Genomic DNA, 57,671 nt, shown 5'->3' with positions numbered 1-57,671 from the left:
CGTTTAGCTTTTCAGGTTTAGTGGTGGCGTCTATGCTGTATTCTTTACCTTTCGTCGTACAGCCTCTGCAAAATGCCTTTATTGCTATCGGCGAAAGACCGTTAGAAGCCGCCGCAACGCTACGCTCCTCTCCCTGGAATCGATTTATTTACGTGGTACTGCCGTTAGCTAAAACAGGCTATATCAGCGCAGCGGTATTAGGGTTCGCCCATACCGTCGGCGAATTTGGCGTGGTTCTCATGATAGGCGGTAACATTCCTAAAGAGACCAAAGTCATCTCTGTGCAAATATACGATCATGTAGAGGCACTGGAATACGGTCAAGCCCACACATTGTCTTTATTAATGGTCATCTTTTCGTTTGTTGTGCTGGCTTTTTTGTACAGTATTCAAAGACGACAAAAACGCCAAGCCTCAGCAGGAGGGTTACTGTGACCGTCAAACAACCAGCTAAAGGCTTAAATATTCGAGTTTTTCAGCAACATACGGGGCAATCTAACTTTTCTCTGGACCTTGATTTGCAACTGCCTAATACGGGCGTTACGGCTTTATTTGGCCCGTCGGGTTCGGGGAAAACCACCTTATTAAGATGCATCGCCGGCCTCGAAAAAAGCGTCAAAGGCTCAACAAACCACATCAGTCTAAACGGCGAACTCTGGCAGAGCCATGATTTCTGGCTAGCATCTCACAAGCGTCCTGTAGGGTATGTATTCCAAGACGCGAACTTATTCCCCCATCTAACAGCGCAAGATAACTTACGTTTCTCGATTCAGCGCGCCGACAAAACCCAACCAGCTATTCACTACGATGACGTCGTCGAGTTGTTGAATATTGCCTCTATTTTAACCCAGTATCCGGGACAACTTTCAGGAGGCGAACGCCAACGGGTTGCCATGGCACGAGCACTCTTAATTCAACCAAAAATATTATTGATGGACGAACCCTTAGCCGCGTTAGATGATGCCTTAAAGCAAGATATCTTGCCCTATCTAGAACGGCTGTGTCATCGCGCTAAGATTCCGATACTTTATGTCAGCCATTCGTTAGATGAAGTGATTCGGTTAGCTGACTACATGGTGGTACTGGAAAAAGGCCGAGTTCTAGAAGAAGGCAACACACAACGCTTAATTAGCACACTGGGTACGTCTTTTGCTCGCTACCAAGACGCCAGCATGGTCGTATCTGGTACAGTCGTAGAGCAAAACACTGAATGGGGCTTGTCATGGCTAGGTTTTGAGAACCAGACCATCGCATTTAAACAAGGTAAGGAAGCCATTGGGGACTCGGTGCGTCTCAGGATCCAATCTAGAGATATCAGCGTGTCGCTCAGCAAACACGAGGATTCCAGTATTCTCAATCGTCTTACCGTTGTAATCGACGACATGGAAAAAGACAACAAAGACCCCAGCATGGTGATGGTTCGCTTGTTAGCGGGTAATACGCCGCTGCTAGCAAAAATAACCGCTTTATCGGCCCACAGTTTGAAGCTCGAAAAGGGGCAAACCTTAGTGGCGCAAATTAAATCCGTCGCGGTTTTATCGTAAACGGCTCGATGTCTACCGATCCAACGGCTAATGCCTGTTTTACCCATCATACGAGCGCACTTTTTCTCTTCTTGCCAAAAAAGGTCTTGCTGACTTACCATTAGTAAACCTTTAGAATAAACAAAGTTTACTAATAACCAATGTCAACGTACCTAACATTAGCCATGTCGGTACCTGTTTAAAACCTCCTATCGAGACACACTATTATGCCGATACTGCTCGCCGTCACCCTACTTTGGGCCTTCTCTTTTAGTCTGATTGGCGTCTATCTTGCTGGTCAAGTCGATGCTTGGTTTTCCGTATTAATGCGCGTAGCGCTGGCCACTATGGTGTTTTTACCCTTTCTAAAGTTGCGCCAAATTGAAGCGAATATCGCGTTTAAATTAATGATCTGCGGTGCGCTGCAACTGGGCATCATGTATGGGTTTTATTATCAGTCATTTTTGTATCTTTCTGTCCCTGAAGTCTTGCTGTTTACCGTCATGACCCCCCTCTATGTCACACTGATCAACGACATGCTGGATAAACGCCTAAACGTGGGCTTTGCCATTAGTGCTTTATTGGCGATTCTAGGGGCCGTTGCGATTCGCTATCAAGGTATCGATGAAGGCTTCATTAAAGGCTTACTCATAGTGCAGTGTGCCAACGTGTGTTTCGCTGCGGGCCAAGTGGGTTACAAACGCGTCATCGCCAAAGAACGTCCAGATTTACCACAGCGTACCGTATTTGGCTGGTTCTTCATCGGTGCGTTGGCCGTTGTTGTGCCTTGCTATATTCTCATGGGCGATACGAGCAAGCTTCCAACCACGAATTTACAGTGGGGAATTTTAGTGTATCTAGGCATTGTCGCCTCTGGTTTGGGCTACTTTGCCTGGAACAAGGGGGCTACTATGGTCAATATTGGCACCTTGGCTGTGGCGAACAACCTTTTGATTCCTGCGGGCATAGTAGTCAACGTGATTTTCTGGAACCGTGACGCGGACATTGTCCGCCTCGCCATTGGTGGTGGGATTATTTTGCTGGCTCTGTGGGTGAACGACAAGTTTAACCAAAGACACCTTAGACTCACCACGCCATCATCTAACGACACACCTTCAGCGAAAACCCAGTAGTAAATAGAATGAGGTAAGGCTGCACCCAAAGACTAAAAATTGACGTAGGACATTTTTTAGTCAAATAGCAATATACATTCGCTTTATTGCCCGTATTATTTGCTTGCGACACAGTAGTAAATTGATCTAACACAATTTTTTGGCTAGTGCAGCGTACCGCTTGGTAGAAATAACGCTGCGCTAAGCCTTTCAGCAGGAAGCTCTCATCGTCTATGCCAAATCGTGATCAAATTACATTACACCATACTCTTACACTGCGTATCGTGGAATTAACCATCGTCATTCTGGCCTTTGCTGTTGCATTGCGGCCGCTGTTTACAAACCTTCCCAATGTTTTTATCTGGGTGGCAGTAGGCAATTTGATCCTGCTAATGCTGGTTTACTCGGTCATTCGCCGACGACTGTTCCCACAATGGGAGTTTTGCCTCTGCTTGGTGACCGCCGTGGCGATTATGTTGCCGACACTGGCGATATCGGGCGGTGTAAATAGCCAGTTAGCGTTTTTTCTACCCTTATCTCCTCTCTTAGCTGCATTAATTGGTGGCCGTCGGGAATCTATTGTCGTCGCTGCTAGCTTGATCCCAGCAATTGTCTTAGCAACTGTCTTTAGTGAACATGTGATCGACCTAACTGGCGAACTCTATTCGCAAGAAAAAACCATTGATCGCGGCTTTTGGCTAGTAGCCGCGACCATTTTTAGCACTGTTTTCGCTTGGTTTTTCTTACAGCGCTACGACGCTCTCACCAGCAAACTGAAAGAAGAAAACATCAAAGATCCTTTGACCAATCTTTATAATCGTCGTGGGCTCAACATTTACTTTAAAAAAGCCTTGGACAACGCGATCTGTTCCGCGTCACCAATCAGTCTAATACTTATCGACATTGATAATTTCAAAACCATTAATGACCAATATGGTCATGATGTGGGGGATATTTGCCTTGTGGAGGTGGCAAATCTGCTCAGTGCGAATGTACGTAGAACGGATATTATCGCTCGATTTGGCGGTGAAGAATTTATCATTATTTTGCCCTACACCAACCAAGAAGCAGCGGCCTTAATCGCCGACAAATTAAGACAACTGGTGTCAAAAAACACTTTTAGTCCATTTGCTTTTCCTTTGACAATTACGCTGGGAATCACTGAACATCTCCAACACAACGACAATGCCCTCAAAATGATAAAACGCGCAGACAAAGCCTTGTATAAGGGAAAAGATCGAGGCAGAAATCGCGTGGAACCGGCCGAGTGAAAAATAAAAAGCAAAAAAGACCAACAGGGGGAAAGCTGTTGGTCTTTGCGATCAATTTTCAAGATCTAATCATCACGAAGGATGCATTACACCGCGAATTGATTCATAGTGTTATCTTTACCAGATGCTTTTAGTGCATGAGCGCCAGAGAAGTACTCTTTGTGATCATCGCCCACGTTCGAACCCGACATATCTTGGTGTTTCACACACGCCAAGCCCTGACGAATTTCCTTACGCTGTACTTCTTTTACGTAGCCCAACATACCTTGCTCACCAAAGTAGTCTTTTGCTAAGTTGTCTGTAGACAAGGCGGCCGTATGGTACGTCGGCAAAGTAATCAAATGGTGGAAAATACCCGCTTGTGCTGCCGCATCTTTTTGGAAGCAACGAATACGTTCATCGGCTTCTGCTGACAATGGTGTATTGTCGTAGTCTTGAGACATTAACTTTTCACGCTGGTAAGCAGTAACGTCTTTACCTTCAGCCTGCCATGCATCAAATACTTGCTGGCGGAAGTTCAGCGTCCAGTTGAACGATGGGCTGTTGTTGTACACTAACTTAGCATTCGGTACGACGTCACGAATACGGTTTACAATAGCCGCGATCTGACCGATATGGGGCTTCTCTGTTTCAATCCACAATAAATCCGCGCCATTTTGCAAAGACGTAATACAATCCAAAACCACACGGTCCTCACCGGTATCAGGTTTAAAGCGGACCAAACCATTGGCTAAGCGTGTTGGTTTAATCAAGCGATCTCCCAATTTAACCGCCATGTCACCAGATTTCATTTGATCCAACGACGTCACTTCTTCCCCATCTATAAAGGCATTGTATTGTTCAGCCAAATCGCCAGGTGTTTGCGACACTGGGATCTTTTGCGTTAAGCCCGCCCCTAGTGAATCTGTCCGTGCCACAATAACGCCTTCTTCTACGCCCAGCTCTAGAAAAGCGTAACGCACCGCGTTAATTTTCGCGAGGAAGTCTTCATGAGGCACGGTTACCTTGCCATCTTGGTGACCACATTGCTTAGCATCAGACACCTGATTCTCGATCTGGATGCAACACGCCCCTGCTTCAATCATCTTTTTCGCCAACAAGTAGGTGGCTTCTTCGTTACCAAAACCCGCATCAATATCCGCAATAATAGGGACAACATGCGTTTCAAAGTTATCCACTTTTTGCTGTGCGGCTTGTTCGCGAACTTGATCTCCGGCAGCGCGTGCGTCGTCTATTTCTTTGAACAAATGCTGCAATTCACGGGCATCGGCTTGCTTCAAGAAGGTGTAAAGCTCTTCGATCAGCGCTGGGACTGAGGTTTTCTCATGCATAGACTGATCTGGCAAAGGACCAAACTCAGAACGCATCGCGGCCACCATCCAACCGGACAAGTACAAGTAACGGCTACGCGTAGTACCAAAATGTTTCTTAATAGAAATCATCTTTTGTTGGCCGATAAATCCATGCCAGCAGCCCAACGATTGTGTGTAATTCGCAGCATCTTGGTCATAACTTGCCATGTCCTCACGCATAATCTTGGCGGTGTACTTAGCAATATCCAGCCCCGTATTGAAACGGTTTTGCAATTGCATACGAGTCACGTACTCAGGATTCATCGCAGCCCAACCTGAGCCTTGTTGTTCGATCATTTGAGCGGCTTGTTGCATTTTATTTTTATACGTTTGCATGGTATTTTCCTCTTCAAACAGGATTGTCATAGGGTATTAATGGGTTTCTTTTACTTGCATGCGGTAAGCATGCAACAGAGGTTCTGTATAGCCATTCGGCTGAATCACCCCTTTAAAAATCAGATCTTGGGCCGCCTTAAAAGCAAGACTGGCGCCTATGTTGTCCGTCATTGGGCGGTACCCTTCTGTGCGACTGTTTTGCTCGTCCACTACCTTCGCCATGCGCAACATCACTTCTTCTATTTGCGCCTTGCTGCACAGACCGTGGAGCAACCAGTTCGCCAAATGTTGGCTGGATATACGCAGCGTTGCTCGGTCTTCCATCAAGCCCACATTATTAATGTCAGGCACTTTCGAACACCCCACACCCGCTTCAACCCAGCGAACAACATAACCCAGCAACCCTTGCACGTTGTTTTCAATTTCTCGTTCGATTACCTGGTCCGATAACGTCAAGTTGCTTGGAATGGTTGCGATCGTCAGCAAATCGGTCAGACCCGCCTGAGGACGATGTTTAATGCGTGCCTGCATTTCAAACACATCCACTTGGTGATAGTGCAACGCATGTAAGGTGGCTGCTGTTGGTGATGGTACCCAAGCGGTATTTGCGCCCGCTTTTGGGTGTGCGATCTTCGCCGTCATCATGGCGGCCATCTCGTCTGGCATGGCCCACATGCCCTTACCAATCTGCGCCTTGCCTGGCAAACCACATTGCAAACCTATGTCGACGTTGCGATTTTCGTAGGCCTGAATCCAAGGCTGTTGTTTGATTTGATCTTTGGGCAAAAACGGCCCTGCTTGCATACTGGTATGAATCTCGTCACCCGTGCGATCTAAAAAGCCAGTATTGATGAAAAACACCCGAGATTTCGCCTGACGAATACACTCTTTCAGATTCAAAGTCGTGCGTCGCTCTTCATCCATAATGCCAATCTTGATGGTATTCTCTGGCAATCCCAACATCTGTTCGACACGAGTAAACAGCTGACAGGAAAACGCTACCTCATCTGGCCCGTGCATTTTTGGCTTCACAATATAGATGCTGCCTGTACGACTATTGCGAATGCGACTGCGTGTCATGCCCTCTTCGCCTTGCAAATCAAGCGTAGCAATTAAGGTGGTTACTACCGCATCCATGATACCTTCAGGCACAAAGTTACCTAGGGCATCCTGCATTAAGTCGCATTCCATCAAATGACCAACGTTGCGAACCAGTAACAAAGAACGACCGTGTAGACGATATTCTTGGTTATCTAAATCGGTAAAAATACGATCAGGGTTCATTCGACGCGTCTGCGTTTGTCCGTCTTTTTCGAAACTAGCCTGCAAGGTGCCTTGCATCAAACCTAACCAGTTGCGGTAAATTTCAATCTTGTCTTCGGCATCAACAGCCGCTACTGAGTCTTCGCAATCCATAATGGTGCTCAGAGCCGACTCAATAAGAATGTCGTTAATGTTGGCCTTGTCTTTGGCGCCATTTTTACCATTACGATCAAACTGAATTTCTACATGCAATCCATTGTTTTTCAACAAGATGGCTTCCGGATCACTACGCTGTCCGTTTACCGCCACCAGTTGAGATGGCTGTTTCAAGCCACTTTGATGGGCGTCATCAAAGAAAGCCAATAAATGGTGGTAGTAAACTACATAGCTGGTCACATCTTTGTGTGAGCCAGTTTCTAACGGAAATACTTCGTCTAAAAAATCTTTAGCCTTTGCGATGACTTGCTCGCCCCGTTCGGGGTTGTAGCCTTTGTGAGTTTCAAGGCCGGCGGTTTTGGCAATCACATCGGTGCCGTAAAAAGCGTCGTACAGGCTACCCCAGCGAGCATTGGCTGCGTTCAATGCAAAACGCGCATTTTTCACTGGAACCACCAATTGCGGACCCGCCAATGTGGCAATTTCTGCGTCCACATTGTCTGTGGTCACGGTGAAATCGTCGCCCTCTTCCACCAAGTAACCAATGTTTCGCAAGAAGGCTTCGTAAGCAGCGATATCCATAGCTTGCCCTTTACGAGCAAGGTGCCATTGGTCAATTTGCTGTTGCATTTCATCCCGCGTCGCCAATAGCTGACGGTTTATCGGCGCAAGATCCGCAATCAACTGATCAAGGTCACGCCAAAACTTAGCGGCATCGATAGCGTGAAGTGGTAGCACTTCTTCATTAATGAAGTGACTAAACCCTGGGTGAATTACGCTGTTATTTTTAAGTTGGGGGATGGTCATTTCACTTTCCTTCTGTTCGTCTATCAAACTGTTCATCTTTTAAGAAGTTTTGCAATCTGGGTAATCTCACTCTCGATTGCTTGATTTACAGTCTACGCCCAACTAACATAGAATTTCACAATAAGAATTACACAGTGTAAATTTTACAAAAATGAAAAATAAAAATAGCCTCAATCGCAAAGCCCATTTTTTGGGTACTAAGATACGCAATCTGCGTAAACGCAACCGTTTGACGATGGAAGACCTATCAGCAAGGTGCATAAAAATCGACGCAGAATCCGCACCATCGGTGTCATATTTGTCGATGATTGAACGGGGTAAACGCATCCCCAGTGAGGAAGTATTGGAAGTCATTGCCAGTGTTTTTCAAAAAAACGTCAGCTGGTTTTTGGATGATATTCCAGAAGAGGAGGCTATTACCCCCTCAAAGGGATCGGGTGGTGGCATCAGTGGTATGGCATTGGAACCGAATTTCTTATTTTCTAAAGAAATTTTACAAATTGCCATTCCCGAAATGTTGTCACAAACAGGCACCAGTGGTCGGCAATTTGCGCATCTTTTAATCCGCGCCCATCAGGAACACCACCAAAATCATTTTCCAGATTTAGAGCGCGCCGCTGAAGATGTGGGACTCAAACGCCTACCATTAAGTCTTGATGAGATTATTGCGATTACCAAACAAATGGGACTGCAAATTAAGTGGTTTCGTAAAACGCCTTTGTCTGTTTTAGAAAATATGGGCATAGATGCCAGTCATGTGGTCACTTCATTCTTTGATCCACCGAGTACCATTTACATTAACCAAATCATGAAAACACAGCCGCAGCGTCTAAAATACAACCTTGCGGTTCACATAGGTCATACGGTTTTACATGATAAAGATGGTATGAAAAACGTGCTGGTCACAGGACGTAACGAAATATCCCCACTACAAGCCCAAAATGCAAAAATACAGTCCTCAGGCATGGACGCTCAAGACATATTGTCTGCATGGCGAGATTTCGAATGCAGCTTTTTTGCCGGCGCCTTGCTGTGCCCTAAAGTACCTTTTCGGCATCTGCTCGATCGCAATGGCTATGAAATCAGCTCATCTAAACTGGCCGATGTTTCTGAATCCGTCACCATGCGTCGCATGACAGCGGTATCGCCTTATCCTCATTGGCATTACTTCGATGCTTACGCACCGGGCAAGCTCAAAGCGGTCTACCGAGGCAATGGTATCCCGTTACCTTGGGGTAACATGAGTACAGTAGAAGATCCTTGCCAACACTGGTCTGTGTTCCGCAAAATCAGTGAACCCAGTACGGGAACCTCTGCACAAATATCCATTTTGAATCTAGGCAATGAGCCGCGTATTTACGCTTGTGAATCGATTAAGGTGCAGGATTTAGCCGGCAATAATCATGTTCTATGCTCTGGTATTGACCTTAATCCAGCCATCGACGCCCAGGGTAAAGATGCTCTTGCCATCGCTCACGAGTTAAAACACGCCTGCGTCACCAAAGGGGGCTCTTCGCAGATCCCTAAGAGCATTAAAAAAGACCTCATGAGTGTGGCAAAAATTCTTAATATTAACTGGGTAGAACGGGGCATAGAAAACGAAGCTCGACTGATTTGCTCGCGTGGCGCAGTATGCCCAAGACAACCCAGCTGTTATCACCCATGTGGACAGGACTAATTTTGCAGTGGGATAGTACCGAGTGAAAGTCATTCAGCAGACTCGGTCTATTTTAGGATAAGCCTAAGACAAAAATACGAATAAGAATCAGTATGAATTTTCATTGACATAAATATGCCACTTATCATCAATACGTACTATCACAACACGCTGACAAGTATTAAAATTGTCTTAAATTCCCTATCCCCTCGTTAAGGATCTTTCATGACTTTGTCGACCGGCTCGCCAACTAACGTTGTCGTTGTTAGTAACTCTTCTGATAATCCATTTGCCATTGATGTTGCTTATGCAATGGGCCAACATGAAGACATCGCTGATATCATTAGCATGAAGCACTTCATGAACTCAGAATTCTGTCCTCGTTTCATTTCTGACGAAGCAGACTTTGACAATATTGGTCGCAAACTTAATGGTAAGTCTGTGGTTATTGTCAGTACAGGTAGCCATGTTAAAACTCGCCAAGAATTGGCCATGTCAAATCTAATCATTGCTCGTGCCGCCAAAGAAAATGGCGCTGAACGCGTTATCTTGGTTGAGCCAGATTTATTTTACAGCGCACAGGACCGTGGGCCCCATCAGGGATTGGGTGAAACCAACTTTGAACGTGACATTCGTGATGTAAAAAAATTCGATGGCCAGCCTTTTACAGCCAAGTTATACGCTCAGTTGCTTAAGTTATCGGGTGTCGACACGGTCATGACCATTCACAACCATTCAGATTCTGTACAGAAAATGTTTTGTGATGTGTTTGGTGGCGATTTTCATAACTTGATTCCTTACGAGATCTACGCTCATTATCTGTTAAATTCGAATATCTTGAATTACGGCGAAGACGGCGAAGGCCTGGTACTTTGTGCACCGGACAAAGGTGCCCGTGATTTTGTTAAAGAAATGTACAAAACATTAGGTCTAAGCAAAGCCAAATTCATTATGCTTGATAAAGACCGAACGGCTGAACGCAAAGTGGAAATCACGCTACACAAAGAAAGTGAGCACACTTTTGATGGCCTAGATGGTGCGAGCATTGTGTTGTTTGACGACATGGTTCGCACTGGCTCAACTGTGGTTAAGTCATGCCAGTTCTTGCAGCAAATTAATCCTCAGCGCATGGTGTTTGCCGTGTCACATTTTTACGCCAGTGATGAAGGTCGTGAACGTATGGCACACCCTGCCATAGGTGAGATTTTGACATTGAACACACTACCCACCATATTGAATCGCGACGAACAAGGTCGTTTACGCAAAAAAATGGTCGTCTTGAAAGTCGAAAAATGGCTAGCACAAGAGCTGTGTAATATTTTAGGGCTGCCTCAAACTCAAGAAGCCAACCCATACAAAATAGATATGTCTTCTAAGAACCCTCGCTTCAAACGCAAAATCTGGTTTAGCGAAGAACTGTCCGAACTAAGACTGGGCGATTAAGCGTCCTGTTTAACAGGACCTTGGTGACTGTTTCCCAATAAAAATGCCGCATTCGATGCGGCATTTTTATTGGAGCTAAACTGTTTTTCGCTAAGCACGAAAATTCAACAGCAAAATATCTTTAATCTTTCGGTCTATTTCCACACCGGCTTCATCAAAGTTTTTTCTCTCTACCTTGTATAAAAGTGGCTGAATTTGACGAAGTTTCTTTATCGCTTGTGGATCTTCCGCTAACAGCACAGAGGTGTAAGAAAAAGCGTCATAATAAGCGAATGCTTGCTCACGCAAACCATTTAGATAGGAGTCTACCGCCTCTTCGCCAAACACTTGTTTAATGGCTGTCACAGAACCAAACACAGCAACACCTTCACATAACGCATTGCTCTTAGCATTATCATAACCCACTGGATACAGCCCCTTAGTCATTTCTTGAATCACGTCGGCCAATAACATGACATCATTTGAAAAGCTGCGTAGCGGGATATGAATGTGGTAATGATAAGGCGCTTCAGCTTGCTGAAACACAGCAACCGGCTTAGCAATATCATCACGAACAACAAAGCCATTGAACGTTGCACCAGTAGCGGGCTCTCCAAAAAGAAACGCCACAGCGGGCAGCCAAGCTGTGCGCAATTTTTCTAATTTTTGTACTTCTGTTGAGTAAGTGTCTGACACAAGCTCATCCTTATTCAATGTAAAAAAACGCCCATGAGTTACGTTGCTCTAGGCCACTACAATAAACAAAACTTTACCACAATCACCTATACGACGACACAAACCCTATACGATCACATTAATGTATTTATTCATTGACCGTAAACAACACTCAATTTACCTATGTTGTGTGTATGTTAGAATCCACGACAAAAAGAGCAACAAAAGCCACAATTTGACGTTTTTTGGCTTTCATTTATTGCAAGGAAACAATACCTTAGTTGACGTAAAAACGTCTTCGTAGCATAAATACGTTCAGGGCTCAGTAGTGTCTCATAAGACCGTTGATGCAGAATAAACTAACGCCTTCCTCTGCGGCTGTATGCTAATTGTACATGACTAACACGGGGGGCTTTTTGTCCCACTTATGTGATATCTTATATTCGTTAATATTACCGAAAAGGGATAATCGATTGAATAAAACAGTGTTAAAACAACCTATTGCTCTTTTTATAGCACTGTTTTCTTTTTTTATAGCAGGACTGTTCGGTGCCTATTGGACTCAGTCAAATACCCAGTCTCTTATTGATAATCAGCAATCAATATTAAGTGATTTATCTCGCACTCAAGCGTCCGAATTAGAAAGGCGCTTATCCACGGCTTTTACCTCTGCACAAATTTTAGCGTACGAAGTTGAGTTCAATGATGGCACAACCGAGTGGTTTGATGACTTCGCAGACAAACTGATTCAGTCTATTGGTGGCATTGAAAACTTACAGCTTGCTCCTGAAGGCATCATCAGCCAAATTTATCCCCTAGAAGGTAACGAGGCTGCCATCGGTCTTGATGTTGTTTCTACACCAAGGTTCGCGACAGAAGCAATGGCTGCCATTAAAAGTCGCTCTATGTTTATGATAGGTCCTGTTCCTCTTGTTCAAGGGGGAGTAGCTGTGATTAGCCGCTCTCCGGTTTTCCTTAATCGTGGCACACAACGCGAACTATTTTGGGGATTGACTTCTGCGGTGGTCTTCCTTGATGACTTACTTAAAACCACCCAACTGATCGAATTAGAAAAGCAAGGTTATCAATATCAGTTAACCCGCATGAAAGCTGGCAGCAATTTACCTATCGAGCTCTTCGCTTCAGAGGCGCCACTAACAGAAATTAAAGCCTCTACCGATCTTGTACTACCTGTAGGAAATTGGACTTTGAGCATAAGTCTTAATTTGACCGAGCAACTTGAAGATCGCACTTATTCTGGCTATGTACTCACTTTAATTGTGGCTTCGCTTTTATCATCAGCGTTGTACTTTTTATTAATGCAACCGATCAAATTAGCGGCTTTGGTAAAAGAGAAAACCAAGGAACTGCAAAAAATGGCCTATAACGACCCTTTGACCGGCTTAGCCAATCGTCGTTTTCTACAAGACAATCTGCCCGCTATTTTAATTGAGAATAAAGACCAACAGCGCCTTTCTGCTTTCATCTATTTTGATCTAGATAACTTCAAACGCATCAACGATACCATTGGTCATGATGTAGGCGATCAGATATTGACCATAGTAGCAGACAGGCTGAATAAATTAAGAGGGCCTTCCGATTTGGTGATGCGGTTAGGCGGTGACGAATTTGGTATTTTTCTCAACCATGTTAGAGACAAGGCCCAAGTGTGCGAACAAGCTTCGGCTATTTTGAGCAGTATTCGTCACCCTGTGAAAATTGAATCGTGGGAATACAGCCTCAGCACCTCATTAGGTATCGCTATGATTCCTGAAAATGGCTTTGATCTTGTCACTGTCATGCAAAATGCAGACATGGCGCTTTATCAAGCTAAGTCACAAGGGAAAAACCAATACGCTTTTTACACCGAGTTTATGAAAACTCACAACGATAACTTAATCAAAGCCGAGGAAGAACTCTCTAAAGCCCTAGAAAATGGGGAGTTTGAAGTCTACTTTCAACCACAGTTTGACCTTAGCAGCAATCAAGTATTTGGAGCGGAAGCGCTGGTACGTTGGAATCACCCCGAAAGAGGTTTAGTTTTCCCCAATGACTTTATTCCATTGGCCGAAAATACAGGAAAAATTGTCGACCTAGGTTATTGGGTTTTAGAAAATAGCATCGCTTACCTTGCTCAACGCAAAAGAGAGAACCGCCCTGCAATCCAGCTGCACATTAACCTAGCTTCGGAACAGCTGTCTGACCCACACTTTGTCACACTCGTACAAGCACTTCTTGAACAATACCAGGTACCGGCTTATCAACTGGGATTTGAGGTAACAGAAACTTCGATATTGAAAGACATCAATCTTGCAAGAGGGCTGCTGCAAGCGTTTAAAGATATGGGTATCTGTATCGCGATTGATGATTTTGGAACAGGGTATTCCTCTCTTGCTCAGCTGAAAAATTTGCCCGTGAGTCTACTGAAAATCGACCGCAGTTTTATTATGGATTTAGAGCATGATCAAGATGATCGAAAGATCGTTGAAGCCATTATTGCCATGGCTCATAAGCTAAATATTCAAGTATTAGCGGAAGGGATTGAAACAAGGGAGCAATGGAAAATGCTGCAAGCGTTTCAATGCGATTCTGGTCAAGGCTATTATGTCAGCAAAGCAATAACCGCCGAAGAGTTCAATCAAGGAAAACCGATAGTCCATCTTAGCTAAGCAATTCATCTTAGCTAAGTCATCCATAACAAAAATAAAAAACCAAGCCCTGAAGCTTGGTTTTTTTTGAAAATGAATTGCTTACAGGTTAGCGAAGCAAATAGAGAGTAATCGCATCAAGACGCTAAGCAAATCGCACGGCCATGATTATGAACTTCGACCAATTCTTTGTGCAGACTGCGAATGGCTTTCTCATAATCTTCCTCGTCGATTACAAACTGCATATCAACTTGGCGCATAGATTGGTGCATAGCCAAAACGTTAACATCTTGCTCGGCGATGGCTTTTACCGCTTTTGCAAGCATACCTGTCGTTTTCATGTCGCTACCAATAGCGGAGACTATCGCCACTTTACGCTGAGTAATCTCGGCATCCACAAAACGCTCGTGTAAGACTCGCATAACGCGCTTCAACGTTTTTAGGTTAATAGCAAGGTAATGTGTAATCGTGTTAGCGTTAATGTCTTTCGCAATAATGTGCGCATGAAACTGATTCAATACTTTTAAGATAGCCACATCAAACTTGTCGATGTCCCCTGCCATATCCTGATCAAACAATTCCACTGCAAAGACGCCTCGACATCCTGCAATGATCTCAACACAAGGTGCATCACTGACGTAATCCCCAGTAATCAAGGTCCCTGTGTGCTCAGGCTCAAAGGTGTTTTTCACACGCAAAGAAATGTTGCTCTGACGCAAGCCTTTTGCCGCTTTAGGATGAATGGCCTCCATTCCTAGATTGGCCAATTGATCTGCCACATCATAGTTGGTTCGGCCAATCGGAACGGCATTATTTTCACCGACCAAACGAGGGTCAGCGCTGCTCAAATGAAACTCTTTATGAATAACCGCTTCGCGTGCTTGAGTCAGTACCGCTATGCGGCTAAAAGTCATTTCACTGTAACCACGATCAAACGTCGACATCAAACCAGTTTCACTGTGCGCATACCCCGTGGCAATAGGCAGCTCTTTGCTCAAATCAATGTCTTTGAAAGCGTCAAGTATGCGCTCATCAAGCGACATATGACTTGGACTGTTCCATCCCGTTAAGTCAACAAACACCGCATTGACACCATCTCTTTGCAACAAGTGCGCAGTATTCCAAGCACTGTGCGCTTCGCCTAAGCTGGCCAACATCTCACGAACCGTGGCCAAATGTTCACTGATAGAAAAGTGGCCATGCTGGCAAAGACGATGTAAATCTTCCAGACACTCTTGCGCTTCTCGCAAACGACTGTTTAAAAAAGCATCCGCTTTTTCACGCAGCTCACCTGGTTCAAATAAGGCATGGTTAATGTCAAGCATGGCACTGCGAACGTCTTGTAACGCGGGGAACCAATTATTTTGCTGACGTTCTTGTGCAAATAACGCAAAGACACCCGCATCGCCGGTTTTTTTGTGTTCCAGAAGCTTGTCTGTCATACCAGCGTAAGCGGATACAACAAAAATACGCTGATATATGTTATTCACTTGAGTCGGTTTAAAAATAATATTATCTCGAACCGAACGGTAGTCACTCATGGAAGTGCCACCAATTTTTTCTACTGTATGTTGTCCCATAATAAACCCGATATTTTAAGGGCCGATCTGGCATCGGCCGAAGTCTAAAACTGTCGCTAATAGTGTCATAAGGCAGCCACAAATTTAAGCATTAATCCTTTTATTTAAGCGCACAAAAAGACATTTTTAACGCAATTAGAGACGTGGTGATGAAAACCGGCAGGGATAGTAGACGCGGGGGGTAGAAAAACGGTGTTTAACCTTCCCCCGCGAATGGAAAACCAAAATCGATTATTTGATCACAGGCTTTCGCTTAATTGCGTATTTCAAGCCAAAACAGCTATGTGAAATGACATGATCGCGCCTCTTTTTATAGTGTATGTGCGTATTAAAATGACGGTATCACTCGTCCAAAAGCTCGTAAGCGCCCTCAGAATTATGCACTTCTTTTCCCGTAATTGGCGGGTTAAAGACACAGGCTAACTTCAACTCTTTAAAAGCCCTTAATGTATGCGCATCGTGTTTATCTAACACATAGACAACGCCAGGTTTGATATGATGCTTTTGACCTGTTTCACGGCTCTCTACTTCACCCTCACCAGAGATGCAGTAAACTGACTCTAGGTGATTTTGATAGTGCATATCAAAATCTTTGCCTTCGTAAATAGTGGTGATATGGAAAGAAAAGCCCATGTTATCTTCCTTAAGAAGAAGGCGAGTGCTTTCCCAGTTTCCGTCTGGGGATACCACTCTACGGTCTGTCTTTTCACATTCAGCTAAATCACGTGCAAACATTACTTACTCCTTTTGATCATTTAATCTCATTCAGTCGGCGTTTTACCGAAATAAACTCAAGGTTTCTAATCAACTATTTACATCACTTGAGCGTTATCATGAGACGACTTTCCACCGAAAGCCGTCTCTAAGGCAATCAGACTAGACAGCAATGTCATAATTTTCGTCAAAATAGCTTTTCGCCTCTGGCATGTCGTCTTCTTTTGCGCAAACGTCACGAATCGCTTTTTCTAGGATATCGACACCTTCTTTTAAATCTTCGTCGCTAATAATAAGAGGACAAAGGAATTTCACCACTTGATCATCCGCACCGGAAGTTTCAATCATCAAACCGTGTTGGAAACACTTCTTCGTGATTTTACTGGCCAGTTCACCACTTACACAGTTAATACCGCGCATCATGCCACGACCTTGCAACGTAAAGTTGCCTTCACCAAACTCATTCACAATGGCTTGAGTGCGCTGATGAATGTATTCGCCTTTACGTTTAATTTCTTTTTCAAAAGCATCGTCTTTCCAGAAAGTCTCAATCGCTGCTTTCGCAGTGACAAATGCCAAATTATTACCTCGGAATGTTCCGTTATGTTCACCAGGCTTCCACTCATCCAACTCAGGACGCATCAATACCACAGCGAAAGGCAAACCATAACCGCTCAGCGATTTGGACATGGTGACGATATCAGGCTTGATACCTGCATCTTCGAAACTAAAGAAGGTACCAGTACGACCACACCCAGCCTGAATGTCATCGACAATGAGTAAAACACCATGTTTTTTACAAACGGCTTCTAGATTTTGCAACCAACCAAAGCTCGCCGCATTAATACCACCCTCACCCTGTACTGTTTCCACAATAACGGCCGCTGGAATATCAACACCGCTACTTGAATCAGACAATACCTTGTCAAGGTATTCAGTGGTTTCAATCCCTTCACCAAGATAACCATCAAAAGGCACAGTAGACACACCAGCACCTAAATTGACACCCGCCGCGCCACGATGGTGTGAATTACCTGTGACAGATAAGGCGCCTAAACTACAACCATGAAATCCGTTGGTGAAGCTCACAATATTTTCACGTCCAGTTACATTACGAGCCAGTTTCAGCGCAGCTTCGACCGCGTTAGTGCCTGTAGGACCGGTGAATTGCACCATGTATTCAAGGCCACGTGGCTCTAATATATATTCTTTAAAGACCTCTAGGAATTCACCTTTCGCCTTTGTATGCATGTCTAAACCGTGAGTAATACCATCGGCTAAAATATATTCAACCAACTTTTCTTTAAGGATAGGATTGTTGTGACCATAGTTCAGCGTACCTGCACCAGCCAGAAAATCTAAGTACCTATTGCCTTCTTCATCATACAAATGAGCACCCAGCGCACGGTTAAAGACACGTGGAAAAGAGCGAGCATAAGATTGTACTTCTGATTCAATTTCGTCAAAAATTTTCATATTGTTATCATCCTTTAATGTTAAAACGGTTGTTTAATAGGTAAAACGATAATCGGAGAGCGAAAGCGATACTTCCAAGCTCATCTTTTCTCGACCTACTGTTTTCTCTCTACCTAAGATTTTGCAACCTTCTGTGAAATGGGTCCGATACGCACCAAGTGCTCGGTATCATGCTGACCACTAAAATGAGTCTGTTTATCAAACATGATGGATTCTTCAAGGGACGCGCCAAGCTCTTTAGCGAGGCGTCTAAATAAAGCCCAAGACCCCTGATTAGAGGCTGTAATACTGGTTTCTATGTAACGCACATCCGTACAGATAGGTCGTTCAAGCAGTGATGAAACCATTTTTTTTGCAAGTCCCTGACCACGAGCACTATCACTCACTGCCACTTGCCACACAAATAATGTATTTGTTGCGTTTGGCTGAATGTAACCAGACACAAACCCAACGAATTCGCCACTATCCGTTCGAGCCGCCACTGATGTTTCATTGAAGTGACTGGCTTGCAACAAATTGCAATACACTGAATTAGTGTCTAGAGGCGGGCAAGAAGCGATCAACTGGTTAACAGCCATCCCATCGGTAGCACTAGGCTTGGTCAGTGATATTTTTTGTGCAGTCATAACCTTGTCCGTGTTGAGTGTGTATTTAAGTCATATTTTTTCTTCAATCAGCATGGTCTGATTCATTTCTTCATTGACGTTAAACCCTGCTTTTCAAGAAAAAATACTTTGATGTCTAATTATTATACATGAAACCAATACCCAGTCCAGACTTATTTAGAGAACTAAACATTAGAGAGATAACCTTAATCGGATCTCCTATAAAAATACACCTCCCGGAAATACAACCTGATTTCTCAATAAAATGTATTTACAACAAGGCAATAAACATAAAAAAGTGTATTTCTTGTTGCATGTATTAAGCGAAATTCGGAAAATCGCCCCCCAATTCAGAGTTTTGCTTACCAGCACTCATTCGTGCCGGCGAAGTGGGAAACGCAAGCATGAATATCAGGAAACTCTGAACGCTGTATGTACACGAAATTTAAAGAAATACTTTTAACTAAATGCTTTTAACCAATTAGAGATAACTATGAGAAATAAAACCTCTATCCAAGGCTCGTGGGCGAGTCGCTGGATTTTCATACTAGCAGCAACGGGTTCTGCGGTTGGCTTAGGAAATATTTGGAAGTTCCCTTACATTACTGGTGAAAACGGTGGTGGTGCATTTGTCCTAGTCTATCTAGCCTGTATTTTGCTCGTTGGTATTCCGATTATGATGGCCGAAGTGTTTATTGGTCGTCGTGCTCGTAAAAACCCTATCAACGCATTAAGTGATGTGGCGGAAGAATCGGGTGGCTCCCGCAAATGGGGTTTAATCGGGGTAATGGGTATGCTGTCAGGCGTACTGATTTTCTCCTTCTACTCTGTTGTAGGTGGCTGGGTACTACACTACATAAAAGCCATGTTGATGGGTGATTTGGCTGGCACTACCTCTGATCAAGCAGGCGCTGCATTCGGTGCTCTTCTTGGAGATCCTGCCACCCTGCTTATATGGCATACTATCTTCAGCATTATGACGATTGCCGTTGTTGCAGCAGGTATTAATAAAGGAATCGAGACAGCAACGCGCATCATGATGCCGATTTTGTTTGTACTCCTCATTATTTTACTTGGCTACGCTATGAGCACAGGTGGCTTTGCCGAAGGTTGGAACTTTATGTTCCAATTTGATTTCAGCAAACTAACATGGAATGCCGCGCTAATCGCGCTGGGTCACTCTTTCTTCACCTTATCCCTTGGTATGGGAACTATAATGGCCTACGGCTCTTATATGACCAAATCCGCTTCCATTGGTAAAACCGTATTAACCATAGGCGCTTTAGACACTCTAGTTGCTCTGGTCGCTGGTTTGGCTATTTTCCCGATCATTTTCTCAAATGGTATGGACCCTGCAGCCGGTCCTGGGCTCATGTTTATTTCCTTGCCTGTGGCATTTGGACAAATGCCTTTTGGACAATTATTCGGCACCATGTTCTTTGTACTAATTGGCGTCGCGGCTTGGACTTCAGCGATCTCTTTGCTGGAACCAACTGTTGCCTTTTTAGTAGAGCGCTTCAGAATGAAACGTATTTCGGCTTCTATCGCCTTAGGCGTTGTTGTTTGGGGACTAGGGATCGCTTGCCTAGGATCCTTTAACTTCATGTCAGACTTTACTTTATTTGGCAAAAATACCTTTGACTTTCTGGACTACATTACAGCAAACATCATGTTGCCACTTGGCGGTATCTTGATTGCTCTTTTTGCCGGTTGGGTGGTAAAAGATAAATTTGCTCAGGATGAGCTAAAACTGCCTGAAGGCATTTACAAGCTTTGGAATATTTCGATGAAGTTTACCGCGCCAATCGCTGTGGCTGTCGTACTCTATTTCCTTATCAATCCAATGCAGTAATACTCTGGACTGAATGGCTAAACACACTAAAACCCCATCCATGCTCAGCATGGATGGGGTTTTCTTTTTACATTGAACGTAAAGCGTAACTCTCTCCCGCAGACTGAAGTACCCGACTTAACTCTGTTTCAGAGCGGTTAGACTTTACGGCAGAGCGATTTAATTTGAATTTATTCCACCATAATTCATGAAAATAAAACGCCACTGTATTGATAGCAGGTTCTACAATCGCGACCGCACCACCCACAAACACACTGCCTGTAATTAAGTAAGCAACACTAAAAGCAATAACAAAATGCATTACCGCAAAGGTAAAAGTTTTGGTTTTCATAATCCGTCTCCCCATATCTAGGGAGTCAGAATAGACCGAACCTATCGATCAATATAATTAATTAACATTATAATGCTGATACCTTAAAGCTTTCGGAAATAGCCTTTATCACTGTCTTTCGTGTTTACAAACGATTGACCACGCATACAATACGTTTGTTAGTTCGAACTGAAGTAACAACATGGTTGCTTTTCATATCTGGCTTTCTATATTGTACGCAGTGAATTTTACGCAATGAGTTATTTAATCAGGACATTAAGCAATGAGTGTACTACCAGCAAAGCAAAACAATACACCCACCTTTGACATCGCTATTATAGGGGCTGGGCTGTCCGGCAGTTTGTGTGCACATTTATTGTCTAAATCAGGTAAAAGCGTTTGTGTTATAGATAAAAGTCGGGGTAGCGGTGGTCGTGCTGGAAGTAAAAGACTCGATGACGACACAAGCTGCGATCTAGGGGCGCCTTTTATTTGTGTAAAAGACGAAAAAACAAAAGCACTCTTCAAAACACTGACTGAAAACCAAGTTGCAGCCGTTTGGAAACAATTTAGTACATCAGAACAACAGGCTTATGTAGGCATACCAAAGATGAGCGCCATTACTCGACATTGGCTTGGCGATACTCACTTTATTACCAACACCCGCATTCATCACATAGAAGAAGCCGACAACACTCCTTCGCACTGGTTATTACGCGATGATCAATATCAACCCGTGGTTGTAGCAAAACAGATTATTATTGCGATTCCGGCACCTCAAGCCGCTGCTATTTTATCCTGCAACCCTAAGTTAGCCGTCCTTCTGCTTCGCGCGAATCAAGCCTGTGCAAGCGCTCAACCTCAATGGTCAATGTGGTTAGAAACGGCGCATTGTGATCTTAATGCGCTTGTCGAGCCACAAAATTCCGCTATCCAACGCATGATCAAAGACAACTACAAACCAATGCGCAACAGCGATAAGGTTGACCGCTGGGTCATTCATACTACACCTGAATGGACCAACCAACATTTAGACGTCGATAAGTCTTGGGTTTCCCATACATTACTTCAAGCCTTTTCTGAGGAAACAGAATTAAGAGTCCTCAAACATGGTGTTCCCCACCGTTGGTTACTCAGCCGCTTCGCTGAAAACGTCGACAACAAAAACTTTTACTGGCTGCCTGATCAAAATGTCGGTGCAGTGGGAGATTGGCTGTGCCAAGGTGACGCTGAAGGTGCAATTCTGAGTGCCATCGCCCTGACCGAGCAGCTACAAACCTCAGCTTAAACACTCACATTCTGTTTAATAAGGTATCCAATGAAAATCGAAGATATTGTTTGGCTTAGGAATGACCTCAGATGGTCAGATAACCCAGCACTGCACTTTGCTTCTTTAGAAGCCCATAGTAAAAGCACTGGTATTGCTGTTCTAGTGACACCAACCCCAGTTCAATGGCAGGAACATAATGAATCCGATGCCAAAATGGGCTTACGTGCTGGACTCATCAAACAGCTGGCCAAACAGCTAGGCGAATTGGGCATTCCTTTACATATTGTAGAAACAGAAAGATTTCAAGGTTTGCCTGACGCTATCACTCAATTCTGTTTGCAGCATGACATAAAACATGTCTGGTTTAACAACGACTTACCCGTCCATGAGAAACAGCGCGATCAAGCCGTTACAGAGCACCTGGATCGCCAAGGTATCGCCACCCATCGCTACGACGCTGATCTCATCGTTGCAAAGCCAGTATTCAGCCAACAGGGTACGCCCTTTAAAGTATTCACGCCTTTTTTTAAACGCTGGGCTTCTATCCTTGCAGAGCAAGACGCCACCCCTTTGTCTGCGCCTGAAAAACAAGCCGCACCTCTTTCCAATACACTCGCTGATTTTGATTGGGAAAAGCCCTTTAGAGAAGATCTCTGGCCAGCAGACCAAGACATAGCCAAACAGCGTCTATGGCAGTTTTGTCATCACAAAGAAGGCCACTATCAGGAAGACAGAGATTACCCGATTAAACCCGCCACCAGCACATTATCACCCTATCTTGCCCTTGGCGCGTTAGGACCTAGGCAGTGCCTTGAAGCGATTTATTACACCTGTCATGAAAACGCCAGACGATGGCAAGACAGCATTTGGCTCAAAGAATTGGCATGGCGGGATTTTTATCGACAGCTCATGACCCACTTTCCCACTGTCAGCATGAATCGTCCATTTAAAGCCGAAACAGACGCACTTATATGGCGAGACAATGAGCGTGAATTTATCGCATGGTGCGAAGGCAAGACAGGTTTTCCTATTGTCGACGCCGCTATGCGTCAACTTAACCAAACAGGTTGGATGCACAACCGACTGCGCATGATCACAGCAAGCTTTTTTACCAAGCTTTTATTTGCTGATTGGCGAAGGGGTGAAGCCTACTTTATGAATAAACTGATCGACGGTGAGTTTGCTGCTAATAACGGTGGCTGGCAATGGAGCGCATCAACAGGTTGTGACGCAGCCCCATATTTCCGCGTTTTTAATCCCACGAGACAATCTGAGACCTATGATAAAAATGGCGATTTCATTCGCCGATTTGTACCTGAATTAGCGAAATTAGATGCTAAATCGATTCACGATCCCACTCCTGAACAGCGCAAACGCTGTGCTTATCCTGCTCCGATCGTTGATTACAAACCGGCAAGGTTAGCCGCTATTGCCGCCTTTGATGATTTAAAGAAAACCTAAATCAGCGACACCTCCTCGCCTTATGATTTTAGAAAGCATTGCAAGCCCAAGCAGAAAGACCTGAGGTCCTCCGAAACAGGTCTTTCTCGCAAGGAGCAAAGTCTATATAATTTGAGCTGTAAGCTAACGCTAAACTCCCTTTACAGTAGGTTTACTTGTAATTGGTTTAGTTACTGTTACCCACCTGTTGATAATTTTTTAGGTCACTTATGCCAAGCCCACAACATTTACACGATGTTCTTGTTCACTTACGACGCATCATTCGAGCCACAGACTTACAATCGAAACGTGTTGTAAAAGCATGCGGCTTGACGATTCCTCAAATCATGGTCCTTCGCTCCATCGAAGCATTAGGTGATGTCACAGTACGCCGTATTTCAGGTAACGTATCACTAAGTCAAGCAACAGTGACAACCATACTAAATCGTTTAGAAGACCGTAAACTGGTTGAACGCATCCGAGCACAAAAAGACAAACGCATCGTCAATGCCCGATTAACAGAACACGGTAGAGCGGTCTTAGCGACAGCCCCTCCGCTTTTGCATGAAAAATTCATTACGGAATTTGAAGCCTTAGAAGGATGGGAGCAAACGCAAACACTCGCGTCATTACAACGCATTGCTGTCATGATGGATGCAGAGCACATAGACGCAGCGCCTATGTTGGACATCAATCCCCCTAATTTGTAACCAAACCGCTTCAGAAACACAAAGCCGACGATCCTGTAGAATCATCGGCTTTAACATGGTCAAATCGTGCTGATTTTAGATAAAGTCGTATTTACTTTAGATCCAGAACGTCCTGCATATCATACATACCGGCACTTTTACCTTCCAACCAACGAGCTGCACGCACGGCACCTTTTGCAAAAGTCATACGACTGCTGGCTTTATGAACGATCTCAATACGCTCCCCTTCTGTCGCGAACCACACACTGTGTTCTCCAACCACATCACCCGCACGTATGGTTTCAAAACCTATCTCTTTTTGTGTTCGCGCCCCTGTAAGACCTTCTCGGCCATAAACCGCACAGTCTTTTAAATTTCTACCGAGTGCTTCAGCTACTACTTCCCCCATGCGAAGTGCGGTGCCAGAAGGTGAATCAACTTTATGACGATGATGCGCTTCAACAATCTCAACGTCATAATCATCGCCTAAAATCTGTGCTGCTGTAGCCAAAAGTTTGAGTGTTAAATTCACACCCACACTCATATTAGGAGCGAATACGACAGCCGATTGCAATGCCGCTTCATTTAGAGCGGCTTTTTCACTTTCATTTAAGCCTGTCGTACCTACGACAATGGCTTTAAAGTGCTTTGCACAAAAAGCGGCATTTTCTAGCGTTAAACTGGGTGACGTAAAATCAATCAGTACATCAAAATCATCAACACAATCCGCCAAGGCCGCAACCGCCGCAACACCGATTTTTCCAACACCGGCAATTTCACCTGCATCGGCTCCAACTAAGCTACTGCCTGGCTTTAGCACCGCCGCTCCTAAAGAAACCCCTTGGGCCTCATGAATGGCGGTAATTAAATTTTTCCCCATGCGCCCCGACGCACCAATAACTGCTACTCGCATTTCTTTAATTCCTCTGTTTTATCTGGGCAAACCATAACAAAATTCACTGTCAATCTCAGCATTAATAATAAGCATGGTGCTGTTTTATTGGATTTAATCGCTTCATCAAGACATACGTTAAAAAAACGCCTGTTAAAAGGCTTACGGAATAGAGGCAATATCCTTACAATGTTTATCACTTTGTTTTTAAAAATTAATTAAAGGAATACATTTATGAAAAAGGAACTCAAAACGGCCGCTCTGGCAACCCTCATGGCTTTGACGCTATTTGGTTGCGCTTCTAATCCTGATTCTGCATCCAACTTAGCTGCAGATGCCAAACAATCAGAAAACATCATCAAAATTAACGATCTTAAACAAGCAATTGATGCCGCCGACAAGCAAGTAACCCAAAGCATAAAAGAGGAGTTGCACTGGTTTGCTACAAAAGACATAGAAGAAGCCAATAAAGCTCTGGTAGAAGCCAAAGAATATTATGCAGAATTTGAATTTGATCCGTCTAAAGCAAACAGTAGCTCTGGTTTTTTTAGTTCTATAAACAACATTGATGCCGCAAACGAAAGCATCAACACATTCAATGAATACATGACCAAAGCAACCACTCTAAAATCTTCTGTACTTTCCGCTTTATCAGAGACATTTGATTACCGCACTCAGCTTAACTATATAGACGCTCAGCAGTATTTTCCAAGCACAGTACAAGAACTGGAAAGCGACCTTAAAAAACTCGTTGATCAAGTCGCTAATGACAAAACGGCAGCCGCTATTGCAGCTCAACCCAGTCTTGTCGCTAAGCAACGAGCACTTGAGATCAAAACGGTCACTGCAATTTATCTTTCCGATGCCAAAAGCGCTTTAGATAAACTCATCAAAGCTGACACAGCAAAAGATGCTCCAAAATCGATTTCTCATGCCTCTGCCTCATTAACCGCTGCCACAGCCTTTATTGCTGCAGACCCAAGAGCCATTGATGAAATTCAAAACAAGGCCAAAGAGGTTATATTCTCTATCAACAGGGCAGAACAAATAGCACTTGCAGTCAAAAAGCTGAAAGCAATTCAACCAGCAGACTATGAAGATCATCTTATTAGCTATGAGAAAATTTTATTGTCTATAAGCAATACCCTAGGAGCTGAAGATCGCCGTGATCTTGCATTTGACGAGCAAGGCAAAGCGCTTGTGACTTTCATTGAAGAGAGTTTAAAAGATCTAGAAGTCTCCATTCAAACACAGCAACAGCTTCGCAAAGAACTAAAGGATCAAAAATCTTATGTGGCACTTTTAGAAGAAAAAATTAGCACCCTGAACGCCAATTTAGCCGATGTAAAACAATCGCTAGCGGACTCTTTAGCAGAAAAAGTGGCAAAAACAAAACAAGCCGCAGCTGAGCAAGGTAATAAAACAGCTGATGTAGAAACAAAAAGCTCTGCACTGAAAGAAACAGCGGACACCGCAGCGGCAGAATAAACAACACCAGAATAAATCAAACCAGAGCACATACTCTGGTTTGATTCTTTGATCATCGTTTACCATTGTCTGAAAAATCTTCTGTGTCGAATACCTTCCCGACCAATATCAAACTGCTACGAGTGAATACTCTCTCTCGTTTTGGCGACAATGTCTATTAAGGTTCCAACTACATAATCTTGATCTGATCGGCAGGACAGTCTTCACCCTAGTGAGGAATCCGCTTCTCAACAATTTTATTGATATGCGTAATACCAAGATAAAAAGACCTGAAAATCGTAACGTTTTAGTTCAAGACAGACCTAAAATAACCATTTTTATCTACTTCTTTCTTTGACAGCCCACTAATAAAACGAGTATATTGCGCTGGTCGGGTAACACCGACTTCGTTCTCGGGGCGGGGTGAAATTCCCCACCGGCGGTAAAGAATCTATTTCTAAGCCCGCGAGCGCCTTTAAAAATTCATTTTTAAAGGGTCAGCAGATCTGGTGAGACTCCAGAGCCGACGGTTACAGTCCGGATGATAGAGAGCGCGTCAGACAAAACCAATTGGAGGCCATTCTGTGGTGTCCTGTTGTTACATATCTTGTAAAGCCAGACCGCTGGTTATGCAATTGTTCCAACAAATGGTATGCCAATTAAAATGGCGTATTTGCCTGCCCGTTCGCCCTGATTCACCTTATTTTTATAGGATAAAACCATGAATCAGAGCTCAACGAAAAACATCGACTTTACACCTGCAAGTCACCGCATCGCTATTTTACATGCTGCTTGGCATGAAGATATCGTGATGAATTGCGTCAACGCATTTAAAAGTGAGCTAGTAGTACGCGGCTATGATGCGTCTAAGATCGACCTTATTGCCGTACCTGGCGCTTACGAAATTCCATTACAAGCGAAACTTCTCGCCAAAAGCGGTCATTACTCTGCGATTGCAGGGACAGCATTAGTTGTAGATGGTGGTATTTATCGCCATGATTTCGTAGCACAAGCCGTTTGTGATGCGATTATGCAAGTTCAATTGGAAACCGAAGTCCCTGTTTTAACAGCGGTACTTACACCACACAACTTCCACGAACATGATGAGCACAAGACGTACTTCAGTCGCCACTTTGTTAAGAAGGGCACTGAACTTGCCAACGCTTGTGACCAAGCCATTCGCTTAACTGAACACGCTAAAAGTCTATGATAATTTGTCACCTTTAAAACGGTGATGAACACGAAATGCCCTGTTTTTTTATAGTAAATCACAGGGCTTTTTTTATACCTCTTTTGACAGTCTAAAGTTAACGTTTATACTGAAACAAAAGCGTGTGAAGAAAGCACCTCAAAAAGCTTACTATTTCGTTCTTCTTCAGCACATAACCCTAGTATATCATCAATAAAAAAGCCCAAAGCGCGGCGCTCAATTTGCTCAATCCCTCGCTGTTGCTGCGCTGTTAAATTTGCGTATTTAGAGGCAGCACCAAAATCCCCAAACAAAACATGCCCCTGATCGTCGATTAAAGTGTTGTGAGCATATAAGTCACCATGACTGACTTTTTTTGCGCAAAAATACGTCACTAACTGTTCGACTTGCTCGATGATATACGCAATCTTTTCAATGGAAAACGACAGATGCGAAGGGAAGGTATCTCGTGTACAAGACGCTAAACTTGGTGGTAAGCCAAGATTGGTATAGTGATTCGGTATTAGCTCCATGACCAATGCTGAGCAATCCTGTTCTGTCACTTTCGCCAGCGGTTTAACAAGATTGGGGTGATTTCCCACCGCGAGGCAAGCATCTAACTCATCTTCGGGATAGCCATCACTAGTGACCTCACCCTTGAATACTTTTACTGCCACAGTGTCCGCAAAATTAAAGACATTTTGTCGCCATGTTGCCAGTGAAATCACGCCTGAAGCACCTTGACCTAGCACCTGATGCAGAGCCAAATCCTTAAAGGCTACTGTATTAAATTCATTATGGGGATCACGATCTGCGCAAAAAGGGTTACCAGAAAATGCCAACCACGCCAAACGAGGCAAGGTTAATAACACATCAGGAAACGCGGCTAAACGATTCGCAGACAAGCGAATCAGTTCCAATTTCTGACAATCTTTGATGGTGTCAGGAAGGGACGTTAAACGATTCCCTGCTAATGCGAGTTTTTGCAAACGCACTAACCTTCCTAGATCCTCCGGCAGTTGTGTTATTTGATTATCAGTGAGAATCAACCATCGGGTCTTTGTCGGTAAGGACGCAGATGACACCTCGTTAATCTGGTTGCTTTTGAAGCCAATCATTTCCAAGTGTGGACACTGCCCCAATACATCTGGCAGTTTAGTAAAGCGATTATTGGAACAAAACAGAATACGCAGCTTTTTTAGACGCGGTAATTCCGCGGGCAATTCACTTAAATCGTTATTGGACAAATCTAGGATTTCTAAACTGTCAGCAAGATCAAAAATAGCGTTAGGAAAAGTGGTCAAATTTTCAGACAGTTGTAGACGTTCTACGCCTTTTAATAACCCTTGGTTAAGTTGCTCAAGTGTGTGCAAAATATCGGTCTCTTACAGTATGTTGGTTTATTTGTTTGGCGGTAAATTGGCTTTTTCAAGGCGGCTACTCTCTTGCTTACGCTCAAAATCGTGCAGCACTAAGGTAAGCGCATCCACAGCGACATCAACTTCCACATGATTACTTTCCAGTAACTCGATCAAATCAACCGCCAATTTAACGTGGTCCGGGGCAAAATCTAAAGACGACATAGTCACTTCCTATTACTTATGGCCTATTTAACGAAGAAGCCATTTCAATGAATGAAACGTATAAACAGAAAAACAAGCGGTAGAAGACAAAGTAAGAATAGATTTAGTCGCTTATTTATACTGGCTACCATGATAAAAAAACAGCCATAATACAGGCAAACCAATAACAAACCCAATTTGCTGAGGTGACCGTGATTACGAACGAATTCTGGTTAGAAAGATGGCGATCGAACGGCATTGACTTTCACATGGAAGGGGTCAACCCAAAGTTAGTAAACTATTGGCCATCCCTACCCAAAGGCAGTCGTGTTCTTGTGCCACTGTGTGGCAAATCCAATGATTTGATTTGGCTCGCAGAACAAGGCTATGAGGTCACTGGCGTTGAATTGTCTTCTTTGGCCGTCATCCAGTTTTTGGGCGACAACGATTTCACATTTGAAACCCATCAAGAAGGCGATTTAAAAGTACACAAGGTGCATGATTTACCACTGCGCGTGGTTGAGGGAGACTATTTTCAGTTTACCGAATCTGGGTTTGACGCTTGTTACGACCGAGCAGCCATGGTGGCCATGCCCGCCTCGCGCCGCAAAGAATACGTCACTCATACGCTGGGCTTATTATCTTCCTCGGCGTCGATTTTGTTAATCTCGCTACGCTATGACGGCGACAAACAAGGCCCTCCTTTTTCGGTTGATGAAACGGAACTGAGTGACTTGTGGGGCCCGGGCATGCAAAAAATCGCGGTTGAAAACCTTGTGCAAACAACAGAAGAATACAAAGCGCTGGGGCACCACCTCTTCGAAGAAAGTGTGTGGCGCTTACAACACTAGTTTATCCTAGTAAGTTAGCGGTCTATGGGCTATTTACATTCCCCTTTTTCTGGGATAATGCACAACCATTTTTCCTGATAAAGCGCGTATCCTAGTAATCGCCATCAAGCAAAATCCGCCGTTACACTGATACCAAGAGTAGACCATGACCAAACGACATAAAACCGCCAAGCAACTCTTTTCTTACCCATTGTATTGGGCCGAGTGTTATGGTGTTTCCCCTTTTCTTCCTACCACCAGAGAGGAAATGGATGCCCTTGGTTGGGACAGCTGTGATGTGATCATTGTCTCCGGTGATGCTTATGTGGATCACCCAAGTTTTGGCATGGCCGTATTAGGTCGCTTATTAGAAGCGCAAGGCTACCGGGTGGGCATTATCGATCAGCCCGATTGGCGCAACACAGACGATTTTATGCGCCTTGGTCGCCCTAATCTGTATTTTGGCGTTACCGCTGGCAACATGGACTCCTTGATAAACCGCTATACCGCCGATTTAAAAGTACGTAATGACGATGCCTATACGCCCTATGGCGTTGGCGGAAAACGCCCTGACCGGGCGGTTATTGTGTACTCTCAGCGCTGTAAAGAAGCCTTTCATGATGTTCCTGTGATGATTGGTGGCATTGAGGCCAGCCTGCGACGCATTGCTCAATACGACTACTGGAGCGATGAAGTGCGCCGCTCAGTATTAATCGACTCTACTGCGGATATTTTGCTGTACGGCAACGCGGAACGCGCCATGATTGAAGTCACCCATCAAATGGCAATGGGGAAGACGCTTGACGAACTCACAGACATTCGCGGCACTACCATTGTTCGTAATGCACCGCCTGGTGGCTACACTGAAATTGACTCAACACGTGTTGATTGGCCAGGCAAAGTCGATCAGATCTACAGCCCTTACGAATACATTCCAGAAGGAAAATGTCAGACTAAGGATGAAGACGAGTCCGATGTCATGCCAATCCGTGTGATTCCTGCACCGCTGCGTCGCGGTGAAAAGCTCGATCCTGAAAAAACGTATATTCGTTTACCGTCTTTTGAAAAAGTATCCAAAGATCCCGTTTTGTACGCGCACACCTCTCGTATCTTGCATCTTGAATCAAACCCACATAATGCCCGGGCCTTGATTCAAAAACATGGCAAGAAAGAAATTTGGGTTAATCCACCACCGATTCCATTAGAAACACCTGAAATGGACGGCGTGTTTGATTTGCCTTATGCGCGTGTGCCGCACCCGAAATACAAAAAAGCCCGCATTCCGGCTTATGATATGATTAAGACATCGATCAATATCATGCGCGGCTGTTTTGGTGGCTGTACTTTTTGTTCGATTACCGAGCACGAAGGACGAGTGATTCAATCCCGTTCACACGAATCTATCTTGAAAGAAATTGAAGACATCAAGGATAAAGTACCAGGCTTCACAGGCCACATTTCTGACCTGGGTGGACCTACTTCCAACATGTACACACTGAATTGCAACGACGATGAAGTCCAAGCCTCATGTCGAAAACTGTCTTGTGTGTATCCGACTATTTGCTCTAACTTAAATACCGATCATAGCCCAACCACACAACTGTATCGTAAGACGCGTGCGGTGGAAGGTATTCATACCGTCTCTATCGCTTCAGGCTTGCGTTATGACCTTGCGGTAGAAGATCCTGAGTACGTTCGTGAGCTTGTCACCCACCACGTGGGCGGCTTACTAAAAATTGCGCCAGAGCACTCAGAAGAAGGCACCTTATCAAAAATGATGAAGCCTGGAATGGGAACATACGACCGCTTCAAGCGCATGTTTGATAAATATTCCAAAGAAGCGGGTAAGAAACAACATTTGATTCCTTACTTTATTGCGGCTCATCCAGGTAGCTCAGACGAAGATATGCTCAACCTTGCCGTCTGGTTAAAAACCAATGATTTCAAACCAGATCAAGTACAAACGTTTTACCCATCGCCCATGTCATTAGCAACAGCGATGTACCATTCTGGCAAAAACCCGCTAAAACCGGTTACATATAAAAGTGAAGACGTTTATACCCCTAAAGACGCTAAGCAACGCACTGTCCAAAAAGGTTTCTTGCGTTATCACGATCCGAGCAACTGGCAAGCGTTGCGCGACAGCTTAATCAAAATGGGACGCCCTGACCTTATTGGCCATGGCGATAATAAGCTGGTCCCTGCTGAGGAAAAAGACAGACAGGTACGCCGTCGTCCTCAAAAAGCCAAACCAGGTCAAGCAACAGGGGCTTCTCATACATCAAACAGACCGACTATGGAAAAGAATGCTGCTGCTGAAAAAGCTCGCCGTAAAAACAACAACGGCGGCGTTACAGCTACTCCAACAAAACGACGCAAGACAAAAGTAAAGTCTCGCCAACAGTAATAAGTTTACAAAATAACAGACATAAAAAAGCGCCATGCTTAATTTGCATGGCGCTTTTTTATAATTATAGTAACTAGAATAAAGACATATCTAGCATTTCAACATCTAAATCAGACAACGCACCAATGATGACAAGGGAAATCGTTTGCTAATTATGGTCTATGAATAACACTAATCCATCTTGTTATCCATCAACTCATCTTGCATAGTTTCCATATAACCCGCGACAACGTCAGCCGATGAGTAATGCGCTATATGGTACATAGCCTCACCTTCTTGCACCAAAGGGATATTCTGTTTGCCAATAATAATGCCACCGTTTTTACACAGCACTCTGTCTAAAATATCCCCATATGGATCTTTTATTTCCGCCAGCACGTCTCCCTCTTCAACGAGATCTCCTAATGCTTTAAGGTGAGTAGTAAAACCACTGTCTGTTGCGCGCACCCAACTACTGCTTCTTGCAATCTTCGGCTCAGGAAACATTTTTTTACTGCGCGACTTCGGTAACATATTGAGGTGACGCATCACACCAATAATGCCTTGAACCCCCGCCCTGATTGAAAACTCATCAAAGCGAAGCGCTTCACCCGCTTCATATAGAATCACCTTAGCGCCAACATCATTGGCGCACTCACGCAACGAGCCGTCTCGCAAATTAGCATTCATAATGACAGGAACACCAAAAGCTCTGGCAATCGCAAGAGTTTCACGGTCATCAAGGTTGGCGCGTATTTGCGGTAAATTAGTACGATGCAAACTGCCCGTATGAAGATCAATTCCGTAATCAGCTTTAGCGACAATTTCATTTAAAAAACGGTCTGCCACTCGACCCGCTAAAGAACCTCTTTTAGAGCCAGGAAAAGAACGGTTCAAATCTCGACGGTCTGGTAAATATCGGCTTTGACTGAGCACACCATAGCCATTCACAATCGGAACAGCAATCAGGGTACCTTTTAAACTCTCTAAATATTTACTTTGTATGATACGACTGATGATTTCAATACCATTTAGCTCGTCACCATGGATAGCCGCACTGATAAAAAGCGTCGGTCCATGGCGTTTGCCACGTTTTACAAAAACAGGCATAGACATGTTGGTATCCGTGTACAACTTCACCATAGGCACTTCTATTCTAGCCGTGCCACCTAAGTGAATATTCGTATCGCCGATGGTTAGAACCGTTTCTCTCATTAACCTCTACCCTTCGTCTTTGTGCTGCTCAACAAAGAAGACTTTTCGATGTGCTGAATGATCATGGCAGCAACGTCTTTCCCTGTCGCCTTTTCAATCCCTTCTAGACCGGGTGACGAGTTTACTTCCATAATCAAAGGGCCGTTATTGGAACGCAAAATATCCACACCACACATGTTAAGCCCCATCACTTTTGCCGCTTCAACAGCAGTGCGTCTTTCTTCTGGCGACAATTTCACCAGTGACGCCTTACCACCACGGTGCAGATTTGAGCGAAACTCTCCTTCAGCACCCTGTCTTTTCATTGCGGCAATGACCTTACCGCCGACGACTAAACAGCGGATATCCGCACCACCCGCTTCTTTAATGTACTCTTGCACCAGAATATTGGCCTTCAACCCCATAAAAGCCTCAATGATGGATTCTGCTGTTTTGTTTGACTCCGCCAAAACAACACCAATACCTTGCGTGCCTTCTAATAACTTAATAACCACTGGGGCTCCGCCTACGTTTTTCAGCAAGTCCCCTATTTTATCTGGATGGTGAGCAAATCCCGTTTTAGGCAAACCCAAGCCCTTTCGAGACATTAACTGCAAAGATCGCAATTTATCGCGCGAACGGCTAATGGCAACAGATTCATTAATACTGTAAGTGCCCATCATCTCAAACTGCCTTACCACCGCCGTACCATAAAATGTTACCGACGCACCAATGCGAGGAATCACAGCATCGTATCTAGGCAGAGGTTCGCCATTGTAACGAACCACGGGGTTGCTACTGGTGATGTCCATGTAACAGTGCATTGTGTCAATAACATCGACTTCATGACCAAGCTGCTCACCCGCTTCAACTAAGCGACGAGTAGAATAAAGTCGAGGGTTACGAGAAAGTATTGCGATTTTCATAGTTGTCCTTTGAACAATAAAGAAAGCACACAAATAAAGCGTGCTTGTAAAAACGTACCTGCCGTTAAGCTCAGGCTATAAACGCGAGGATAGTGAATAAGCTTATATTTAGAAAGGGATTTTATGCATTTTATATAAAAAAACCCCAAGCATCTTGGTTAAACCAAGTGCTTGGGGTTTTAACGTAAATACCCTCTGATTGACGGCTATTTTTTCGGCGCGTATGGATTTTCAGACGATTTAAATTCAAAAATAATCGGTGTACCTGTGATGTTAAGTACGGTTCTAAACTTATTCTCAAGGTAGCGTTTGTAACTACCAGGTAGGGAATCTGTTTGATTACCGTGCACCACGATACGCGGCGGATTAGAGCCACCTTGGTGTGCATAGCGTAACTTAATACGACGACTATTCACCATAGGTGGTTGGTGTTCAGCAATAGAATCTTCCAATATTCGCGTCAATCTATTAGTTGACCACTTGGCATAACATGACTCGTAGGTACTTTCTATTGTGTCGTATAAGTCCCCAACACCGGTTCCATGAAGCGCAGAAATATAATGTACTTTCGCATACGGAACAAAGCCTAAACGGCGTTCAACTTCGCTTTTAATGTGCTCACGATCGTCTTTTTTGAGTCCGTCCCACTTGTTGATCGCGATCACCACACCACGACCGGCATCCAATACATAACCAATCATGTGGAGATCTTGTTCGACCAAATCCTCATGGGAGTCTATCACCACAATAACCACGTTCGCGTCTTGAATGGCTTGAAGCGTTTTAACAATGGAAAACTTCTCAATGGCTTCTTTGACATGCTTGCGACGACGAATACCCGCCGTGTCGATCAGGGTATACTCTTTGTCATGGCGAACGTAAGGAATATAAACGCTATCACGCGTCGTTCCTGGCATGTCATACACCACAACACGGTCTTCACCAAGCATACGGTTTACTAAGGTCGATTTACCCACATTAGGCCGTCCGACAACGCCGATGCGAATGCCTCTTGACTCCAAACTAATCTGGCTTCTTGCCTCTTCTACGCGCTCAGCAAAGGGCAACATAACCTTATCAATTAAGATGTGCACGCCTTTACCATGAGAAGCCGCGATAGGATGAAGCTCACCAAACCCTAGCGAATAAAAGTCCGCCAGCGCAATGTCTTCATTGATCCCATCCGTCTTGTTTACTACTAGGGAGACGGGCTTATTTGATCGACGCAAGTGGTTGGCAATCATCTCATCTGCAGGATTCAAACCATGTCGACCATCCACTAAGAAGAGTACAGTGTCCGCTTCTTCGATCGCCAACAAGGACTGCCTAGCCATCTTTTCATCAATCCCCTGCTCATCTCCGCTGATACCACCGGTATCTATAACAATAAAGTCGTGCTCACCAAGCTTGCCATCACCGTATTTACGGTCACGGGTCAATCCTGGATAATCAGCCACTAAAGCGTCTCGGGATCTCGTCAACTGATTGAAGAGTGTTGACTTGCCAACATTGGGTCTACCTACCAATGCAATAACTGGAATCATTTTATTACCTTTAAAAATACAAAGCGGCCACCACCTTTAAAAAGATAGCAGCCCCTTCAAAAATCGCTAATTAAGAAATCGTCTTCGATTTCAGTAGCTCAATGCCGTCACATTAGAGTTCGGCGTAAGAATAAATAACTTTTGGTCAACCGCCACCATGCGGCTACCAGGTGGAGATTTGTTGCCAGCCACTTTACGACCCACAATCTCCCCACTGTTCAAATCCAATAGGTGAACATAACCACCACGGTCCATCACGGCAACATAATCACGCAAAAACTCCGGCGTAATCAGATCACGTTCAAGTAACTGTGAATTTTGCCAGACTTCGCTGCCATTTTTGGCATTCAAAGCAATAACTCTACTCTTCATGTCAACCGCAATCAATAATTGACCACTGACCGCGACACCCACTGAACTGGAAATATTGCGTTGCCACACAGGTCGTCCTGTCTCTAGCGACAAAGCCGCCAGGGTTCCGTTGTACGCAACCGCATAAACGATGTTATCCACCACCACAAGTCGACCATCAATGTCGCTAAGGCGTTCTATTTCATAACGCCCTTCCGGCTTACCCACATCGTAAGACCACAGCAGATTGCCGTCTTCTATAGAAAAAGCTTTCAACTTACCGTTTGAAAACCCCGCCACCACACGATTCTGTGAAATAACTGGGGCACTGGTGCCTCTAACGGTAAGGGAAGGCAAGTCTTCTTTAGCACGCCACAAGGTATCCCCAGAGTTGGCATCTAAAAGACTTAACCACCCATCCGCGGTCTGAACCGCTAATTTACCATTAGCGTAAGAAGCTTCAGATAATAGCTCGGAGCTCAGTGTTTTTTCCCATAGAACCGCCCCCATTGACAAGGATACCGCAACCAACTTCGCATCATAAGTACCAAAATACAAGGTGTCAGCATTACGGGCAACGCCAGAGCTCACTCTATAATCTGTCTTGACTGCGTGAAGGATTCGACCCCTCTCTTGATCTAATTCGTACGCTGTACCTTTGTTAGTGACTAAAAATACCGCTTCGTCATCTGACACTATACTAAAGCGTTCACTGGATTCGCCAAAACCACCATCAACATTCGTACGCCATTCATTTTTCAAGACAACTTGACTATCAAAAGCGGGTGGCGAAGGTAAGGCAGGACGTGAGTTTGAGCACGCTTGCAGGATAAAGGCCGAAAGTATCACAGTCAGTACAAGAGACTTGCTCATAATTACCCTTTAACCAAATCCTTTAGTTTAATCTCCAGCAGAGGATGGTTCACACCGGCACCCAATGCCTCGCTTGCTTGCTCATAGGCTATACGAGCCTCTTCACGCTTTTCTTGCTGTATAAAAATATCTCCCATCAACTCTTGTTTTTGCACAACGAACTCGCTGGCCGTTACTTGCTCAACACGAGCCATTGCCGCTGAATATTCATCTTTTTGAAGTAACAGGCGAGCAACTCGAAGATTGGCTATCGCCACAAAAGACGCATCGGTGGTTTTCTCGATAGCCGAATCAAGAGCAGCAATCGCTTCATCATACTGCCCATTTTCGGCTTTAACTCGAGCCACAAACAACTGCCCAAACATGGCATAACCCGTATCACCATAGTCCTCAGAAAGCTGATTGGCCATGAAAGTAACCGTTTGTTGGTTACTTTCGTCACTCAAATCGGCTGAAGCCTGAACCAAACTTTGATACAAAGCAGAGGCTTCACTAATGTGATTCGCTTGGCTTGTTTTCCATGCCTGCCAGCCAAAGTAACCACCGACCGAAACAGCAGCGGCAATAACTAGGGCAAGACCGTTCTTTTTCCACCAAGTTTTAAAGGCTTCGATCTGTTCTTCTTCCGTCTTTAATTCAGACACTTTCTCTTCCTCATTCAAGATACTGCAGGTTGGTTAAAAAGCTGTACGGTATTAAATCAAATTATAGGTTGCCACTTATATAAGCAGGTAGATCTTCAAACGCACACGTTTGCTGTTCTCCTGTCGACATATCTTTGACCTGACAAACCCCTTGCTCCACTTCGTCTTGGCCCAAAATAATAGTAAAACGCGCTTCAGAGCGGTCCGCTTTCTTCATTTGATTCTTAAAATTACCACCACCACAATGACGTAATACAACCAAACTTGGGAGGTTTTCACGTAATTGTTCAGCCAGCGTCGTTGAGGCTACTTCCGCATCATCCCCAATACTAACCACAAAAACATCGGCCGAGAATTTGGCTTCGCTGGGAATCAAACTTAAAGTTTCAAGCAACAGTACCAAGCGCTCAATCCCCATTGCAAAACCGACGGCAGGGGTTGGTTTACCGCCCAGTTGCTCCACCAAACCATCGTATCGGCCACCAGCACACACCGTAGCTTGAGCACCAAGATGCGTGGTCACCCATTCAAAGACGGTTTTGCCGTAATAATCTAGACCGCGAACTAAACGACGATTAATAACATAAGGGACCCTATTGGCCTTCAAAATCGTTTGCAGACGTTCAAAATGGCTTTGCGACTCCTCACCAATAAACGCATCTAAGCTAGGCGCCCCCTGTAAGATGGCTTGGGTAGCTTCCTCTTTAGAATCCAAGATACGTAAAGGATTCGTACTTAAACGACGTTGACTGTCTTCATCAAGCTGATCTTTAAACTCCGTCAAGTAATCAACCAAAGCGGCTTTGTAAGCCTCTCGCTCAGACGCTAAGCCAATGGTATTTAACTGCAACTCAACATGCTCTAAAAGCCCCAGCTTTTGCCATAAACGCGCCGATAGAACAATTAACTCTGCATCAATGTCCGCCGTAGCCATGCCAAAAGATTCCACGCCAATTTGGTGAAATTGACGATAGCGACCTTTTTGTGGGCGCTCGTAACGAAACATTGGCCCCGTGTACCATAAACGCTGAACTTGATTAAACAATAAACCCGCCTGATCAGCCGCTCGTACACAACTCGCTGTCCCTTCAGGACGCAACGTCAAAGACTCACCGTTACGATCTTCAAAGGTATACATTTCTTTTTCTACGATGTCTGTTGTTTCACCAACACCACGCTTAAACAAGTCGGTGTTTTCAACAATGGGAAAACGGATTTGTTGATACCCATAAGACTTAACGACTTCTGCCACGGTTTTTTCTAAATACAACCAAACAGATGATTGATCAGGCAGAATATCATTCATTCCTCTGATCGCTTGAATTTTTCGAGCCACAATGGATCCTTAATTTTTTACAATGATGTTGGCTAATTCTCGCTCTTTTAAGAGCGCTTTCTGACGAATCATCTTTTCCAAATCATCAACGAGAGTGTCATTTTTTGTCTTACTGTTTGGCTTACCATCTTGGTAGATCAAATTGTTTGGGGAGCCACCCGCAAGGCCAATGTCAGCCTCTTTCGCCTCACCAGGGCCATTGACCACACAGCCAATGACCGCGACATCCATTGGAATAGTAATATCGTCAAGACGCTCTTCTAGCTCATTCATGGTTTTAATCACATCAAAGTTTTGACGCGAACAGCTGGGACAAGCAATGAAGTTAATACCTCGACTACGCAGCTTCAAGCTACGTAACATATCCCACCCAACTTTCACTTCTTGTACAGGGTCTGCCGCCAAAGATACGCGCAAGGTGTCACCTATACCATCCATCAGCAACAAACCAAGGCCAATAGAGGATTTCACTGTCCCTGAGCGCAAACCACCCGCCTCTGTAATCCCCAAATGCAAGGGGTTGTCTATTTGACTGGCAATTTTACGATAGGCTTCCACCGTCATAAAAATATCAGACGCTTTAAGACTCAATTTGTATTCATGAAAGTCTAACTCGTCAAAATACTGAATCTGACGAAAAGCGGATTCAACTAGCGCATCAGGCGTAGGTTCCCCATATTTTTTCTGCAGATCTTTTTCTAAAGAACCAGCATTCACACCAATACGAATCGGAATATTCTTATCGCGAGCACAATCCACAACCGCACGAATGCGATCTTTGTTACCTATATTTCCGGGATTAATACGCAGGCAATCCACACCGTATTCCGCCACTTTTAGCGCAATCTTATAGTCAAAATGAATGTCTGCTACCAGCGGTATAGACACCGCCTCACGAATTTTTTTGAACGCTTCTGCTGCGTCCATTGATGGAATAGAAACTCGCACGATATCGGCACCAGCATCGGCAATAGCACGAATCTGAGCTACCGTAGCATCCACATCACACGTTTCTGTATTGGTCATACTTTGAATACTGATCGGCGCACCACCACCAACCGGCACATTACCAACCATAATCTGACGAGAATGGCGGCGTTTTATAGGAGATTCAAAATGCATAGGAGTCTCTACTTAAGCTCAAATCGAGCCAAATCGTTACGAACAAAAGAAGAAAAGTCGAACGCTTCGCCTTTGTATGTTAGCGAGGACACGCCTTTCGTATAACCTAAAATAACGCGATATGGGGCCTGTCCAGTCAGCGATAGCTGGCTACCCTTAGACTTTACTCCAGAAAATAAAATCTTCCCTGTGGCATCACGAATTTCCGTCCAGCAATCCTCCACAAACGCGATTTCGATGTCGTCTGAATAAGAGATTGTTGGCGCTACTGAATTCGCTTGTGACACTGAGCTCGCTGTCTGGGACTCACTTTCTAATACAGACGGTTCATTGGCACTATCAGGGATCGACACATTAGGCACTTCGACCGCAACCTCTTGTGCCGAGCTGAAGATTTCATCATCGCTGGACATGTCAATGTCTTCAGAGCCTACGTTTTCAATCACGCTATTTTCGATATCCAAGTTTTCACTATTAGGCACAACAGACTCTTCTAATGAAGGCGCCAAGTCCAATCCAGAATTGTTGACATCAGAAAGCTCTAAGAGCGGTGTTTGATTAATGAACTCTGCTGCAGCCTGTTCATCGCTTTGAAAACTCGGCACAGATGCTGTCGATGACTCTGATGGCCACCAAAAGACCAAGAAAACCAACACAGAAATCACAACAATTGAAATAAACACGACGATCGGATCGCCAAAATGCGACTGTTTATTCACTTTATCAACTGGCTGAATAGTCGACGGTGTAACCTGTTTTTCTCTGTCCGCATCAAAGGCACGAACCATGTCTGTCGGATCAATATCCAACAAACGACAGTAGCTTTTTAAAAAGCCTCGCGCAAAAGTAACAGATCTAAAGTATGTGAAATTATTGGCTTCTAGAGCTCGAACTTGATCAGTGGTAATTTTTAACTCACTGGAAACCTGCTTTTCATCAAAGCCAAGCTCTACTCTTTTTGATTTTAATCTCTTACCAATATTAATCGTATCTGTGCTTGCATTATTTGCAGAAACATCCGTTTGAAATTCAGTTGTCATGTCAATACCTTGAGCCATTCAGGCATGTAAAATCACTCGCAAATGAATACAGTGTAGGGTCAGTCTCGTGTTCAGATAAGTGCCACGACAGACAGTTGTATTCATTAAAATGCTCCGATCCTCGGGCAATTTCTTTGTGAGCCTGGATATTATTTAGAATTAAGCGAGCTTGGTCGTAGTTGCCCTGTATTAAAACAAGATTGAGCTCTGTCATCAAACCTATCAGAGGCAAATCATCAATTTCTTTTGCTTGCTTTAGATGTATTTCAGCCAACTTTACTCGTTTCTGACGCAATCCACATCTAGAAAGATTTATCTGTACTGATTGGCGCTTTGGATGGCCAACTTTGTCGGCACGCCTGAATGCACCACAAGCGTCTTCCCAACGGCCATTCAACCCCAATAGAACGCCATAATTGTTCAGAATAAAGTCATCAAGCGGATAATGAGCCAATGCTTTTTTATGAACCAAAAGTGCCTCATCGTCATTCCCAACACTTAACCAATATAAACCGAGTAAGCGCCAATATGCTTGATTTTGATGCGGCGAACTCACTTGATCTAATTGCTTTTTTGCTAACGTCCATTGTCCAAGCAGTATGTGTGTTTGAGCTACTGTCAGTCGCCTATCGTCTGACATGGACACAGGATTTGGTGCGACAACCTGATAAGCACAAGACGCATTTAACAAACAGCCCAATAAAAAAGGCAGAAAACACCATCGCATATAGACATCCTTGTCTCATCACGAGCCACTAGGGCTCGTCTGGGTAATCGTTAATTTTTTATTTCTCGCAACTCTATGTATCTTTGACTGCGACGAGTCTTGTCTTGAAAGTCTCCGACTAATTGTCCACACGCTGCATCAATATCATCTCCACGCGTGGTTCTAACTGTCACCGTGTAACCAGCGTCCGCCAAAATCTTTTGGAAACGACGAGTACGATTATTGGACGGTTTTTCATAACCTGAATTCGGAAATGGATTGAACGGAATCAAATTAATCTTGCACTCTAACACCTGAAGCAGCTCAGCCAACTCATGAGCTTGCTCCTCATTGTCATTGACGCCCGACATCAAGGTGTATTCAATCGTAATATGACGTTTGTCTGGCAAATTCGCCAAATAAAACTGGCATGCTTCAAGTAGCTCAGCAATGGGATATTTTTTATTAATGGGCACAAGCTCATTACGTAAAGCATCGTTTGGCGCATGCAAAGATATTGCTAAAGACACATCCGTATGCTTCACCAACTCATAAATCTTTGGCACCACGCCAGACGTACTCAAAGTAACACGACGCTTTGACAATCCATATGCGTTGTCATGCATCATCAATATCATGGAATCGACCACAGGTTCGAAGTTCATCAGTGGCTCGCCCATCCCCATCATAACAACGTTAGTCACTCGGCGAGGCCCATTTGGGTCCATTGGCCCAAAAGATTTAATGGCGATCCAAACTTGGCCAATGATCTCAGCGGGTGTTAAATTGCGATTAAACCCCTGCTTACCCGTAGAGCAAAAGCTGCAATCCAATGAACAACCCACCTGCGATGACACACAAAGAGTGGCTCGATCACCATCGGGAATTAAGACGGTTTCGACACAATCGTTTTTGCCCCCTTCCGTGCGAATAATCCACTTACGCGTACCGTCCTGCGAAATCGTTTGAGATACCACTTCTGGTCCACGAATTTCACATGTTTTTTCTAATTTAGCTCGCAGCACTTTACTGACATCGGTCATTTCATCGAAGCTTTCTGCGCCTTTCTGGTGAATCCATTTGATCACCTGAGTGGCACGAAATTTCTTTTCGCCAATCGATTCAAAGTAATCGATGAGTTTATTAGGAGATAAACCCAAAAGGTTTATTTTTTTGTTGTCAGTCATAATTCCAAGTCGCTTGCTATATAGCATTAAATGTAAACGAAAAAAGCCTCTGAAAAGAAAACGCTTTTCAGAAGCCTCTGTAAAAAAGCGGGCAAAAGCCCGCTTTTACAAATCGATTCGGACAAAAATGTCCTAAGCGTCAATTACTTACCGAAAAAGTAAGCAATCTCACGCGTTGCTGATTCAACAGAATCAGAACCGTGAACCGCATTCGCATCGATAGACGTTGCGTAATCTGCGCGCAATGTACCAGCAGCAGCTTCTTTAGGGTTAGTCGCACCCATTAGTTCGCGGTGACGAAGAACAGCGCCTTCACCCTCAAGAACAGAAACAACCACAGGACCAGAAGTCATGAAAGCAACCAAGTCTTTGTAGAAAGGACGCTCTTTATGCTCAGCATAAAAACCACCAGCCAACTCATCGTCTAGTTGAACCATTTTCGCTTCAACGATTTTAAAACCAGCACGCTCAAAACGCGTGTAGATTTCACCGATTACGTTTTTCGCAACAGCATCAGGTTTGATGATAGATAGAGTGCGTTCTAACGCCATGATATAACTCCAAATTGAATTTAAAAGGGCGATGTTTAACATGGCCCATGACATAAAAGTTTAGCGTGCAGATTATACGCACCTATTGGTTAAAATTGTATGCTCAAACCAATATTATTTAGACAATACCTAGTAAAAACACCTTTTTTTCACTGATCAACAAGACGATCGTAAACGTGTCACCGCATTTTTGATGGTCGCTGAGACAAATTCAATGTCTTCTTGCGTAGTAAAGCGACCAACGGACAGCCGCAATGAGCTGTGTGCTAAATCGTCTGCTACACCAATGGCTCGCAGTACATAGGATGGCTCTAGGCTAGCAGAAGTACAGGCAGACCCTGAAGAAACCGCAATATCACTGAGTGACATCAGTAACACCTCGCCCTCTACGCCTGAAAAACCGACGTTTAATACACCCGCCACCCTATGCTCGGAATCACCATTGAGATAAATACCTGGCAATTCGCTTAAAGATAACCACAACTGATCGCGTAGCTGCTTTATTCGAAGGCAGTCGGCCCGCATTTCCTCGCCAGCGAGACGAAACGCTTCCCCCATGCCAACAATTTGATGAGTGGCCAATGTCCCTGAACGCATACCACGCTCGTGACCACCTCCATGAATCTGCGCTTCTATTTTCACCTTAGGACTGCGTTTTACGTAGAGCGCACCCACACCTTTAGGACCGTATGTTTTGTGTGCTGTAAGTGACATTAAATCGACTTTCATTGCATTCACATCAATGGCTACTTTCCCTGTCGTCTGGGCAGCATCGACGTGGAACAACACCTCGTTAGAGCGAGTTAATTCACCTATTGCCGCAATGTCTGTCAGCACACCTAACTCATTATTTCCATGCATTAAGGACACCAATATGGTGTCTTCTCTTAGCGCGGCTTCAACTTGGCTAGGCGAAATAACACCATGACGATCCGGCTGAAGATACGTCACTTCAAAACCTTCTTTTTCAAGCTGCTTGCAAGGATCTAACACGGCTTTGTGTTCGATCATCGACGTAATAATGTGACGACCCTTTTGCCGATAAGCATGAGCAACTCCTTTCAAGGCCAAGTTATTCGCCTCTGTTGCACCCGATGTCCAAACCACTTCACGGGAATCAGCCTGAATAAGCGTCGCCACTTGCAATCTCGCTTCTTCCACCGCCTCCTCCGCTCGCCAACCAAATAAATGAGAACGAGACGCTGGATTTCCAAAGTTACCATCTTGCGTTAAACACGCCATCATTTTTTCGGCTACTCTTGGATCCACTGGTGTCGTAGCGGAGTTATCTAAGTAAACAGGGACGTTCATGACAAGCTCTCCATCAAATACAAAGTAATCATCAATTAAGCGGCGGCCTGAGCGATACTCTTAATGCGATTAACAATAGAGCGCAAACCATTACCACGTGTCGGGCTTAGGTGACGCTCCAAATCCAGAGCCTCAAAATACGCCGAAATATCAAAATCTAAAATCTCTTGCGGTGTCTTATGGTTAAACGCGGCCATCACCACGCCTAACAAACCACGGACGATAATGGCGTCACTGTCTACGGCAAACGTAAGCACCTCCCCTTTCACCGCATCCTGCTCGCTGCCGGGCTGAATCCACACACTGCTTTGACAACCTTTTACGAGACGCTCTGACGTACGCCACGCATCATCAAACGCAGGCAAAGATTTACCCAAATCAATAATGTATTTGTATTTATCTTCCCAATCGTCAAAAAACGACAGGTCGTCAATAATGTCTTCTGTAGTCGGTAAGGACATGAAACCCCTCTTTTCGCGTCAATAAGCCTATTAAAAATAAAAACGGCATTAGCTAGATGCCAAGGCCGTTTCTTATTCTATTCGATTTTACAAATCCACTGGAATAATTAGAAGAAAAGACCCGCCTCTAATTGCGCCTCTTCACTCATCATTTCACGAGACCACGGCGGATCGAACACAAGATCCACTTTAACTGTATCTACATTGGGGACTTTAGCGACTCGATATTTTACATCACCCACCAATACAGGCCCCATTCCGCAACCCGGCGCGGTCAACGTCATATCAATCAAAACCGTCTTGGCGTCTTGATCGAGCGTTACCTTGTATACCAAACCCAAAGAGACCAAACTGATCGGAATCTCTGGATCGTAGATGGTATCTAAAGCCTGCCAGACTTGATCCTTACTGATCTGACCAGTACCAAGATCTTCAAAATCCAAGACCTCTGGTTGCTGACCAATGGCCTCCGCGTCGGTACCGTCTATGCGCAGCATATTACCTTGCCAAGTGACCGTGTAGTTGCCACCTAAGCTCTGGTTGATCGTAATAAACTGACCTTCTGGAATACTAACCGGCTCGCCACTTGGTACTCGTCGTGCTGGACAAGCACGGTTTGTCACTACCATTTTCTGCATGAAGTTAACTCACACTAAAGCTTTCACCGCAGCCACATTCCGCTACGACGTTAGGGTTTCTAAACTTCACTACTTCGTTAACACCTTCGCGAACCAAATCAATCTCTGTGCCATTTAGCAGGCTAATAGACTGTGAGTCCACAGCTAAAGTAACATCGCCAAAAGAGAGAACCGTGTCTGTTTCTGATGCACTGTCAGCAATGTCCAATACATAAGAAAACCCCGTGCATCCACTTTCTTTTGTACTTAAACGGATCAACTTGCCAGGTTGTTTAACCAATTTCGAGGCAAAATATTTCTGTGCAGAAGCGGTTAACGACACGCTAGAGACAGGATCAAACGTTGTTACTGTCATCAAAATCTCCTAAGCCAGCATTGTTCGCACTTTCTTCAGCGCGACAAACAAAGCATCAACTTCTTCAAGTGTATTATAAAGAGCAAAAGAGGCGCGAGCGGTACCTGGCACATTAAAACGCGCCATTAACGGCTGCGCACAATGATCCCCTGTACGTACTGCAATGCCCTGACGATCTAGCAAAAAACCAATATCCGCTGGATGACCATGGTCTAATATAAAACTCAGAACCCCTATTTTATTTTTGGCGGTACCAACAATAGTTAGCCCCTCAAACTGTTCTGCCAATGCAGTGGCATGATCAAGTAAGGCTTTTTCATGAGCCATGACTGCATCTTGGTCAAGTGAAGTAAACCAACGAATCGCTTCACCCAGTGCGATAGCATCTGCCACGTTAGGAGTACCTGCCTCGAAACGATAAGGCAGTACGTTCCACGTCGCGTCTTGCAAGGTCACAGACGCAATCATCTCGCCACCAGTGCGCCATACCGGCCAGTTTTCTAAGACAGATTCTCTGCCCCATAGTATGCCGATTCCCATTGGTCCATACAGCTTATGGCCTGAGAAAACATAAAAGTCACAACCAATATCTTGCACATTGGCCCAGCCATGGGCAGCACCTTGAGCACCATCCACTAAAACCCGGGCCCCCACCGCTTTTGCTTTTGCTGTCATGGCTTTCACTGGGTTCACTGTACCTAGTGCATTGGAAACCTGAGTTAATGCGACAAAACGTGTCCGCTCATTGAGCATGGACTCATAAGCCACTTGATCGAGTTCCCCCTCATCGGTAACAGGAACCGTTCTTAAGATAGCGCCTGACGCCTTACACGCTTGCTGCCAAGTCACGAGATTGGCATGGTGCTCCATGCCCGTTGTGATCACCTCATCACCAGTGGACAATAGCTGACCTAATCCATTCGCTACTATGTTGATGCCTTCCGTGGTGCCAGTCGTCCAAATCACTTCCTCACGCTTTGAAGCATTAATAAAGTCTTTGACAATATCTCGGGCCGCTTCAAAACGCCCCGTCGCTTCATCCGCAAGACGGTGGGCACCTCGGTGTACGTTGGAATTGCAAGTGCTGTAATAATTCACTAATGCATCAATCACGCATTGCGGCTTTTGTGTTGTCGCTGCGTTATCAAGATAGACCAATGGTTTTCCATCAATTTCTCGCTTTAAAATCGGAAATTGATCACGTATAGCAGCCACATCAAAATTCATTCGATTCTCGCTTACTTCACTTCCATTTGCGCAAATCGTTCACGGATAATAGGACGAATCCACTCCGCCAACGCCGCATTTGGCATTAAATCAATCAACTCATTAATAAAACCAAAGTTGAGCATCACTTGCGCCTTCGAGCGGCTTACACCGCGAGTCTGCAAATAATACAAAGCTTGTTTATCAATCTGAGCTACGGTTGCCCCATGAGCACATTTCACATCGTCAGCGTATATTTCTAACTCTGGCTTAGTATTAATCTCAGCTTTATCGGATAACAGCAAGTTGCGGTTATTTAGCTCTGCCAAAGTTTTCTGTGCATCACGGTGAATATGAATACGACCATTAAAAATAGCGCGAGAACGATCCGCTACGATACAACGCACATTCTCTTCAGTTTTGCCATTGGGCATGGCGTGCTCAACCGTCGCATGCAGATCAAACAGCTCTTTTCCATCTAACAAATACATGGCATTAAGCTTGGCATCTGCAAACTCACCCGCATGAATAATGTCTGTGTCTAAACGAGACAGCTCACTACCAAAACCCACCAGGGTACTGTGCATTTTAGCGTGGTCATGCAAGCTAAAATGGCTACCACCAATGGAAACATTACTGCCTGTCTGTAGAGCAAAGCGATAATGTTCTAGACTAGCATTCGCAGCGACCTTGTATTCAACAAACGCGGTATTAAAACTATCGCCCTGGGCTTGGACATCTTCAATCACGGTTAATCGCGAGCCCGCTGCCAAAGTAACTTGCACACGAGTATGTGATTCCGCGCCTTGACTCAACAAAGAGCTAATACGAATCGGCTGAGTAACCTCAACCCCTTCCGCCACCGTCACCACCACGACATCCTGTGCTAGTGCGTCGTTAACCAAACCGAAAATGTGACGCTCTGGCTTAATAGTCGAAAATGTATGTAGTGCTTCTGTTTGTTGCGCCGTATCTAAATCACTACCCAAGGAAATGGACACACCTTCAGGCAAGGTTTTCGTCAATTGCGTTTGGTCAAACTGACCATTCACAAAGACCAATTCAATCGCAGATAAACCCGCAATGGCAACCGGAAGCAACTCAACTTTATCGGTAATGACTTTTGCTTGCGTACGCTCTACAGGGCGCAAAGGCGTATAACGCCACGCTTCCGTTTTACGCGTTGGCCACTTAGTATTTGCTAAAAGTTCCAGTGCGTGAGCTCGCTTTGGCGCAAGCCAGTCATTGATACCTTGCGCTCGAGCAATGGCGCTTTCTAACCATTCACTCATGCGTTACCCCTCAAGTTCGTCTTCAACTGGCTCTTTTTGCAACCAAGCATAACCTTGAGCTTCTAACTCAAGCGCAAGGGAAGCATCACCACTCTTAACAATTTTACCGTCAGACAATACATGCACAAAGTCAGGCTTAATGTAATCCAAAAGACGTTGATAATGGGTCACAACAATAAAACTGCGATCTGCGGAACGTTGGCTATTCACACCCTCTGCCACTATCTGCAAAGCGTCAATATCCAAACCAGAATCGGTTTCATCTAGAATGCAAAGCTTTGGTTTCAGCAACAGCATCTGCATTAGCTCATTACGTTTTTTCTCGCCACCGGAGAAACCTTCGTTAACACCACGCTTCAAGAAAGCCACTGGCAAGTTAACTTGCTTACACGCTGCTTTCGCTTCTTTCAAGAAATCCGCAGAGGTAATGGCGTCTTCACCACGGGCTTGACGCTGTGCATCAACCGACGCTTTTAGAAATTCTAAGTTGCTAACACCGGGAATTTCGACTGGGTATTGGAACGCCAAGAACAACCCTGCGCGAGCACGGTCTTCGGTTTCCATTTCCAGTAAATCTTCGCCATCAAGCGTCACACTACCACTGTCTACACTGTAACCATCACGACCAGACAAAACATAGCCAAGGGTACTTTTACCGGCACCGTTTGGTCCCATGATCGCGTGCACTTCACCCGGTTTGATGTCTAAATCCAACCCTTTGATGATCTGTTTTTCTTCAACGCTGGCGTACAAATCTTTTATCGTCAACAAACTTTTCGTGTTCGACATCTTTAATAATTCCTTAACCTACTGAGCCTTCAAGGCTTATTTCTAGTAACTTGCCCGCTTCAACGGCAAATTCCATTGGTAATTCTTTGAATACTTCCTTACAGAAGCCATTCACAATCATAGAGACGGCTTTTTCAGGGTCCAGGCCACGCTGACGGCACAAGAACATCTGTTCATCACTGACTTTAGAGGTCGTCGCTTCATGCTCAATAATGGCTGATGGGTTACGACTTTCCACGTAAGGGAAAGTGTGCGCGCCACACTGATCACCAATCAACAGAGAGTCACACTGGGTAAAATTACGCGCACCTTCGGCACCTGGGTTCATACGAACAAGTCCACGGTAACTGTTGTTACTTCTTCCTGCCGAAATACCTTTGGAGATAATGGTAGACTTGGTATTTTTGCCGATATGAATCATCTTGGTCCCGGTGTCGGCTTGCTGACGACCACGCGTCAAAGCAACTGAGTAGAACTCGCCTACACTGTTATCGCCTTTCAAAATGCAGCTTGGATACTTCCAAGTGACCGAAGAACCAGTCTCGACTTGCGTCCAAGAAATCTTCGCGTTGGTATGACAAATACCACGCTTGGTGACAAAGTTGTAAATACCACCTTTACCGTTCTCATCGCCTGGATACCAGTTTTGCACCGTTGAGTATTTAATCTCAGCGTTATCTAGGGCAACGAGCTCTACTACCGCCGCATGCAGCTGATTTTCATCACGTTGTGGCGCCGTACAACCTTCCAGATAACTCACGTGGCTCCCTTCATCCGCGATAATCAAGGTACGCTCGAATTGGCCTGTATTTTGTTCATTGATACGGAAATAAGTCGACAACTCCATAGGGCAGCGAGTGCCTTTAGGGATGTAAACAAAAGAACCATCCGTAAATACGGCACAGTTCAACGCCGCGTAATAGTTGTCTTTTTTAGGAACAACGCTACCGATGTATTTTTTAACTAGATCAGGATACTTATGAACGGCTTCTGAAATCGGGCAAAAAATCACCCCAGCTTCTTCCAGTTTTTCACGAAAAGTCGTAACAACAGAAACCGAATCAAATACCGCATCAACAGCGATACCAGCCAGCATTTGTTGTTCTATTAAAGGAATACCAAGCTTTTCGTAAGTCCGCAGCAACTCAGGGTCAACTTCATCCAAGGACTTGGGTTTATCCTTCATACTTTTAGGCGCTGAATAATAGGAAATAGACTGGAAATCTATCTTAGCGTAATCCACAAGGGCCCATTCAGGCTCTTCCATTGCTAACCATTCACGAAAAGCACTTAGACGCCATTCAAGCATCCACTCAGGCTCGCCTTTCATTGCAGAAATACGTTGAATAATGTTTTCATTCAATCCAGGTTCAAACGTTTCTGACTCTATATCAGACACAAAACCCGCTTCATACTCCCGCGCCAGCGCCTTATCAATCTGCTCAGTCATATACACACTCACTTTTTATGGTGGATAAACACAATGCCTTACAGTGCTTATCTCAGCTATTTTATTCTCTACTTAATCCACTACGGCAGCATTAATTTTACTGCTGTTTAAAGACCATTGTCGGCTTTCGAGATCTTGTCGCTCTGCAACTTGTCGCACATCATTTCGGCGAACCAACTCATCAAGACTGATTTTGTTTAAAAAATCATGTATCTGATCACTCAAATCACACCACAAGTGATGGGTCAAACAAGTATGCCCACTTTGGCAGTCACTTCGCCCTTTACAACCCGTCGCATCAACAGACTCATTAACAGCATCTACAATCTGAGCAACAAAAATATCACTCCGCAAACGGCTCAGACGGTAACCTCCGCCAGGGCCTCTAACACTGTTTACTAATGACTTCTTACGTAACTTAGAGAACAATTGTTCAAGATAAGATAAAGATATTCCCTGTCGATTCGAAATATCAGATAAAGACACCGGCCCTCGGTCTGAATGTAACGCTAGATCGAGCATGGCGGTTACGGCATAACGACCTTTTGTTGTCAGGCGCATAAACTATCCAATTAGTATTAATCTGTAGGGGTAAATAGTACACAAAACCTACTGTTTTTATCAAGTATTTACCTGACTATTTTAGTAGGTTATTGTATCAACACGACAAACTTTTGTATTTTAAGGGTTGAGCAACGAAAACTAAACGTTTGACCGACATTCGATATCAGATTTTACAACATAGCTCAGTATATTGGCTTAAAAAGCTTGTTCTTCTATCATAAATCAGCACACTGATGATTAGGCGCACAATAAAGAGAGAAACAAAATGGCAACGAAACCCACAAAAGACAAAAAAGTGGACGATGAAAAACCTGCGGACGAACTCGCACCTAAAAAAAACAACAAAGCACTGTTTATTACGGCGTTCGTTGTTTTTTTACTCAGCGTTTCTGCGTCTACCGGTGTCGCATTTTTTTTATTGTCACCAAAAGAGAGCACGCCTTCTAACGATCAACTTGCTCAGCAAGAGCAGCTTCTAACCAGTCTTCAAGAAAGCCTTAAGCAACAAGAAATGAAAATAAACGCCATTGAAGAACAAAATGAGACATTAAAGCTGTATTTAAGGCACAGCAGTGCCACGGCTCTAAAAAATATTTTAATTGATCAGGAACAAAACATTCAGGCGTACTTAAAAGTCATGAAGTCCGCGATTGGTGATTTTTCAGCCCTTATCCCAAGAACCACCGATTGGAATAATGAGTACCAATATCAACTCGATCTGGCCCTTAAAGGCAGCATGAAAAGAGAAGACTTGTTGAAATTGCTCAAAACAGGTGAGCCAAATGATACTCCACCGCAACTCTAAAGCATCACTTAAATTAAAAAGCAAAGCCGGTATAAAGCGCCACTATTATTAACACGCTTTATACCAACAACCATTGCCTTAATCGATGTGTGAAATCAAAACCTGATGGATTTTACCAATCTCATAGGGAAGAGGCTAAAATAGTGCCCTGCTTAATCGCACGTTTAGCGTCCAACTCTGACGCCTCATCTGCACCACCGATAAAATGAACGGGGCGATTAACGGTTTCAGCAAGCGTTTTATTCGGTAGCTGCCCTGCACAAATCACTACGTTGTCTACGTCTAAACAGTGTGACTTTCCATCAATTAACAAATGAAGACCCGCATCATCTACCTTTTGATATTCACACCCAGCCAACATAGTAACGCCTTTCTTTAACAGTTCAGTACGGTGAATCCAGCCTGTCGTTTTACCCAACTTGCCGCCCACCTTAGATGCCTTTCTCTGCAACAAAAACACGTCTCTTGCGGCTGGTGCAAATTCAGGCTTAACACCTTCAACACCACCTCTTGCGCTGAACGTCATGTCAACGCCCCATTGCTTCATAAATCGCTCAATACTCTGTTGCGGCTGATCAGCATGATGAATCAAGTACTCACTGATATCAAAACCGATACCTCCCGCACCAATCACAGCAACACGTTTACCTACGGCATGACCGTTCATGACATCCAGATAGCTCATCACCTTAGGATGATCGATACCATCAATGTCAAGCTGCCTTGGTACAATACCCGTAGCAAACACCAACTCATCGAAGTCATGTTCATTCAGCAAAGACTCATCCACCTTAGTATTAAGACGTAAAGTCACCCCTGTCAGCTCAAGCTGACGTTTAAAAAAGCGCAATGTCTCGTAAAACTCTTCCTTGCCAGGAATGCGCTTGGCAATATTAAACTGACCGCCAATTTCACTGGCAGAGTCGAACAAGGTGACAAGATGACCCCGCTTTGCTGCAGTCGTTGCAAAAGCTAGCCCGGCTGGGCCGGCGCCAACCACACCAATTCTTTTTGGTGTATCTGTTGGCGTAATAAGCAATTCTGTTTCATGGCAAGCCCTTGGATTAACCAAACACGACGTCATTTTATTGACGAAAACGTGATCTAAACAGGCTTGATTACAGCCAATACAGGTGTTGATCTCGTCAGCTCTATTTTGCTCAGCCTTAACAACAAACTCAGGATCAGCTAGAAACGGCCTTGCCATAGAAATAAGATCGGCGTCACCACGGGCTAAAACCGTTTCTGCAGTATCTGGCATGTTAATGCGATTAGAAGTGATTAAAGGTACTGTTAAGGACGCTTTTAACTTTGCTGTGACCCAAGTAAAAGCGGCTCTAGGTACCTTAGTTGCGATGGTCGGTACTCTCGCTTCATGCCAACCGATACCTGTATTAATGATGCTCGCACCTGCTTTTTCAATTCCAAGACCAAGGGTAATCACTTCATCCAATGTGCTACCTTGCTCAACAAGATCCAACATGGATAAGCGGTAAATAATGATAAAGTCTTTCCCTACCGCCTCTCGCACCCGACGCACAATTTCAAGCGGTAAACGAATGCGATTATCATAGTCTCCACCCCATTCGCCTTCACGCTGATTGGTACGAGAGACAATAAATTGGTTTATCAAATACCCTTCGGAGCCCATTATCTCAACCCCGTCATAACCCGCCTTTTTCGCGAGCGCCGCAGCGCGAACAAAGTCATTAATCTGCTTATCTATCTCGTCATCCGTTAATTCATGAGGAGGGAATGGATTAATTGGTGCCTGTAACGCAGAGGGAGCAACTAATTTGGGATTATATGCATAGCGCCCCGTGTGTAGAATTTGCATGCATATCTTGCCACCTTCAGCATGAACAGCGTCTGTCACTTCACGGTGATTCTGTGCATCTTGCTCAGTAGCCATCAACGCAGCGCCCGCATACACCCCACCTTCTGGGTTTGGGCCAATCCCCCCAGTGACAATCAGTGCAACTCCGCCACGAGCACGTTCGGCATAAAAGGCGGCCATTCGAGTAAAACCACCTTTAGCCTCCTCTAAACCTAAATGCATAGACCCCATGATGATACGATTTTTTAATGTCGTAAAACCAAGATCGAGTGGTTGAAAAAGGTGCGGATAAGGTGACTGACTCATAATATGACTCTCTCTATTTGTTATTTTTAATGATTGCAGTGACCCATCTGCAATATTGACACCGTCAAGATAGAATTTCATTTTGACATTGTCAAGATACAAGTATTTAATCAATGAATGTCGACATTAAAATTGCAATATCATCATGGTGATCTCACCAAATCCTTACTAGAAGCCGCCACCGCTATCATTAAAGAGCAAGGCGTCGAAGGTTTGAGCATGCGAAAACTGGCGGATAAGGTCGGAGTATCAAGAACGGCACCTTATCATCACTTCAAAGATAAGAACGCCCTGCTTTGTGCCCTTGCAGAGAGGGGCTTTAACCAACAAGAAAAGATGCTAGCTGCGCTCAAGAAACAAGACCATCCAACAGAGCAGCTTTTTAAAGAGTACGTGTGTGCTTATATGGACTATGCTCTAGAGCACAGTGAAATCTACGATCTTATGTATGGTAGAACGCTATGGAAAGCGGGAACCCCGAGTGATTCCTTAAAAAAATCTTCAAAGCAAACGTTTAAAGCATGGATTGAATGGGTTGAAGAACTTCAGGAACACGGTGTACTACCAAACAATAATACACCGCTAAGAATAGGACAAACCACATGGGCAAGCCTGCATGGCCTAGCCAGACTATTCCTAGATGGCATCTACCTAGACCAAACAGACTTATCGGAAATGATTGAGCAAATGATTAAGAATCTTTGCTCGTTGCGCTTAGCCAGCACCTAAATTAGAGCGAGTGTTAGACATAAGTTGCTGCTTCTTCAAACGACGAATGTCTCTGTGACTCAAATAGAGTAATGGCAATATTACAAAAAGCGAGCCAATAAATAAGCCCATATCCGGTGTTTCACCAAACACCCACCACCCAATAAGAAACGCAAAAATAAGACCTGAATACTCAGCACTGGTTACCTGGCTTGAAGCCACATAACGGTAACCAATAAGGCAAGACAGGCTGTACAAAATAGAACAAATGGAAGAAAGCGCAGCAAACAATACCACCTCAAATTGAAATGCTGCACCTTCCCAAAAAGCCAGTCCAGCCGCAACGGGCAATGCAAAAACTTGAGTGACCAATAATCCATACAGCATATCTTGTTGCTGGGGCAGTTTTTTAATTAAAAGACTATTCGTGGCGAGAACAACCGCAAACAAAATAGCGCTTATCATCCCCGCGCTCACCTCAGTTGGGCGTAAAATCACTAGAATCCCAATGAAACCAAAAACAGCAGCCAAAATTACATCTATGGTTAAGCGCTCTTTATAGAAAAATGCGCCCAATAGCATAATAAAAATAGGGGCAGTATAAAACACCGCATTTGCCGTTGCTAACGACAACTCAGCCAAGGACAACACCAGCAATACCGCGGCTAACACCCACATATTGCCTCGAATAAAATGAAGCTTTAAACCCAACGAAAAATCGTTACGGGCATACCGGCGATACCTGACAGCGATAATCGGTAACAGGAAAAGACACATAAACACCGCGCGCAAGAAAGTGAGCTGAAATATCGCCACATCAGAACCCGCCATTTTTATAAAGGTGTCACACAAGGTGGCAAAAAAACTGCCAAGCACCAAAACAAAGATCGCACTAGTAACGGTACGTCCTGACACATCATTCTCCTTTTTATAGAAAGCTTATTATGGCGTGATTCTAAACCGCCACTAACATTAGATAAAATGATATATTTAGACTTAGTATTAGAAAAATAGATAATAAATATGACCCCACTTAAGACACTGCCCGTATTTGAATCTGTCGCTCGTTTAAATAGTTTTTCATTAGCCGCTATTGAGCTGAACGTCAGCCAGAGCGCTGTATCTCACCAGATCAGGACTTTAGAAAATTATCTGGGAGAAAGCCTTTTTCACCGCCAAGGTCGTAACCTTGAATTGACCAAAGAAGGTCGACAATATCTAGACGCCATCAGCAGCTCGCTTCTGCAAATAACAGAAGCCACAAACCGACTAAAAGGACAACCAACCACCCACATCCGTTTAGCGGTCTACAGTTCTTTCGCCGTATACTGGTTAATTCCTAGGCTGCCAGACCTCAAGCGACTCCATCCAAACCTCGAACTTAGCATTGAAATGAGCCACGGATCCCCAGAACTTTCCGATCGTACTGCCGATTTTTTTATAACGGTTGAAAAAGACAAAAGAGGCTTCTCTTTTGAGTCCCTTTACGAAGAGGAGCTTTTCCCTGTTTGCAGTCATCAGTATTACGAAATAATAAAAAATCGTTTAAATACAGCAACAGAAGAAGAATTATTCGAAAAGCTCTATCGCGAACCAAGCCTACTTTCGCAATTTTCACTTATCACCGCATACAGTATTTATGATCGCCATACGGAGGATTGGAGGCGCTGGTTTGCCCAGCTAAAAATCCCCATACCTGCATCGGTTCAGTTCCATCGTTTTAGTCACCTAATGCTCGCGTATGAAGCCGCTAAACACTCACTGGGGATCGCCCTTGTAAACGACTACATGATGAACGAAAAAGATAACGTCCTCGTCAGGCTGCCCTGTAGTGGGTTTAAAACGGGGGATTACTTTTATCTTGTACACAAAGAAAGCCGAAAAAACGAAATTGCCATAAAACATCTTAGATCATGGTTAAAAGAAGAAGCAAAAACACTTCCTAAATTTTGATCTTGGATAGGACTCTCCCCTTGGTCGCCGATGCGCGCT

At 44.3% G+C, this 57,671-nt stretch carries 51 protein-coding genes and 1 riboswitch (1 of these 52 running past the window's edge); of the genes, 18 read left to right on the top strand and 33 right to left on the bottom strand.

The annotated features are described in order from the left end of the window. The 4 genes from modB to EBI00_RS12830 all read left to right on the top strand — a co-directional run. Window positions 1-434, top strand: the 3' portion of a protein-coding gene (gene modB, locus EBI00_RS12845; protein ID WP_123096345.1) for a molybdate ABC transporter permease subunit. The gene continues 265 nt to the left of window position 1, outside the view; the window shows 434 of its 699 coding nt (coding positions 266-699); its start codon lies off the left edge, out of view; the stop codon is at window positions 432-434. Continuing rightward, window positions 431-1,543 carry a molybdenum ABC transporter ATP-binding protein gene (modC, locus tag EBI00_RS12840; RefSeq protein WP_158600757.1) on the top strand — a complete coding sequence of 371 codons (1,113 nt, stop codon included), beginning with the start codon at window positions 431-433 and terminating at the stop codon, window positions 1,541-1,543. Before modB ends, modC begins: the two co-directional genes overlap by 4 nt. Before the next feature lie 206 nt (window positions 1,544-1,749). After that, window positions 1,750-2,655 (top strand): carboxylate/amino acid/amine transporter, encoded by a 906-nt coding sequence (locus EBI00_RS12835; RefSeq protein WP_123096343.1) that lies wholly within the window; start codon window positions 1,750-1,752, stop codon window positions 2,653-2,655. Window positions 2,656-2,867: 212 nt separating this feature from the next. Next, complete coding sequence (locus EBI00_RS12830; protein ID WP_123096342.1) at window positions 2,868-3,905, top strand: GGDEF domain-containing protein; 1,038 nt, start codon at window positions 2,868-2,870, stop codon at window positions 3,903-3,905. An 86-nt stretch (window positions 3,906-3,991) separates the two neighbouring features. Here EBI00_RS12830 and EBI00_RS12825 read toward each other — a convergent pair whose 3' ends face one another. After that, window positions 3,992-5,593 (bottom strand): isocitrate lyase, encoded by a 1,602-nt coding sequence (locus EBI00_RS12825; RefSeq protein ID WP_123096341.1) that lies wholly within the window; start codon window positions 5,591-5,593, stop codon window positions 3,992-3,994. Window positions 5,594-5,629: 36 nt separating this feature from the next. Further along, on the bottom strand, window positions 5,630-7,819 hold the full coding sequence (locus EBI00_RS12820) for a malate synthase G (RefSeq protein ID WP_123096340.1): 2,190 nt from the start codon (window positions 7,817-7,819) through the stop codon (window positions 5,630-5,632). 151 nt (window positions 7,820-7,970) lie between these two features. On the opposite strand from EBI00_RS12820, the gene EBI00_RS12815 reads away from it, so the two are divergent. Beyond that, window positions 7,971-9,497, top strand: coding sequence for a DUF3612 domain-containing protein (locus EBI00_RS12815; protein WP_123096339.1), 1,527 nt, complete (start codon window positions 7,971-7,973; stop codon window positions 9,495-9,497). A gap of 204 nt (window positions 9,498-9,701) precedes the next feature. Beyond that, window positions 9,702-10,919 carry a phosphoribosyltransferase family protein gene (locus EBI00_RS12810; protein ID WP_123096338.1) on the top strand — a complete coding sequence of 406 codons (1,218 nt, stop codon included), beginning with the start codon at window positions 9,702-9,704 and terminating at the stop codon, window positions 10,917-10,919. 90 nt (window positions 10,920-11,009) lie between these two features. Here the strand turns inward: EBI00_RS12810 and EBI00_RS12805 are convergent, their stop codons facing one another. Beyond that, on the bottom strand, window positions 11,010-11,594 hold the full coding sequence (locus EBI00_RS12805; protein ID WP_123096337.1) for a hypothetical protein: 585 nt from the start codon (window positions 11,592-11,594) through the stop codon (window positions 11,010-11,012). 452 nt (window positions 11,595-12,046) lie between these two features. On the opposite strand from EBI00_RS12805, the gene EBI00_RS12800 reads away from it, so the two are divergent. Then, complete coding sequence (locus EBI00_RS12800; protein WP_241557034.1) at window positions 12,047-14,242, top strand: putative bifunctional diguanylate cyclase/phosphodiesterase; 2,196 nt, start codon at window positions 12,047-12,049, stop codon at window positions 14,240-14,242. A gap of 116 nt (window positions 14,243-14,358) precedes the next feature. On the opposite strand, the gene EBI00_RS12795 is transcribed toward EBI00_RS12800, so the two are convergent. From EBI00_RS12795 to ectA, 4 genes are all read right to left on the bottom strand, one after another. Next, window positions 14,359-15,801: an aspartate kinase gene (locus EBI00_RS12795; RefSeq protein WP_123096335.1), complete on the bottom strand. Its 1,443-nt coding sequence runs from the start codon at window positions 15,799-15,801 to the stop codon at window positions 14,359-14,361. Window positions 15,802-16,143: 342 nt separating this feature from the next. Continuing rightward, window positions 16,144-16,536 (bottom strand): ectoine synthase, encoded by a 393-nt coding sequence (locus tag EBI00_RS12790; protein ID WP_123096334.1) that lies wholly within the window; start codon window positions 16,534-16,536, stop codon window positions 16,144-16,146. Window positions 16,537-16,677: 141 nt separating this feature from the next. Then, a complete protein-coding gene (ectB, locus tag EBI00_RS12785) occupies window positions 16,678-17,991 on the bottom strand; it encodes a diaminobutyrate--2-oxoglutarate transaminase (RefSeq protein ID WP_123096333.1) in 1,314 nt (437 codons plus the stop codon). A 113-nt stretch (window positions 17,992-18,104) separates the two neighbouring features. Then, complete coding sequence (gene ectA, locus EBI00_RS12780) at window positions 18,105-18,617, bottom strand: diaminobutyrate acetyltransferase (RefSeq protein ID WP_123096332.1); 513 nt, start codon at window positions 18,615-18,617, stop codon at window positions 18,105-18,107. 472 nt (window positions 18,618-19,089) lie between these two features. Between ectA and EBI00_RS12775 the strand changes: the two genes are divergently transcribed. After that, window positions 19,090-20,448: a sodium-dependent transporter gene (locus tag EBI00_RS12775; RefSeq protein WP_123096331.1), complete on the top strand. Its 1,359-nt coding sequence runs from the start codon at window positions 19,090-19,092 to the stop codon at window positions 20,446-20,448. A 67-nt stretch (window positions 20,449-20,515) separates the two neighbouring features. Here the strand turns inward: EBI00_RS12775 and EBI00_RS12770 are convergent, their stop codons facing one another. Further along, on the bottom strand, window positions 20,516-20,779 hold the full coding sequence (locus EBI00_RS12770) for a DUF2061 domain-containing protein (RefSeq protein WP_123096330.1): 264 nt from the start codon (window positions 20,777-20,779) through the stop codon (window positions 20,516-20,518). A 262-nt stretch (window positions 20,780-21,041) separates the two neighbouring features. On the opposite strand from EBI00_RS12770, the gene EBI00_RS12765 reads away from it, so the two are divergent. From EBI00_RS12765 to EBI00_RS12755, 3 genes are all read left to right on the top strand, one after another. After that, window positions 21,042-22,046 (top strand): NAD(P)/FAD-dependent oxidoreductase, encoded by a 1,005-nt coding sequence (locus EBI00_RS12765; RefSeq protein WP_123096329.1) that lies wholly within the window; start codon window positions 21,042-21,044, stop codon window positions 22,044-22,046. Between the two features lie 30 nt (window positions 22,047-22,076). Next, window positions 22,077-23,489, top strand: a complete 1,413-nt coding sequence (gene phrB, locus EBI00_RS12760) for a deoxyribodipyrimidine photo-lyase (protein ID WP_123096328.1) — start codon at window positions 22,077-22,079, stop codon at window positions 23,487-23,489. 209 nt (window positions 23,490-23,698) lie between these two features. Further along, window positions 23,699-24,178: a MarR family winged helix-turn-helix transcriptional regulator gene (locus EBI00_RS12755; protein WP_123096327.1), complete on the top strand. Its 480-nt coding sequence runs from the start codon at window positions 23,699-23,701 to the stop codon at window positions 24,176-24,178. Window positions 24,179-24,269: 91 nt separating this feature from the next. Here the strand turns inward: EBI00_RS12755 and dapB are convergent, their stop codons facing one another. Continuing rightward, on the bottom strand, window positions 24,270-25,070 hold the full coding sequence (gene dapB / locus EBI00_RS12750; protein ID WP_123096326.1) for a 4-hydroxy-tetrahydrodipicolinate reductase: 801 nt from the start codon (window positions 25,068-25,070) through the stop codon (window positions 24,270-24,272). A gap of 258 nt (window positions 25,071-25,328) precedes the next feature. Between dapB and EBI00_RS12745 the strand changes: the two genes are divergently transcribed. Next, complete coding sequence (locus tag EBI00_RS12745; RefSeq protein ID WP_148039079.1) at window positions 25,329-26,537, top strand: hypothetical protein; 1,209 nt, start codon at window positions 25,329-25,331, stop codon at window positions 26,535-26,537. Window positions 26,538-26,921: 384 nt separating this feature from the next. Further along, a riboswitch (FMN riboswitch) is annotated at window positions 26,922-27,073 on the top strand. A gap of 164 nt (window positions 27,074-27,237) precedes the next feature. Continuing rightward, window positions 27,238-27,726, top strand: a complete 489-nt coding sequence (locus EBI00_RS12735) for a 6,7-dimethyl-8-ribityllumazine synthase (protein WP_123096324.1) — start codon at window positions 27,238-27,240, stop codon at window positions 27,724-27,726. Window positions 27,727-27,830: 104 nt separating this feature from the next. Here the strand turns inward: EBI00_RS12735 and EBI00_RS12730 are convergent, their stop codons facing one another. After that, window positions 27,831-29,078, bottom strand: coding sequence for a leucine-rich repeat-containing protein kinase family protein (locus tag EBI00_RS12730; RefSeq protein ID WP_123096323.1), 1,248 nt, complete (start codon window positions 29,076-29,078; stop codon window positions 27,831-27,833). A gap of 27 nt (window positions 29,079-29,105) precedes the next feature. Beyond that, window positions 29,106-29,288 carry a YbaM family protein gene (locus EBI00_RS12725; protein WP_123096322.1) on the bottom strand — a complete coding sequence of 61 codons (183 nt, stop codon included), beginning with the start codon at window positions 29,286-29,288 and terminating at the stop codon, window positions 29,106-29,108. Between the two features lie 191 nt (window positions 29,289-29,479). Here EBI00_RS12725 and EBI00_RS12720 point away from each other — a divergent pair, with 191 nt between their 5' ends. After that, complete coding sequence (locus tag EBI00_RS12720; protein ID WP_123096321.1) at window positions 29,480-30,118, top strand: class I SAM-dependent methyltransferase; 639 nt, start codon at window positions 29,480-29,482, stop codon at window positions 30,116-30,118. A gap of 145 nt (window positions 30,119-30,263) precedes the next feature. Continuing rightward, window positions 30,264-32,504 (top strand): YgiQ family radical SAM protein, encoded by a 2,241-nt coding sequence (locus tag EBI00_RS12715; protein ID WP_123096320.1) that lies wholly within the window; start codon window positions 30,264-30,266, stop codon window positions 32,502-32,504. Between the two features lie 171 nt (window positions 32,505-32,675). Here the strand turns inward: EBI00_RS12715 and EBI00_RS12710 are convergent, their stop codons facing one another. From EBI00_RS12710 to iscR, 20 genes are all read right to left on the bottom strand, one after another. Next, a complete protein-coding gene (locus EBI00_RS12710) occupies window positions 32,676-33,698 on the bottom strand; it encodes a succinylglutamate desuccinylase/aspartoacylase family protein (RefSeq protein ID WP_123096319.1) in 1,023 nt (340 codons plus the stop codon). Beyond that, window positions 33,698-34,603, bottom strand: a complete 906-nt coding sequence (gene rimK, locus EBI00_RS12705; protein WP_123096318.1) for a 30S ribosomal protein S6--L-glutamate ligase — start codon at window positions 34,601-34,603, stop codon at window positions 33,698-33,700. Before rimK ends, EBI00_RS12710 begins: the two co-directional genes overlap by 1 nt. Window positions 34,604-34,809: 206 nt before the next feature. Continuing rightward, window positions 34,810-36,147 (bottom strand): ribosome biogenesis GTPase Der, encoded by a 1,338-nt coding sequence (gene der / locus EBI00_RS12700; protein WP_123096317.1) that lies wholly within the window; start codon window positions 36,145-36,147, stop codon window positions 34,810-34,812. A 90-nt stretch (window positions 36,148-36,237) separates the two neighbouring features. Then, complete coding sequence (bamB, locus tag EBI00_RS12695) at window positions 36,238-37,371, bottom strand: outer membrane protein assembly factor BamB (protein WP_123096316.1); 1,134 nt, start codon at window positions 37,369-37,371, stop codon at window positions 36,238-36,240. Between the two features lie 2 nt (window positions 37,372-37,373). After that, window positions 37,374-38,015: a YfgM family protein gene (locus EBI00_RS12690; RefSeq protein WP_123096315.1), complete on the bottom strand. Its 642-nt coding sequence runs from the start codon at window positions 38,013-38,015 to the stop codon at window positions 37,374-37,376. A gap of 61 nt (window positions 38,016-38,076) precedes the next feature. Then, window positions 38,077-39,351 (bottom strand): histidine--tRNA ligase, encoded by a 1,275-nt coding sequence (gene hisS, locus EBI00_RS12685; protein ID WP_123096314.1) that lies wholly within the window; start codon window positions 39,349-39,351, stop codon window positions 38,077-38,079. A gap of 9 nt (window positions 39,352-39,360) precedes the next feature. Continuing rightward, window positions 39,361-40,473: a flavodoxin-dependent (E)-4-hydroxy-3-methylbut-2-enyl-diphosphate synthase gene (gene ispG, locus EBI00_RS12680; protein WP_123096313.1), complete on the bottom strand. Its 1,113-nt coding sequence runs from the start codon at window positions 40,471-40,473 to the stop codon at window positions 39,361-39,363. Window positions 40,474-40,481: 8 nt separating this feature from the next. Continuing rightward, window positions 40,482-41,513, bottom strand: a complete 1,032-nt coding sequence (locus EBI00_RS12675; protein WP_241557033.1) for a RodZ domain-containing protein — start codon at window positions 41,511-41,513, stop codon at window positions 40,482-40,484. Window position 41,514: 1 nt separating this feature from the next. Next, a complete protein-coding gene (locus EBI00_RS12670; RefSeq protein ID WP_123096311.1) occupies window positions 41,515-42,240 on the bottom strand; it encodes a hypothetical protein in 726 nt (241 codons plus the stop codon). 50 nt (window positions 42,241-42,290) lie between these two features. After that, on the bottom strand, window positions 42,291-43,406 hold the full coding sequence (gene rlmN / locus EBI00_RS12665; RefSeq protein ID WP_123096310.1) for a dual-specificity RNA methyltransferase RlmN: 1,116 nt from the start codon (window positions 43,404-43,406) through the stop codon (window positions 42,291-42,293). Between the two features lie 143 nt (window positions 43,407-43,549). Further along, complete coding sequence (ndk, locus tag EBI00_RS12660) at window positions 43,550-43,957, bottom strand: nucleoside-diphosphate kinase (protein WP_123096309.1); 408 nt, start codon at window positions 43,955-43,957, stop codon at window positions 43,550-43,552. A 156-nt stretch (window positions 43,958-44,113) separates the two neighbouring features. Continuing rightward, entirely contained in the window at window positions 44,114-45,268 is a 1,155-nt protein-coding gene (locus EBI00_RS12655; RefSeq protein ID WP_123096308.1) for an IscS subfamily cysteine desulfurase, read from the bottom strand. A 35-nt stretch (window positions 45,269-45,303) separates the two neighbouring features. Next, complete coding sequence (locus tag EBI00_RS12650) at window positions 45,304-45,729, bottom strand: SufE family protein (protein ID WP_123096307.1); 426 nt, start codon at window positions 45,727-45,729, stop codon at window positions 45,304-45,306. 107 nt (window positions 45,730-45,836) lie between these two features. Continuing rightward, on the bottom strand, window positions 45,837-46,367 hold the full coding sequence (sufT, locus tag EBI00_RS12645; RefSeq protein ID WP_123096306.1) for a putative Fe-S cluster assembly protein SufT: 531 nt from the start codon (window positions 46,365-46,367) through the stop codon (window positions 45,837-45,839). A gap of 4 nt (window positions 46,368-46,371) precedes the next feature. Next, complete coding sequence (locus EBI00_RS12640; protein WP_123096305.1) at window positions 46,372-46,722, bottom strand: HesB/IscA family protein; 351 nt, start codon at window positions 46,720-46,722, stop codon at window positions 46,372-46,374. A 9-nt stretch (window positions 46,723-46,731) separates the two neighbouring features. Then, window positions 46,732-47,949, bottom strand: a complete 1,218-nt coding sequence (locus EBI00_RS12635; protein WP_123096304.1) for an aminotransferase class V-fold PLP-dependent enzyme — start codon at window positions 47,947-47,949, stop codon at window positions 46,732-46,734. A gap of 11 nt (window positions 47,950-47,960) precedes the next feature. Further along, entirely contained in the window at window positions 47,961-49,220 is a 1,260-nt protein-coding gene (gene sufD / locus EBI00_RS12630; RefSeq protein WP_123096303.1) for a Fe-S cluster assembly protein SufD, read from the bottom strand. Between the two features lie 3 nt (window positions 49,221-49,223). Next, window positions 49,224-50,009 carry a Fe-S cluster assembly ATPase SufC gene (sufC, locus tag EBI00_RS12625; RefSeq protein ID WP_123096302.1) on the bottom strand — a complete coding sequence of 262 codons (786 nt, stop codon included), beginning with the start codon at window positions 50,007-50,009 and terminating at the stop codon, window positions 49,224-49,226. Window positions 50,010-50,022: 13 nt separating this feature from the next. Continuing rightward, complete coding sequence (gene sufB, locus EBI00_RS12620; RefSeq protein ID WP_123096301.1) at window positions 50,023-51,459, bottom strand: Fe-S cluster assembly protein SufB; 1,437 nt, start codon at window positions 51,457-51,459, stop codon at window positions 50,023-50,025. A gap of 72 nt (window positions 51,460-51,531) precedes the next feature. Then, on the bottom strand, window positions 51,532-52,020 hold the full coding sequence (iscR, locus tag EBI00_RS12615; RefSeq protein ID WP_123096300.1) for a Fe-S cluster assembly transcriptional regulator IscR: 489 nt from the start codon (window positions 52,018-52,020) through the stop codon (window positions 51,532-51,534). A gap of 268 nt (window positions 52,021-52,288) precedes the next feature. On the opposite strand from iscR, the gene EBI00_RS12610 reads away from it, so the two are divergent. Then, window positions 52,289-52,828 carry a hypothetical protein gene (locus EBI00_RS12610; protein ID WP_123096299.1) on the top strand — a complete coding sequence of 180 codons (540 nt, stop codon included), beginning with the start codon at window positions 52,289-52,291 and terminating at the stop codon, window positions 52,826-52,828. A 121-nt stretch (window positions 52,829-52,949) separates the two neighbouring features. Here the strand turns inward: EBI00_RS12610 and EBI00_RS12605 are convergent, their stop codons facing one another. Beyond that, a complete protein-coding gene (locus EBI00_RS12605) occupies window positions 52,950-54,971 on the bottom strand; it encodes an NADPH-dependent 2,4-dienoyl-CoA reductase (protein ID WP_123096298.1) in 2,022 nt (673 codons plus the stop codon). Between the two features lie 117 nt (window positions 54,972-55,088). Here EBI00_RS12605 and EBI00_RS12600 point away from each other — a divergent pair, with 117 nt between their 5' ends. Continuing rightward, window positions 55,089-55,700, top strand: a complete 612-nt coding sequence (locus EBI00_RS12600) for a TetR/AcrR family transcriptional regulator (RefSeq protein WP_123096297.1) — start codon at window positions 55,089-55,091, stop codon at window positions 55,698-55,700. Here EBI00_RS12600 and EBI00_RS12595 read toward each other — a convergent pair. Beyond that, entirely contained in the window at window positions 55,686-56,594 is a 909-nt protein-coding gene (locus tag EBI00_RS12595; RefSeq protein WP_123096296.1) for a DMT family transporter, read from the bottom strand. The genes EBI00_RS12600 and EBI00_RS12595 overlap by 15 nt on opposite strands. Before the next feature lie 108 nt (window positions 56,595-56,702). Between EBI00_RS12595 and EBI00_RS12590 the strand changes: the two genes are divergently transcribed. Then, window positions 56,703-57,632, top strand: coding sequence for a LysR substrate-binding domain-containing protein (locus EBI00_RS12590; protein ID WP_206612586.1), 930 nt, complete (start codon window positions 56,703-56,705; stop codon window positions 57,630-57,632). The last annotated feature ends 39 nt before the right edge of the window (window positions 57,633-57,671 follow it).

Source organism: Marinomonas hwangdonensis (assembly GCF_003721245.1).
Lineage (GTDB): Bacteria > Pseudomonadota > Gammaproteobacteria > Pseudomonadales > Marinomonadaceae > Marinomonas > Marinomonas hwangdonensis.
The sequence above is the reverse complement of the archived record's forward strand: the minus strand, read 5'-3'. Positions and strand labels throughout refer to the sequence as shown.

Excerpts from the sequence above, each read along its gene's own strand:
- sufB (WP_123096301.1), bottom strand. The coding sequence starts at position 51,459 with ATGACTGAGCAGATTGATAAGGCGCTGGCGCGGGAGTATGAAGCGGGT.
- EBI00_RS12635 (WP_123096304.1), bottom strand. The coding sequence starts at position 47,949 with ATGAATTTTGATGTGGCTGCTATACGTGATCAATTTCCGATTTTAAAG.
- EBI00_RS12775 (WP_123096331.1), top strand. The coding sequence starts at position 19,090 with ATGAGAAATAAAACCTCTATCCAAGGCTCGTGGGCGAGTCGCTGGATT.
- EBI00_RS12755 (WP_123096327.1), top strand. The coding sequence starts at position 23,699 with ATGCCAAGCCCACAACATTTACACGATGTTCTTGTTCACTTACGACGC.
- bamB (WP_123096316.1), bottom strand. The coding sequence starts at position 37,371 with ATGAGCAAGTCTCTTGTACTGACTGTGATACTTTCGGCCTTTATCCTG.
- EBI00_RS12715 (WP_123096320.1), top strand. The coding sequence starts at position 30,264 with ATGACCAAACGACATAAAACCGCCAAGCAACTCTTTTCTTACCCATTG.
- EBI00_RS12610 (WP_123096299.1), top strand. The coding sequence starts at position 52,289 with ATGGCAACGAAACCCACAAAAGACAAAAAAGTGGACGATGAAAAACCT.
- EBI00_RS12710 (WP_123096319.1), bottom strand. The coding sequence starts at position 33,698 with ATGAGAGAAACGGTTCTAACCATCGGCGATACGAATATTCACTTAGGT.
- EBI00_RS12825 (WP_123096341.1), bottom strand. The coding sequence starts at position 5,593 with ATGCAAACGTATAAAAATAAAATGCAACAAGCCGCTCAAATGATCGAA.
- EBI00_RS12600 (WP_123096297.1), top strand. The coding sequence starts at position 55,089 with ATGTCGACATTAAAATTGCAATATCATCATGGTGATCTCACCAAATCC.
- EBI00_RS12640 (WP_123096305.1), bottom strand. The coding sequence starts at position 46,722 with ATGACAGTAACAACGTTTGATCCTGTCTCTAGCGTGTCGTTAACCGCT.
- dapB (WP_123096326.1), bottom strand. The coding sequence starts at position 25,070 with ATGCGAGTAGCAGTTATTGGTGCGTCGGGGCGCATGGGGAAAAATTTA.
- EBI00_RS12655 (WP_123096308.1), bottom strand. The coding sequence starts at position 45,268 with ATGAACGTCCCTGTTTACTTAGATAACTCCGCTACGACACCAGTGGAT.
- EBI00_RS12670 (WP_123096311.1), bottom strand. The coding sequence starts at position 42,240 with ATGCGATGGTGTTTTCTGCCTTTTTTATTGGGCTGTTTGTTAAATGCG.
- sufD (WP_123096303.1), bottom strand. The coding sequence starts at position 49,220 with ATGAGTGAATGGTTAGAAAGCGCCATTGCTCGAGCGCAAGGTATCAAT.
- EBI00_RS12675 (WP_241557033.1), bottom strand. The coding sequence starts at position 41,513 with ATGACAACTGAATTTCAAACGGATGTTTCTGCAAATAATGCAAGCACA.
- EBI00_RS12815 (WP_123096339.1), top strand. The coding sequence starts at position 7,971 with ATGAAAAATAAAAATAGCCTCAATCGCAAAGCCCATTTTTTGGGTACT.
- EBI00_RS12590 (WP_206612586.1), top strand. The coding sequence starts at position 56,703 with ATGACCCCACTTAAGACACTGCCCGTATTTGAATCTGTCGCTCGTTTA.
- rimK (WP_123096318.1), bottom strand. The coding sequence starts at position 34,603 with ATGAAAATCGCAATACTTTCTCGTAACCCTCGACTTTATTCTACTCGT.
- ndk (WP_123096309.1), bottom strand. The coding sequence starts at position 43,957 with ATGGCGTTAGAACGCACTCTATCTATCATCAAACCTGATGCTGTTGCG.
- ectA (WP_123096332.1), bottom strand. The coding sequence starts at position 18,617 with ATGACTGCACAAAAAATATCACTGACCAAGCCTAGTGCTACCGATGGG.
- EBI00_RS12835 (WP_123096343.1), top strand. The coding sequence starts at position 1,750 with ATGCCGATACTGCTCGCCGTCACCCTACTTTGGGCCTTCTCTTTTAGT.
- iscR (WP_123096300.1), bottom strand. The coding sequence starts at position 52,020 with ATGCGCCTGACAACAAAAGGTCGTTATGCCGTAACCGCCATGCTCGAT.
- ispG (WP_123096313.1), bottom strand. The coding sequence starts at position 40,473 with ATGCATTTTGAATCTCCTATAAAACGCCGCCATTCTCGTCAGATTATG.
- EBI00_RS12650 (WP_123096307.1), bottom strand. The coding sequence starts at position 45,729 with ATGTCCTTACCGACTACAGAAGACATTATTGACGACCTGTCGTTTTTT.
- phrB (WP_123096328.1), top strand. The coding sequence starts at position 22,077 with ATGAAAATCGAAGATATTGTTTGGCTTAGGAATGACCTCAGATGGTCA.
- sufC (WP_123096302.1), bottom strand. The coding sequence starts at position 50,009 with ATGTCGAACACGAAAAGTTTGTTGACGATAAAAGATTTGTACGCCAGC.
- EBI00_RS12830 (WP_123096342.1), top strand. The coding sequence starts at position 2,868 with ATGCCAAATCGTGATCAAATTACATTACACCATACTCTTACACTGCGT.
- EBI00_RS12735 (WP_123096324.1), top strand. The coding sequence starts at position 27,238 with ATGAATCAGAGCTCAACGAAAAACATCGACTTTACACCTGCAAGTCAC.
- EBI00_RS12795 (WP_123096335.1), bottom strand. The coding sequence starts at position 15,801 with ATGGGACAACATACAGTAGAAAAAATTGGTGGCACTTCCATGAGTGAC.
- EBI00_RS12820 (WP_123096340.1), bottom strand. The coding sequence starts at position 7,819 with ATGACCATCCCCCAACTTAAAAATAACAGCGTAATTCACCCAGGGTTT.
- ectB (WP_123096333.1), bottom strand. The coding sequence starts at position 17,991 with ATGAAAATTTTTGACGAAATTGAATCAGAAGTACAATCTTATGCTCGC.
- EBI00_RS12605 (WP_123096298.1), bottom strand. The coding sequence starts at position 54,971 with ATGAGTCAGTCACCTTATCCGCACCTTTTTCAACCACTCGATCTTGGT.
- sufT (WP_123096306.1), bottom strand. The coding sequence starts at position 46,367 with ATGCAGAAAATGGTAGTGACAAACCGTGCTTGTCCAGCACGACGAGTA.
- der (WP_123096317.1), bottom strand. The coding sequence starts at position 36,147 with ATGATTCCAGTTATTGCATTGGTAGGTAGACCCAATGTTGGCAAGTCA.
- EBI00_RS12790 (WP_123096334.1), bottom strand. The coding sequence starts at position 16,536 with ATGTTTGCACGTGATTTAGCTGAATGTGAAAAGACAGACCGTAGAGTG.
- EBI00_RS12770 (WP_123096330.1), bottom strand. The coding sequence starts at position 20,779 with ATGAAAACCAAAACTTTTACCTTTGCGGTAATGCATTTTGTTATTGCT.
- EBI00_RS12725 (WP_123096322.1), bottom strand. The coding sequence starts at position 29,288 with ATGTCGTCTTTAGATTTTGCCCCGGACCACGTTAAATTGGCGGTTGAT.
- EBI00_RS12810 (WP_123096338.1), top strand. The coding sequence starts at position 9,702 with ATGACTTTGTCGACCGGCTCGCCAACTAACGTTGTCGTTGTTAGTAAC.
- rlmN (WP_123096310.1), bottom strand. The coding sequence starts at position 43,406 with ATGACTGACAACAAAAAAATAAACCTTTTGGGTTTATCTCCTAATAAA.
- EBI00_RS12765 (WP_123096329.1), top strand. The coding sequence starts at position 21,042 with ATGAGTGTACTACCAGCAAAGCAAAACAATACACCCACCTTTGACATC.